Raw genomic sequence first — 57671 nt, forward strand, 5'->3', positions numbered from 1 at the left:
CCCCAGGCGGTGCCGTGGGAGACTGGGTCGCGGATCTGGCTGACGCCGCATTCCGTTGGCAGGAAACGCTTTATCACCCGGATCGGCTGGGCTGGCGGGATCTGCGCGAGCCCGATCACGTGACTTTCATGCAGGCCTGGTGCCATGGCGCGGTCGGGATCGGGATCGTTGCCGCCGATCTGCTGCCACGCGACCCCGACCCGCGCTGGCCGGAGCTGGTCAAGCGCACGGCCGCCGTCATGTCGCTGGCGGGTCTGGGACACCACCATTCGCTGTGTCACGGCGACCTGGGGGCCTGGGAGCTGCTGCACCGCGCGGCCCGGGTGGGGCTGGCGCCGGAGGAAACCGCGCAGCGGGCGGCCGCCGAGATTGTGGCCAGCATCGAGTCGCACGGCCCGGTGACCGGGATGACCCGGGGTGTGTTCCAGCCCGGCCTGGTGCTCGGCGCGAGCGGGGTCGCCTATCAGTTGCTGCGCCTGCATCCCGGCTGCGAGCTGCCGACCGTGCTGCTCCCGGATCCGCTCTGATAGTCGCTTGTGGACAGATCGTTATCGGTCGCTGCCGAGCAGACCGGCGGTGTGCTGCAACGGGTCGACGCCGATCTCGGCGAAAAGCCCCTGCGCCACGGCTTGGTGGGACTGCGCCTCGGTCCCCTGCTCGGCCCGCCCGGCGATGGCCCTAGCTTGGGCCTGGCCCAGCCGATGCCCGGTGGCAAGGTGCAGGGCGAGTGCCTGCGTCGCCGTGTCGAGGGCCGCACCGGGTTCGCCGCTGGCGAGCTGGGTGGCCGCCAGCATGGTGAGAGCCTGACCCAACAGGAGCCGATATCCTGCCTCGCGGGCCTGGGTCACGGCGGTGTCGGCGGCTTGCGCGGCCGCCTGCGGGTCGCGGTCGAGCAGGTGGCCGTGGGCCTGGCCGATCAGGATCTGGGTGTGGATATAGCGATGGCCGATGTCGCGGGCCACCTCTCCGGCCTGGCGGTAGTCGTCGAGGGCGGCCGCGAGGTGGCCTATGCAGGCACGAATGCTGGCGCGGGTGAGCAGGGTGTCGGCATGCGCCTTGCGATCGCCGTGGTCGCGCGCGGTGATCAACGCGGTCTCGGCCAGATGAAGGGCTTGGCGGTGGCGGCCCGCGTCGCGGTGCACGGCGGCCAGTGCTCTGGTGGTGCCGGCTTCGTAGGTGCGCAAGCCGATGGTGGTGAGCAGGCCGCGCGCTTCGGTGAGCATCCCCAGCGCGGTGTCGAGCCGGCTGAGGGAGTGGTACGCCAGGCCGAGCTGGTCGAGCGCCAGCGCCTCACCCGTCGCCGAGCCCAGCTTTCGGTGCAGCGCAAGCGCTTCGGTGTAATGGTCGACGGCCTCGGCCAGCGATCCGCGCATGAGCTCCACATTGCCGAGGTTGCCCAGGCGCACGGCCTGGTTGACCGGGCGGTCGGCGGCGCGTTCGAGGGCCAGCGACCGGCCGAAGAAGTCCGCGGCGTGGTCGAGGTTTCCCAGCTCGGCGTGGGCGATGCCGAGGACGTTGAGGGTGGCCGCTTCGCCGTCGGCCCACCGGCCCTGCTGCGCATAGCCGAGCGCCTGCGAGCCCTGGTCCAGGGTTTGCCGGTAATCCCCTTGCGCCGCACCGAACATGGCCAGACTTAGCCGGGCCGCCGCCAGCGACTGCGGCTGCCCATCCTCGGTGGCCGCGGCAAGCCCGGCCTGGGCGATCGATTCCCACTCCACCAGGTGCATCCGGCGATGCAGGTGCCCGCGGATGGCGTCGGCGAGCCGCAGCGCCGGCCCGGCCAGCCCGTTGCTCACCCCCTCGCGGACGGCGGCGACCAGGTTGGCGCGTTCGCTGTCCAGCCACACCAATGCTTCTTCGGCATCGCCGAACCCGGCGGTCGGCGCCGGGTCGCTGCGCAGCCGCGCGACCTGTGGGTAGGCCAGGTTCGCGGCGGCGACGGCGTGGTGCAGATAGTGCTCGTAGAGCCGGCTCACCGCGGCCCGGCGCGGCTCCTGCTGCTCTTCGATCGCTGTCCGCTCGGCGGCGAACTGGCGCAGCAGGTCGTGCAGCGCGTAGCGGCCGGGCGCGGGCTCGTCGATCAGATGCGCGGCGGCGAGCCGGTGCAGCTGTTTGGCTGTCTGCGCCGGATCGCCGCCGGTGAGCGCGGCCGCGGCCGGCGCGGTCACCTCCGCACCCGGTGCCAGACTCAGCAGACGGAACAGCCGCCGGATGGGGTCGGGCATGGCCGCGTAAGACAAATCGAAGGCAGCCCGGACCCCGACCGGCGGGCCACCCTGCACCTGCAGCGCGCCCAGCCGGTCGCCGCGCAGATCGGCTACATATTCACCAATAGCAATGTTCGGGCGGGCGGACAGGTTTGCCGCGGCCAGGCGCAGCGCGAGCGGCAGGTTGCCGCACAGCCGGGCCAGCTCGGCCACCAGCTGCGGCTGCGACTGGACCCGATCCCAGCCCAGCAGGCGGCTCAGCAGCGCGTGCGCCTCCTCGTCGGTGAGCACCTCCAGGCGCAGCGACACCGCGCCGGAGAGGGCGACCAGCCCGCCGAGCCACTCCCGCGAGGTCACCAGGGCCAGGCAGCCCGGACTGCCCGGCAGCAGCGGGCGAATCTGATCCGGATCGCGCGCGTTGTCCAGCACCACCAACACCCGCTTGCCCGTCAGCAGGGTGCGATAGAGGCCGCTTGCTTCCTCCACATTGGAGGGTACCCGGGCCGGCGGCACCCCGAGCGCACGCAGGAACCAGGCCAGGGCCTCCAACGGGCTCACCGGAGGTCTCTTGGTGTCCTCGAAGCCGCGCAGGTTCACGAACAGCTGCCCGTCGGCGAACCTGTCCCGATAGCGATGCGCCCAATGCACGGCCAGCGCGGTCTTGCCCACCCCGGCGCCGCCGGCCAGCGCCGAGATGACCACGGCCGTTCCCGCCGGGTTGTCCGCCGACAGCAGCAGCGAATCGAGCTGCTTGAGCTGCTGGTCGCGACCGGTGAAGGCCAGCACGTCGGCGGGCAGTTGCGCCGGGACCGGCGACGGTGAGGTGGCCGGTGCCGGCTGCTCGTCGGCCAGTACCAGCCGCTGGATCTCACGCAACTGCGAGCCGGGCTCCAGGCCGAGCTCATCGACCAGCGTCTGCCGCGCACGCTGATAGGCCTCCAGGGCCTCCGCCCGGCGGCCGCACCGGTGCAACGCCAGCATCAGATGGGCGCAAAGCCTTTCCCGCAACGGATTCTCGGCCACCAGCGGGTAGAGCTCGTCCACCACTTCCACATGGCGGCCCAGCTCCAGCAGGGCGGCCGTGCGGTCCTCCTGCGCGGCCAGCCGCGCCAGCTCGAGCTGGGCGGCCCAGGCGGTCAGCGACGGGGTTTGCGGCACATCGGCCAGCACCGGGCCACACCACAACCCGAGCGCCTCGGACAGCTGCCGCGCGGCCTGTTCCGGCTGCCCGCTGCCGAGCGCGTCGCGGCCGGCGGCCACCAGGCTTTCGAAGACCGCCGCGTCCACGTCCTGCGCCTCGGCCACCAGCTCGTAGCCGTGGTCGCGGGAGATCAGGACGCCCTCGCCGACCAGCCGCCGCAACCGCATCACATAGGCCTGAACCGTGTTCATCGCGGTGCGCGGCGGCCTATCGCCCCACACCTCTTCGATCAGCTGCAGCGTGTCCACCGCGCGTCCCCGGCTGGCGAGCAGCGTGGCCAGCACCACCCGTTGCTGGCCGGCCTTTACCGGCACCCAGCCGGCATCGTGGCGTACCCGTAGCGGACCGAGCATCCGAAACCGCATAACACGCCCCCTTCGTGCCGTCTCTGTACTGCAGTTCGGCGCCGATCCGGGTCCGGATGGGCCAACTTCGCCCACGCTATCGGAAACGGTCAATTGATCACTCGGCCGGCTCGGCCGCCTCGGTGATCGTCCTGAAGAGCCGCTTGAAGGTCGCAAAGTTCCGTGCGCCAAGAACTTTTGCGTACTCCTGCTCGAGGGCTTCGACGATCTCGTCCGACCTGCGCATTTTCTCCAGACCCAGCGCCGTGGGCACGATCAGTTTGGCGCGCCGGTCCTGTGGGTCGGGCTCGCGGCGCACATATCCGGCCGCCTCCAGCTCGTCGATCAGCGTGCCGATGACCTGCTTGTGCTGCCCGGAGAGGCGGGCGAGATCGGTGGCCCGGCTGCCGTCTTCGTCAAGGTGGGCCAGCACGGCCCCGTGCCGGGGGCCGATGCTCTTTCCGCGCTCCTGGGCCATCCCCTCGTAAAGCGCCTTCTGCACGGCGAAAAGGAGACGGCTGCTGAGGATGCCCAGGTCGGGATCGGCCTGCTTCCGCGCACTGCGTCGCACGTGGTCCACCTCACAGCAATAGTCACTGTTTTTGATAGTCACTAATCTTGACTATCACCAATCGTGACTCTAGCTTAAACCGTATGACGATTCTGATCACGGGAGCCAACGGCACCGTTTCCAGCGACCTGCTCAAAGCCTTGCACGCCAAGACAGAGGTGAAGCTGCGCGCCCTGGTGCGCGACGCCGCGAAGGCGCCCCGGCTGCCCGGTGTCGAGATCGCGATCGGCGACCTCGAGGAGCCGGGCTCACTGACCGAGGCGTTCGCGGGCGTCGACACGCTGTGGCTGCTCAACGCGATGGGCCCGCTGGCCCCGCACGCCAGCTCGAACGCCCTCTGGGCGGCGAAACAGGCCGGCGTCAAGCACATCGTCCGGCTCTCCGCGATCGGCGCGGGGCACGACGCGCCGACTCGCAACGGCCGGCTGCACGCACTGTCCGATGTGGAGCTTCTAGCCTCGGCGATCCCGGCCACCATCGTGCGGCCCGCCTTCTTCATGCAGAATCTGCTCGGCGCGGTCGCCGGCGACGTGCTCTACCACGCGCTCGGCGACGGGCGGATCAGCCCGATCGACACCCGCGACATCGCCGATTTCGCCGCTGTGGTGCTGCTGGCGCCCGAGAAGCACGCCGGCCGGACCTACCCCATCACCGGCCCGGAGTCGGTGTCGATGGCGCAGGTCGCGGCGACGCTTTCCGCACAGTTGGGCAGGCCTTTTGCCGTACAACAAATGGGATTTGAAGATTCGGTTAATGCCATGGTCCAAGCTGGTTTTCCGAGATGGGTGGCGGAGGTCAGCGGCAATGAATACGGCCGCGCCTACGCCGGCGGGTGGGGCGACTACACCACCGCGGACTTCGCCGCGGTGACCGGCGGGCAGCCTCGCTCGATCGCCGATTTCGCCCGCGACCACGCGGCTCAGCTCGGGGCGGGCAGCTGATCGGGCACCCGGTCGGGGGCGGGCGCCGCAGCGGTCCGCGATGAGCGCAGCCACACTGTGAAGCCGTAGACCACCAGAGCGCCGTAGATGAGGTAAAGCACCGCCGACGGATAGAAGTGCGACTTCACCAGCAGCGGCACGCCGACCGCATCGACGGCGAGCCACATCAGCCAGAAGTCGTTCCACCCCCGCGCCATCGCATAGGTCGCCGCCATCGACCCGATGAAGATCCATGCGTCGCACCAGTAGTACCAGCTTGGAGCGGCGAATCCGACGCCCACCCAGACGAAGATCTGCTGCGCGGCAACCACACCGGCAACCCAGGCCACCAGGTAGCCCAGCCTTTCCCGCGGGCTGGCCCAGCGTGGCGTGATCGCCGGGGCGGCCGCTTCCTGGCTGCGCCGCAGCGACGCCCACCGCCACCATCCATAGATGCTGACCACGATGAAGAAGATCTGACGGCTGGCCTGCCCGAACAGCGTCGTGTGCTGCGGGTTGGCGAAAGCCACCCCGAAGAAGACGGTGAACAGCAGGGCGTTGCCGACTATCCCGACCGGCCAGGCCCAGACCCGCCTGCGGAGCCCGCCGATGGCGGAGGCGAAACCGAAGGCGTTGCCGACCACCTCACGCCACAGGATGGACTGACCGAAGATCGACAACTGTGCGTCGAAGAGGCTTTCCAGAACACTCACGAGGGGGCCCTTTCCGTTCAGATGGCTGAACTCCGGGGCACATGACGATGCGCACCGGCGCCTGCGGCGCAAACAGCATGCGCCAAGGCGGCCGGTCGCGGCCGTCGCGTGCTGCCTCCCATCCGGACTTTCACCGTCGGTCCCGGAATTTCACCAGGTCCACCGGCCGCTGGCTGCGGTCGGGTCGCGGACTATCACCGCCGGTTCGGAATTTCACCGACCCCGGAGCACGTCCTCGCATTATGGCACGCACCGCGGGCAGCTGGTATGTGCGCGACCACCGCGATAACGAGCAACAACAAATCATTTACACTGCCTGATGCGGATACAGCTGCTCGGTCGGGTGACCGTCGCAGTCGGCGGCCAACGCCATACGCTGCCACGGTCTCAGGTCCGGGGTTTCTTTGCTCTGCTTGCCTTGCACGCCGGGGAACCGGTGTCGATGCCAAGCGCGATCGAGGCCCTGTGGGGTGGCAAGGCGCCGCAGACCGCGCGCACCCGCGTGCACGACTATGCGTCCACGATCCGGCGGCAGCTGCTGGAGTGGGGCGCGCCGGACTGTGTCGAAAGCGGCCGGTTCGGTTACATCCTGCGGGCCACCCGCGACTGCGTCGACGCCCTCGACCAAGCCACCGGGTTGCGTGAGGCCCGCTCCTGCACCGATACCACCAAGGCGATCGCCCGCTACCGGGAGGCGCTGGCGCTGTGGTCGGGCGAGCCGCTGGCCGACGCGACCGGCTCCTTTGTGGACGGAACCCGAATCCGCCTGGTCAACCAATACCTCAACGGCATCGAGGCGGTCACCGACCTCGAGCTGGCCCGTGGCGAGCACGCGGCGGTCGCCGCCGAGCTGACCCCGCTGGCGGCCCAGCATCCGTTGCGGGAACGGCTGACCGGCATCCTGATGCTTGCGCTGCACCGAAGTGGTGACCGGCAGGCCGCGCTCGCGCTTTACCGGCGATGCCGAGCCGAGCTCGCCGAGACCCTCGGGCTTGAGCCCGGCGCCGAGCTACAGCGCCTGCACCAGGCGATCCTTGCCGCGGATCCGACTTTGGACCTCGATGCGGCGACCGCTGAGCCGGTGCGGCTGTCGCGTCCCTCGCCCGCCCAGCTGCCCTTCGCCCCGGCCACCCTGGCCGGCCGGGAACGACAGCTGGACAAGCTGGACGCCGCCGCGCAGCCGGGCCGGATAGTGGCCGTCACCGGCCGGGGCGGGGTGGGCAAGACCGCCCTCGCGGTGGCCTGGTCGCACGCCCAGAGCGGCCAGTTCCCGGACGGTCAGCTGTATGTGAACCTGCACGGCTTCTCCCCCGGCTCACCGGTGCCGGTAGCCGAAGCGCTGGCGGGTTTTCTGCGCTCGCTCGGGGTACCGGGCGAGCAGATCCCCACCCGAGAGGACGAGGCCGCGGCACGGCTACGCACCGAGCTGGCCGGCGCCCGCATGCTCATGCTGCTCGACAACGCCGCCCACGCGGGCCAGGTCCGGCCGCTGCTGCCCGGTGGCACCACGGTGACAGTGCTCGTCACCAGCCGGGACAGGCTGAGCGGCCTGGCCGCGACCCACGACGCCGCGCAGATCGAGCTGGACAGCCTGGAGCCCGGCGACTCGGCCGGCCTGCTGCGCCGTCTGCTGCCCGACCGTCACCTGAGCCCGCAGGAGGCGGCGGAGCTGGCCGACCGGTGCAGCCACATGCCGCTGGCGCTGCGCATCGCCGCCGCCCGGCTGCGCGATGAGCCGGAGCTGCCGGTGCGGCGCTACGCCGCCGATCTCAAGGACGGCGCCGGGCTCGGCGAGCTGGCCATCACGGGCGATCCGGACACCGCCATCCGGGCCACCTTCGACCTTTCCTACGCCCGCCTGGATAGTGCGCAGCGGCGGGTGTTCCGGTTGCTGTCCCTGGTCCCGGGAGGGGACTTCGATGCCATGGCGGTGGCCCGGCTGGCCGGGTCGTCGCTGTCGCGGGCGCAGGAGCAGCTGGCCGGCCTGATCGCCGCGCACCTGGTCGACACCGTCGCGAATGGACGATGCGCCATGCACGACCTGATCCGCGCCTACGCCACCGAGAAGGCCGTCGCCGACGAGACTGCCAAACAGCTGCGCACGGCCCGGGATCGCCTGTTCGGCTGGTACCTGGCCAACGCTCGCGCCGCCTCCAGGATCACCATCCCCGAGCTGCCGCTGCTGCCCGGCTCGGTCAAGACAGTGTGGAAGGACGCGGCCGACGCGCGGCGCTGGCTGGAAACGGAACGGCGCAATCTCGTCGCCACGGTCAAGGTGGCGCCCGAAGCCGGCCTGCCCGGCTACGCCTGGCGCCTGCCCGACGCGCTGCGCGGATTCCTTTGGCACGCAGCGCATCGCAGCGATTGGCTCAGCACCGCGTCGGCCGCGTTGCAGGCCGCCACCGCGACCGGCGACCCGCTGGCGCTCACCGCCGCCCACCTCAACCTGGGCTGGTACCACTTCGTCTTCGGCCGCGACGAGCAAGCACGTGAGCACTATGACCTGGCCGCCCGGCTGGCCGAGCCCGCAGGCTGGATAGAGGCACAGGTCAGCGCGCTGGTCAACGCCGCCCGCGCCGAACGGGACCTGGGCCAGCTGGCTTCTGCCCTATCCCGTACCCAGCTGATGCTGAAGCTGGAACGCGAACATGCCCTGGGCTCGGCCCGGGAGGCGATAATCCACGGCCTCATCGCCTCCATCTGTCTGCTGGCCGGGATGCTCACCGAGGCCCTGCACCACGCCCAGCTCGGGGTGGCCGCGCCCGCCTCGCCCGTGGTCGTGGCGGGAAACACGGTGATTCTGGCCGAGGTGCAGCTGGCCCGCGGCGAGACCGGTCCGGCGGCGCAGCGGTTCACCGAGGCCGCACAGATCTTCGAAAAGCTCGGTCATCGGGCCGGCCGGGCGAAGTGCGGGGCCGGGCTGGGGGCGGTGGCGATCGAACACGAGCGCTACCCGCAGGCCGCGGCGCATCTGGACGAGGCGCTCAGCCTGGCCCGTCAGGCGGGCGACGATTCGACCGATGCCGAAGTGTCGCTTCAGCTCGGCAGGCTCATGGTGCGCACGGGCCGGCCCGCGGCGGCGCTGGACCATCTGCACCGGGCCCGCCAGCTGCGCACCGTGCCGACGGTGCGGATAGCGGCCCTCATCGAGCTCAGCCGGGCCCTGCACGCGCTCGGCCGCACGGCGGAGGCCATCGAGGCGGCACAGACCGCCTGGGACGAGGCCGCGGGATCGGAGTACGCGCGCCTGGTCACGGCCGCCGAACAGGCGCTGCAGACCTTAAAGGATTGATTGCGGGCTCCCGGCGCCGGCCGGTCTCCCCAGAGCGTGTCCGCGATTCGCAGACCGGAACGGCGTCGTTCGCCCGCAATGCCAGGGACGGTTGGTTCCAAGGCTGGTCGAAGGCGCTCTACATCCGCTCTACGGCGTCGGCTGAGCGACCCAGGTGTCGGCATGCCGACATGCTGTGACCTCGGCCACGCCGTTCCCGGCCCATCCACGGGCTCCGCGGCACCGAATGCTTGGCAAGCGCAGTCTGGGGAGGTGGCGTCTTGTCTGTCATTGCCGGCGAAACGGAAATCGTTGGGCGTGAAAAGGAATTGGCCGACATCGGATCGGTCGTCAAGGGACTCGTCGCGGGCCGGGGGGCCTTTCGCGGATATGTGGGCGATCCGGGGATAGGCAAGACCACCATGCTGCACGCCTTGTCGCGGGAGGTGCGCCAGGCCGGCCTTGCCGTGCTGGGGGACCGCTGCGGCAAGCTGGAGGAACTGGTCGAGTTCGCGCTCACCATGCGCGGCCGTAACGAGTCCGCGGCCGTGCTCATCGATGATCTCCACGGCCAGGGCGAGGCTGCGGTCGAAATGATCGAGCGCCTCCTCGAGCTGACGTCCGGTCCCCTGCTGCTCGCCGTGGCGTACCGGCCACGCCAGCTTCCGCTGCCGCTGACGGCGATCCTCTACCGCACCTCGGCGCATCTTGGGGCCAAGCGGCTGTGCCCGCTCACGCTCGCGCAAACCGGCCGCCTGATCGGCCACCGCCCCGATCTCGAAGCGGTTCATCGTGGCTCGGAAGGTTTTCCGCTCTACGCCAGGGTGCTCGCCGACACCGGCGACGCCGCTTCGGCACAGCTCTTCGCCGAGCTGGCCGCCCTGCCGCCGGAGCAGCTCGCCACAGCGCAGGCGGCTGCCGTGATCGGCGGGGAGTTCCTGGCCGAGACCCTGCTCGCGGTGTCCGTGCTGGATCCGTCCCCGGCGCGATCAGCGCTGGACCAGCTGGTGTCCGCGGACATCATCCGGGCCGGGTCACCCGGGCCGCTGCTGGCCTTCCGCCACCCGACCCTCGCCGACGCGGCTTATCACACCATCACCGTCAGCCAGCGAGGCGAGCTGCATCTGCGCGCCGACCGCGAGCTGGAGCGCCGCGGCGCACCGGCCATCATGCGCGCCCGGCACGTGGCCAACTCCATCGACGCGGCACACCCCGATCGGCATCTGACGCTGGCACTGGGCGCGCGGCAGGCGCTGAGCACCGATCCGGCGGCGGCCACCGGCTGGCTGGAGGCGGCCGAGGCCCGCATCACCCGCAACCACCCGCACTGGCCCGAGACCCAGCTGTTGCTGGCCAAAGCGCGGCTGCATCTGGGCCGCCTCGACGACAGCCGCTCGACGTTCCTCAAGCTGGCCCACGCCTCTACGCATCAGAGGAATGACGTGGCCATGCACACGGGCCGCATCGAGCGGCTGCTCGGCCGGTATAGGGAGGCGGCGGCGGTCATCCGTACCGGGCTGACCGCGGCCGGTTCGGCGGCCGCTCGCGGGGTCGGCCTTTTCGAGCTCAGCGCAATCGCGTCTGAATGTGCGGAGTACGCCGACTCCGACCGCCTCGCCACCGAGGCGGCCCGGATGGCCAGGGCCGCGGGCAAGCCGTTGCAGGAGTCCGTCGCGTTGGGCAGCGCGGCGTGGGCCAGGACGGCGCTGGGTGACATCACCGGCGCCCGGGCAGCGGCGTCGGCGGCGGCCAGCCTGGTCGATGCGATGGCGGATAGCGTTGCGGTACAAGACATCGACTGCCTGCGCCTGCTGGGCCAAAGCGAGCTGCTGCTCGACCACCTCGCCGACGCACGGCGTCACCTCGATCGCGGGCTGCGGCTGGCCCGCCGCACCGGGCAGCGGCATGTGCTGCCGAGCCTGCTGAAGTCCGTGGCGGAGCTGGAGTTCCGCCTCGGGCGGCTCGATCAGGCGAGCGAGGTGCTCGACGAGGCCGAGCCTTTGGCCGCGCAGACCGGGGTGGTCGCCATGCAGACGCTCGCCGCCGCGCTTCGCACCCATACCCTGTTGTGGCAACATCCGTCGGACAGGGTGTGGCTCAGTGTCGCGGCCGGTGAACGGGCGGCCGGCTTGGCCGACGACGGCAACACCACCCTCACCTGGCGACAGCAGGCGCTGGCCGCGCACGCCGAGGCGCTGACCTTCGCCGGGCAGCCGGGCCACGGCAGCCAGATCATGCTCGATGCCGTGGGCGGCCCGCTGCTGCCACAGCTGGCCATCCATCGCCGGGTGCGATGGTGGGAGGTTCTCGCGATCTCCGCCGTGGCGGACGCCGATTTCGCCATGGCCGACGAATACGCCGCGCTGGCGGTGGCGGCGGTCGATCGAGCGCCGACCGACATCCGGCGCGGCTTCGCCTATCGCGCCCGCGCCCTTGTCGACAGCGCAAGGGGCGCCACCGCCGCGGCGCTGGCCGCGGGCGAGGTCGCGGCCGCGGCCTTCCTGGCTGCCGGCGGCCAGCTGGACCTTGGCCGGACCCAGGTGATCCTCGCCTCGGCCTGCCTGGACGCGGGGGTCGCCGACGGTGTCGCCGATCGGCTCGCCATGGCCGGTGCGCTGGCACGCCGCTGTGGCTCACCGCGCCTGGCCGAACAGGTCGAGGCCCAGCTGGCGCGGCTGCCTCAGGTGACGCCGCAACGGGATTGGCAGGCCACGCTCACGCCACGGGAACGCGACATCGCCCTGCTGGCCGGGCAGGCTCTGGCCAGTACCACGATCGCGGCCCGGCTTCACCTGAGCGTGCGAACGGTCGACTCGCACCTGGGCCGCATCTACCGCAAGCTGGGCGTCACCAACCGGGTGGCGCTGGCCAACCTGCTGACTCGTACGGCGACGGCAAACTAGCGCACGAAAGCGGGAACCAATGACATTGATCAATTCGTGTCTTCCCCGTGACAAAACCAATCTGGGCGGCCGCCGTGGCCGCCGCCATCATGATGACCGTCGGGTCAGCGGGTGTCGCCGGACCGGCCGGGGGCAGGGCACAACCGATCGATCGAGCGCGATATGGGCCTACCTCGATCCGCGAGGTCACCCTCATCACCTCGGATCGTGTCACCGTGGTGATCGGACAGCGGCAGGCCGCGTCGATCGCGCGCATCCAGCCCGGTAAGGGACGCAAGGCGCAGTTCGCCGTCTCTCAGGCGGCCGGGCGGCTGCGGGTCGTGCCACACGATGCGCTGCCCGCGCTGCGGGCCGGCTGGCTCGACCCACGGCTGTTCGACATCACCGCCCTGCTCGAGTTCGGCTACGACGATCGCCGCGCCGACCTGCCGCTGATCGTCACCGGTCAGCCCGCGCCGGTCAGCGGCGCCAAAGCCGTCAGCGGCGTGCGGGCGGTACCCGGCGGCGTCGCGCTCAAGGCGGCCAAGCCGTCGCTGGGCGACCTGTGGCACAACGTGTCCAACGCCAACGCCAACGCCAACGCCAACGCCAACGCCACGGCCAGGTCGGCGGCCGCGCCCACCAAGGTATGGCTGGACGGGCTGCGCAAACCAACGCTGGATAGAAGCGTGCCCCAGATCGGTGCGCCGCAGGCGTGGCAGGCCGGATACACCGGCGAGGGGGTCAAGGTCGCGGTCGTGGACACCGGGATAGACGCCACCCACCCCGATCTGGCCGGGAGGGTCATCGCGGCTCGCGATTTCGTGGGCGACGGAAACGACCTGGACCTGGTCGGCCACGGCACCCATGTGGCCGCCACGATCGCCAGCAACGACGCCACCTTCCGCGGGGTCGCGCCGGGCGCGCATCTGTTGTCGGCCAAGGTCTGTCAGCTGTTCGGCTGCCCGGATTCGGCGATCCTGGAAGGCATGCAATGGTCGGCCGAACAGGGCGCGAAGATTATCAACATGAGCCTGGGCGGCCCGGACTCCCCGGACATCGATCCGCTTGAGGCTGCCGTCGCCGATCTGACCGAAAGATATGGCGTGCTGTTTGTCATTTCGGCCGGCAACGCCGGCGCCGACGACACCATCGGCTCGCCGGGCAGCGCCGAGGCGGCCCTGACCGTGGGGGCGGTGGACCGCAACAACGCGCTGGCCCCCTTCTCCAGCCGTGGTCCGCGCTCGGGCGACAGCGGCCTCAAGCCCGACCTCACCGCGCCCGGAGTGGGCATCGTGGCGGCTCGCAGCAAGGACGCCGCGCTTGGCGAGCCGGGCGCGCTTCGGCTTGCTTTGTCTGGTACCTCGATGGCAAGTCCCCATAGCGCAGGAGCGGCAGCCATTCTGGCTCAGCAGCACCCCGGCTGGTCGGCGGCGCAGCTGAAATCCGCGCTCATGGGCTCGGCACAGCCCCAACCCGGCACCGGTGTCTACGCACAGGGCGCCGGCCGGGTCGACGTGGCCAAGGCCATCACGCAGCAGGTGCTGGCCAGCCCGGCCAGTGTCAGCTTCGGTTTGCAGAGCTGGCCGCACGCGGACGACGTGCCGGTGTCGCGTACCGTCAGCTATGCCAACTCCGGCAGCTCCAGCGTCACCCTCGGGCTGAGCCTGGGCGATGTCCCGGCCGGGCTGTTCACGCTCTCCGCGGCCAGCGTCACCGTGCCCGCGGGCGGCACCGCCAGTGTCACGATCACCGCCGACACCCGGGTCGCCGTCGCGGACGGGCGCTATGGCGGTCACCTGGTGGCCCGTTCCGGCGACACAGCCGTCGTCACCCCGTTCGCCGTGGACAAGGAACCCGAGCGCTACAACGTGTCGCTGACGACGCTGGATCGCTCCGGCCAGCCCGCCGAATTCTCCGACACCCTGCTCATCGACACCCAGGCGAATCAGCTGGTTGGCTTGCCCGGCAACGGATCCGCCGTGCGGGTGCCGCGCGGTGAATATCTTGTGCTGACCCTCGTGTTCACCGAGTCCGACGTTTCCATGCTCGCCGAGCCCGAAATTGAGGTTCACAGCGATCGATCGCTGGTGGCGGACGCGCGCAATGCCAAGGAAGTGTCGATATCCATGCCGATGCCGAAGGCGGCCAGGCCGCTCATGGTGGCGGCAGCCCTGGTTCATTTCGCCGACGGCATAGGCGCTTTCTTCGCCTACGCCGACTCCGCCGACATCCCGGTGTACTCCGGTTCGGCCACGCCGCAGCGGTCCAGCCCGCACCTGAGCGGATTGGTTGCCGCGCAATACACCGCAGGCGACATGGATCCGGTGGATTCGCCGTTCCTGGCGGAAGTGGCCTGGCGTCAGCCCGGACGCGCCTTCACCGGGCTGACCAAACGCGTGGGATGGCCGGACCTGGCCACGATCGAGGCAAGCTATGCCAGTCAAGGCATCGCCGACGGGTTCGCCAGATTCGGGCCGTCGTGGGAAGGGCTGCCCTCCACCGCGAATCCCATCAATCTAGGCTCCGCGGTGCGGCTGCCCAGCCGAAGGCTGGAGTACCACAACACCGACGACCACCTCGCCTGGGCGCGCGAGCTGGCCGAGATCGACCCGTCCTTCGGGCTGGTGGGCAATTTCCTGTTCGGCCCGCCGGTGCGGTTCCTGCCCGGAAAACGGTATGCGGAGAACCGCAACGCCGCCGTTTACGGTCCGGGGTTCTCCGATCCGGCCCCGTTCGAGGAGCTTTGGACGACGCGGCGCGGTGACACCATGACCCTGGTCCCGACGGTGACCAACGACCAGCTCAACTGGAGCGGGCAGCCGTTCGCCGGTGACTTCCGCACCACCTTGGAACGCAATGGCGCGGTGATCGCCGACGAACCCGCGCCGGGGCTTCAGGTCGAGGTACCGGCGGGTCCGGCCGACTATCGGCTCACCGCCTCGCTGACCCGGGGAGAGCCCGCCACGCTGTCCACAAAGGTCAGTTGCGTGTGGACGTTCCGTTCACGGAGCGCTCCGGCCGGCAAGTCGGTGCCCCTGCCCATGTCCGCGGTGCGTTTCCTGCCCACCCTCGACGACCGGAATGCGGCGCCTGCCGGAAAGCTCACCGTCCTGCCGATCCAGGTACAGCGGCAGCTGGGTTCCGCGGCGCAGCGGATGCGCTCGCTGTCTGTGGAAGTCTCCTTCGATGACGGCGTCTCCTGGCGTACCGTCCCGGTGGTCCGGCTCGGCCAGCGGGCGTTCGCCGCCATCTCCCATCCGGCACAGCCCGGCTTCGTCTCGTTGCGGGCGCGCTCTGCCGACACCGACGGCAACACCGTCGACCAAACCGTGATCCGCGCCTATCGGATCGCCTGACCCGGGGCGGTGTCACCCCTCGGCCACCAGGCCGGGGGGTGACACCCTCGGCTTGGTGAGCTTGGAACTGATGAATAGGGCCAGCACAACAGCCCCGGCGCTGAGGGTCGCCGCCCACCCGGGCAGGAGCAGGCCCGCCGGGATGAGAACGATCAGCGGCAGCAGGAGCCCGGCCGGAAGCCACCGAAGCAGGGAATGCCACGATTCGCCCAGGCGCTGGGCGATCAGGCCGCTGATCGCGTAGTAGCCCGCGATGCCACCGACCAGACCGGCCACGCTTCCCGCGGGCAGATGGTGATCGGGCTCGGCGACGGCTGTCCCGAGCGCCGCCGCCAGCATGGTGATCGAGCTGATCAGAAGGAACGGAAAGTACATCACCGCCTCGCGCATGTTCGAACGGGCATCCTGTGCTTGCGCCGCAGCGAAACCCCTTTCGGCGCTGGGGGTGCTCCAGCGGAAGAAGGTGACGGCCAGCAGGGCCACCACGATGAACGAGCCGAGGGCGGCTGTCGCGGAGGAGCCCGTGAAGTGCTCGGAGAGCCCGGTGACGACGGCGAACACGCTCTCCCCGAGCACAATCACGATGAACAGGCCGATCCGCTCGATGAGATGCTCCGCGGAGACCAGGCTGTAGGTCTGTCGTGATTGTCCGGTGCCGATGGACAGCAGGAGCACCTCGATGCCGACCGCCAGCCCCCACAGGACGAACCGGGCCGATCCGGGGACAAACGCGGAAACCGTCCACACCGCAGCGGGGACAAGGCAGTAGGTGATCGGCCGCCAGGCGGGAAGCTCCCAGCGGGCCTTGCCGACCTGCGGCCACCACAGGGCGAAGATGGCCACCCGCACCCACGCCGCGCCGAGCGCGAAGACCCAGGCCCGCTCCCCCAGCCCTTCCGGCGAAGCGGCCGCCATCAACCCGAGCCCGGGCATGGCGACGACGAGCGTGATCCTGTTCCAGGTCGACTCCGAGCCGAACAGGTTCACCGACAGCATCAGGTTGACCCAGGCCCACCAGGCCGGGAAGAACAGCACCAGAAAGGTACCGAAGTCTCGCCAGCCCGGATCGCCGTGCAGTCCATGGGCCAGCACGGCCACCATCACCACGAAGACCAGATCGAAGAAGAGCTCGAACCAGTCGGCTCGGCGATGCTCCCGCACAGGATCAGTCACCTCCAAGACCCTACTTCCAGGTCTGGCCCGCTACTGGTCGCACCCCGGCTTGGTCGGCCAGCAGGTGGCCTGATCCGTGCTGACGCCCGCGTGGGTGGCCGCCGCGGCGAAGCCCGCGAACGCTCCGGCGGCCATCAGAACCGCTACCAGTACCCGGCGCATTCTGGCTGAACTGAACATGATTCGCCCTCCAATACATCAACATCGATCTCTTGCTGCATGGATACCCGAGGGTGCGGCTGTGCACAACCGGCCGCAGTTGAACACGGGTCCGCGCCGGCCCATGGGGAAGGCCGGCGCGGACGTGACCGGTCAGACCGGCGCGGTGAAGGTGTAGCTACCGGCGGGCAGGTAATAGCTTGCGGCGCCTGCGCTGTAGCCGAACGCGACCGCTTGCGCGGGCGCGGTCACGGCCGCGGCCGAGGCCGCCGGAACCCGGACCGTCGCCGACGACCCGGCCGGGACGGTGACCCGCAGCGTGAAAACCCCACCCGAGCTGGTCCAGTCGCTGATCGCCTGACCGTAGGGGGTTTGCAGGGCGGATCGCGCCGAGCTGAGACCACCACCGGGTTTCGGCGCCACGATCAGCGACCGGTACCCCGGACTGCCCGCGGCGAGCCCGCCGACCTGCCGGTAGAGGAAGTCGCCCACCGAGCCGAGCCCGTAGTGGTTGAACGAGTTCATGCCGGGATCGTTGAAGCTGCCGTCGGTACGGATGCCGTCCCAGCGTTCCCAGACCGTGGTCGCGCCACGGCTGAGCATGTAGCCCCAGCCGGGAAAGCCGGGCTGAAGCAGGATCTGGTAGGCGATGTCGGCCCGCCCGTTGTCGGCCAGGACCGGAAGCAGGTTCTCCACGCCCAGGAACCCGACGCTCAGGTGCCCGCCGGAGGCGGAGATCTTGGCGACCAGCTTGTTCACCGCCGGCTGCACCAGATTGGCCGGCAGCAACCCGAAAGCCAGCGCCAGCACGTAACCGGTCTGCGTGTTACCGGCCACCGTGCCGTCGCCGCTGACGAAGCGGCTCGTGAACGCAGCGGCGATCTGATTTGCCAGGGTGCCGTAACTGGAGGCTTCGGCGGGATGCCCGGTGGCGGCGGCCATTTCGGAGACCAGCCGAGCCGCGTGGGCGAAGAACGCGGTGGAGATGATGTTGCGGGCGGTGTCGTCGTTGACGTTGAGCCAATCGCCGTAACCACCCTGATCGCGGATCAGGTCCGCGGCGGCGGTGCTGCGCAGGTAGTCCACCCATCGGGTCATCCCGGTGAAGTGGTCGGCGACCACCTTGGTGTCCCCGTAGCGCTGCCAAAGCGTGTAGGGGATTATCACCCCGGCGTCGCCCCAGCCGGCCGTGCCCGCGCCGCAGCACACATCCGGTGCGGTGTCGGTGAAAGCGCCGTTGCTGCGCTGGGCATCGGTCAGATCGTCGGCGAACTTGTCCAGGAAGCCCGACATGTCGACGTTGAAGGTCGAGGTGGCCGCGAACGAGGCGATGTCCCCGGTCCATCCCAGACGCTCATCGCGGTTGGGGCAGTCGGTGGGAATGGAGAGCATGTTGGAGCGCTGGCCCCACAGGATCAGGCGCTGCAGCTGGTTTATCAGCGAGTTGGAGGTGGTCAGCGTGCCCAGCTGGGCGCCGGAGGTCCACGCGGCCAGTCCCGTGATCGCGCTCGCGGTCGGGGTGCCCGGGAATCCGGTCACCTCGACATACCTGTACCCGTGCACGGTGAACCGCGGTTCGTAGACCTCTTCGCCGCCGGTGCCGGCCAGCGTGTACCGGTCGATGGCGAGCGAGGGGTTGCGAAGGTTGGTGGTGTAGAGGGTGCCGTTGGGGTTGAGCACCTCGCCGTGGCGCATGGTGATCGTGGTGCCGGCCGCTCCGTTGACCCGCAGCCTGTTCCAGCCGGTGAAGTTCTGGCCCAGGTCGAAAATCCATACCCCGGCTTGCGGCTGGGTCACCGCGATCGGCGTGATCTGCTGCTGCACGGTGACTCCGGCGTCCACTTGCGACACCAGATTCGGCATGGTGCCCGAGCGCACGGCCGCGGCCGCCCACGCCGAGTCGTTGAAGCTCGCCGAGTCCCAGCCCGCGATGACCCGCCGGGCGTCGAACTGCTCGCCCAGATACAGGTCGTCGGAACGGATCGGGCCGGGCGCGGTCTTCCACGTGTTGTCGGTCTTGACGACCATGCCAGTGCCGTCGGTGAACGTGATGCGCAGGTCGGCCGAATACCACGGCTGCGTGCCGTAGCGCTGTGCTCCGGCCATGCCCAGGCTGCCCGAGTACCATCCGTTGCCCAGCCAGGCCCCCAGCGCGTTGGCACCCTGCTGAATCTGCCCGGTCACATCAAAAACCTTGTACTGCAGGCGTTTGTTGTAGTCGGTCCAGCCCGGCGCGAGGACGTCGGCGCCGACCCTCGCCCCGTTGAGCCGGGTCTCATGCAGGCCGAGCGCGGTGGTGAGCAGGCGGGCCGAGGCCACCGGTTTGCTGACCGTGAAACCCTTGCGCAGCAACGGGGAAACCTTGGCCACCACGACGTTGGCGCCCCACGGCCCGCTGCCGTAGCCGACCAGCGCGCGGGCGGCGGCCCAGGCGCTGTCGTTGAAACCGGTCTGCTGCCAGCCCGCGGGAGCGGTCTGCGAGGCCCGCCAGCTGGCGTCGGTGTTGATGGTCGGTCCACTTGCGACGGTCAGCTGGGCGATGACGCCCGTCGGGGACTGGGTGGTGTTCTCGCTGGCGATCGCGATCGAGTTGGTGCCCGCTTGCAGGCGGCCGCTCAGGTCTACCGCTGCGGCCTGCTTCCACGAGTCGGTGACCCGTGGCGAGGTGCTCACCGCGACGCCGTTGACCCACACGTCAGCCGTGTCATCGCCGGTCACCACCAGGGTGGCCGATGCGGGTGCCGAGGCGAGCGTGAACGTCTTGCGGAAATAGCGGGTCATCGGTGGCAGACCCGCAACAGGATCTCCTTCTGGGTACCAGATCCACGTCGCCCCGGTCAGCCCTGCCGCCGAGGACGGCTGCCCGATGAAGGAACCCTGCCACTCAGTGGACGGCGTTCGCAGCCCGGTCTCGAACGTCTGCGTGGCGCTCCAGGCGCCGGCGCGGCCTTGGCTGTCCCAGACGCGGACCCGCCAGAAGTAGCGGCGCAGCGACACCAGCGCCGGCCCGGCATAGGCGACGTCGACGGAGGTGGCCACCGGCACCCGGCCACTGTCCCAGACGTCACCGGTGTTGTTGCCCGCCAACGCACTCGTGCTCGCCACGATCACCTGATAGGCGCCCTGGCGCTGCTGCGGTGCGGCGGAGCTGAGCTTCCAGCCGAAGCGGGGCTGGGCCGCGTCGACCCCGAGCGGGTTGGCCCGGTGTTCGGTGGTGGCCGAGGCGACGGTCAGCGGCGAGGCCGAAACGTTGTCGGGGGTGGCCACATCGGAGTTCCACGGCGCCATGCCGTAGCCGCCGAGGTCGGCCGCGGCCGGCCAGGCGCTGTCGGAGAAGCCGGGCTGCTCCCATCCCGGGGCCGGGGTCTGCGAAGCTTTCCAGGAACCGTCGGTGGTGAACTCTGAGGTGGTCGAGCCCACGATGCGGACCCGCCCGATCATGCCCGCCGGGCTGACGGTGGTGTTGCGGGCGGCCACCGCCAACACGTTGGCAGCGCCCGGTTTCAGGGCCGCCTGTAGGTCGGTGTAGAGGCCGGTGCGCCACGAGTCGGCCACGCGCGGCGAGGAGGCCAGCGGCATCCCGTTGAGCCACACGTCGACGGTGTCGTCACCGGTGATCACGAGCTGGGCTTCCCCGATCGAGCCGCCGGGCGCGGTGAAGGTCTTGCGGAAGTACCTGTCGGCGATGGGGGCGCTGGTGGCGGGAGACCCTTCCGGGTACCAGATCCAGCGCGCGCCGGAAAGGCTGACCGGTGTCGCGGCCTGGGAGGGCACGCTCCAGACGGCGATCGCCGAAACGATGGCGGTAAGCGAGGCGACGACCGTGGCGAGCCAGCGCCGGCGTCGCCTTGGCAGTGGTTGTGGCATGACAACTCCTGGGGACGTCAGGATGGCCCGAGCAGAGCTCACCGGCAGATGCGCGGTGAACCCTCGCCGAGGTGCTCGGGTGATTGAATCGTTTCATTGCGGAGCTAGTGCAGAGACCATAGGTGTCGACTCAGATAGAAGTCAATACATGTCGAAATTTCGCCGGTGGTTTAGAAACTGCCGCTGCGCGTTTCGCGCACGGTGAGGACGGCCAGCGGAACAGCCGAACCGATCACGCCCAGACCGGCCACCAACGCCCATCCCGCCCCCGCCTGCTGTGCCAGCAGGGCGACCGCGATCGAGCCGCCGACGAACAGTGACGCGATCAGCGCTGGAACAGCGCCGTGCCGCGCGATCTCGGCGTTGACCGCGATCAGGGCCGCTGTCTCGGCGCGGCGACGGCTGCGCTCGATGTAGTTCTCCCGGTTCAGCTCGCCCTCGATCAGGCGGCGGCCCTCGTCGGAAAGGGTGGGCGTGGTGGAAACGCTGCGCAGTTGGCCGATGGGCGGCTCGATCGGCTGTTCAGACATGGTCCGGACTTCCTTCCATACGGGGCTGCGGAGCAATGGTGATCCCGGTCGGGTGCGCGTCCTTCTTGATTTCGGCTATCACCCGCTGATGCGCGTAGCCGGCCCCCAGGATCCCCGCGACCAGGTTCACGTATTCCGCGTCCGCCTCGGTCAGTGAGTTTGGACGGTCGGAATCCACCACGAGCAAGCCGAAGCTTCTGTCACCGGCGCGCACCGGCGCGGCGATCACCGACCGGTAGATTCGTCCCACATAGTCCTCGAACTCGTCGGGCGAGGCCAGGTCGACATCGGGAAGCCGGATGACGCTGGCGCCGCCGGCCACCTCGATCACCCGGCGGGCTATCCGGCTGTCGTTGGGCCTGAAGAACCGGCGCGGCGGCCGCACCGCGGCCCGGCCGACCGAGTCCCCGATCAGCTCGAGCCCTTCGCCGCGAAGCGCGTAGTAGGCGCTGCGCAATTTGGCGGCCCGATCGCTGCGGCCGCATTGGGCCATGATGCCGGTGATGGCGACCTCTCGCAGGGTGTCGACCATTCCTTCCAGCCGGGCCTCGGACCGCTCACCCAGAACGCGGCCAAGGACATTGACCAATGGCTGCCCACCGGCGGTCACGGCCGTGTTCAGGTTCGCCACGGCGACGACGGCCTGTTCCTTGGCCCGCGCGGCCTGCCGATCCCGGCGCACGCCAAGCACTGACGCTCCGGCCGTGGTGATGACGACCACCGCGACCAGAGCGACCTGGCTGTATCCGGTGCGTTCGGCCGCCAGCGCGGTGCTGATCACTCCCACTACCGGCAGCAGAACGGTAAGCACGGGCGCCAGGTAGGACCGGATTCTCGTCGACGGCACTCGATCACCCCCGCCTGATCATTGACCTTGATACCATAGTCAGCTTTTCGTGCGAATAGGACACAGGATTCCGCGCGGATTCACACCTTCGGGATATCGTCGGTCGGGTGCGGGTGACGACATGGAACGTGAACTCGGCCAAGCAGCGGGTGCCCCGGCTGCTGCCCTGGCTCGACCAGCGGCAGCCCGATGTGGTGTGCCTACAGGAGACCAAGCTGACCGATGCGGCTTTCCGCGAGCTGCTCGGCGGGCCACTCGAGGAACGCGGCTACGAGGTCGCCGTACACGGTGAAGCACAATGGAACGGCGTGGCGATCCTGTCCCGGGTGGGGCTGGGCGAGGTGGTCGCCGGAATACCCGACGGGCCCGGGTTTCCCCATCCCGAAGCGCGGGCGGTGTCGGCGACGTGCGGCGGGATCCGCGTGCATTCGGTGTATGTGCCCAACGGGCGCACCCCCGACTCCGACCACTACCACTACAAGCTCGCCTGGCTGGCCGCACTGCGCGAGCAGGTCGCCGCGGGGCCCAAGGAAGCGATCGTCTGCGGGGACGTGAACATCGCCCCCGCCGACGCCGACGTGTTCGACCCCGCCGCCTATGTCGGGCACACCCACGTCACCGCACCGGAACGCGACGCGCTGGCGCAGCTGCAGGCGCTCGGGTTGCGCGATGTCATCCGGGATCGCTGGCCGGACAAGCGCGTGTTCACCTACTGGGACTATCGCGCCGGGATGTTCCACCAAGACCTGGGCATGCGCATCGATCTGGTGCTGGCTTCGGCCCCGGTCGCCGGCCGGGTGCAGGCGGCTTGGGTGGATCGCTTGGCGCGCAAGGGCACCGGCCCGAGCGACCACGCCCCGGTCGTCGTCGATCTGGACGAGGCGCCCGACGGGGACATCGGGCCGATGGTGCCGCCGCCCTCGGCTCCGGTCAAGCGGGGCAAGACCAAGCTGCCTCAGTCGCCGCCCGGCCAATGACCGGCGTCAGTTCGGCGCGCCTGCACGTGGGCTGCGCGATGTGGACCCACAAGCCATGGCAGGGACGCTTTCTGCCGCATCCGCTGGCGGCCGGCGAGCGCCTGCGCTCCTATGCCGAATGGTGCAACGCGGTCGAGGGCAACACGACTTTCTATGCCACGCCCGCTCGCCACACGGTGGCTTCCTGGGCGCAGCAGACCGATCCGAGCTTTCGTTTCGTCATCAAGCTGCCCAAGCCGATCACGCACGAAAAGCGGCTGATGGGCATCGATGACGAGCTTCGGGCATTCCTGGCCGCGATCGAGCCGCTCGGCCCGCGCGCACATGCGCTCTGGTTACAGCTGCCGGGATCGTTCACCCCGGCCGACGTCCCCGCCCTGGCCGGTTTTCTGGGCCGGCTGCCCAAGCAGTACAGGTACGCGGTCGAGGTTCGCCATCGCGCGTTCTTCGACGACCCTGCAGCGACTCAGCTTCTGGAAAGCGTGCTCAACGAAGCGGCAGCGGAGTGGATTCCCTTTGACACCATAGCTTTTTTCGCCAGCCCTCCCGGCAGCGAAGCCGAACGCGATGCGTGGGCCAAGAAACCGCGCATGCCACGCCGATCGGTGGCGCTGACCGATCGGCCGATCGTGCGCTATCTCGGTCGGGACGCCACCGAGCAGACCGTGGCGGGCTGGCAGCCCTGGATCGACACGGTGGCGGCCTGGCTGCGCGAGGGCCGCTCGCCGACGGTGTTCATCCACACCCCCGACAACGCTGACGCGCTACCGCTTTCCCGCCGCTTTCACGACGAGGTGCGCTCGCGCGTGCCCGAGCTCGAGCCGCTTCCCGAGCCCGGCCCGGCACAGCAGCCGACCCTCTTCTAAAAAGCGATCACGTGGCCTTTTCGGGGTGGGGTGTGGCCGCCCAGCACCTCGAGCCAGGCCGCGCGCAAACCCTGTGGCCCATGCCCCACCGACACGTCCACCCAATGCTGCGCGGTGGCGCAGAAACGGTGCCAGGCTTCGCTGAAGCGGGCGTCCAAGCCCTCCCGGCCCCAGTCCTGGGTGCGTTTGCGCATCTGATCCGGAGCGAAGAACACCCCGGAGGCGCTGGCGGCATTGGGAATCTGGGAGGTGAGCCCGACCGCGAGGTCGGCGACGAGCTGGCCACCCAGATGGTCGCGCAGACTGGCCCGCACCTCCGGCCGGCCGGAAAGGTCTAGATAGGCCGCGGCGTGCCGCTTGTCGAGCTGGTCCACCTGCCGGTAGGTGAGCACCTCGTCGTAACAGCCCAGGCCGCGGGTGAAGTCGGCGTTGCCGTGCGAGGTGAGACCGACCACCCGGGCGCCCTTGCCGCGCAGCTCGGCCGCAGCCGCGTAAGCCGTCTTGCTCGACGCCGAGGACAACACCAGCACTTGGGCGCCGTAGAAGCCGTGATCGGCCAGGTGGTCGGCGAGCATGAACGAGGTGAAGAACAGCGGACGGAACAGGATCAGCAGGTCTTCGCGCGCCGCCTCGTAGGCCGCGTCGCCGGTCGTCAGCCGGTAGACGTTGTAGGGCGAGGGCAGCGCGGCACGGTGCTCCCGGATGTCGCGGAAGCCCTGGTGGTCCACCCGGCCGGGCCGCACCACCAGATGCGAGGCGGAAGGCAGGTAGCCGAACAGCCGCTGGCCTTCCTCCACCCCGGCCACGGTCGAGGCCTGCACCTCGCAGAAGCCCCACAACGGCGGCAGCCCCCACTGCGGGCCCAAACCGGTTGCCGTGGGCGGGAAGAACTCCCAATAGCGGTAGGCCTCGCCGAGGACGGCATAGGTGATGTTGTTGGCGGTCAGGCCCACCCGGTCCACCCGCAGCAGGGCCTCGCCGTCGGCCAGCGTTGGCAGCGAGCTCTCCACCAGGGTGGTACGCGACAGGTCGCCGCGACCGACGGCCATCGTCCAGGAGCTGATCACAGCCGAAGTCTCCCAGCCCGGATGGGCACCCACATCGGCGAGATTGCCAGTCCTTCGCGCTGATGCGGCGGCCGGCGAGAAAGTCGCCGGACGGGTCTGTCGATTCCGGCGGAGTTCACGCGTCGGGATGGTAGGAACAGTCCCAGCCACATCCGAGGGAGTATGATCATGAGCGAGTATCTGATCCTCATCTACGAGGCCGAGTCGGCCTACGCGACCGCTTCCGAGCAGGTCATGGGTGAGGTCATGGAGGCGCACAACGCCTTTTCCGAGAAGTTCGGCTCCGCGATCAAGGGCGGGCACGCGCTGCAGCCCACCCTGACCGCCACCAGCATCCGCGACGCCGAGGTCACCGACGGGGCCTTCGCCGAGACGAAGGAGGCGCTCGGCGGCTACTACCTCGTCGAAGCTGCCGACTTCGACGAGGCGATCGCCATCGCCAAGGAGGTCCCGGCCCGTTTCGGTGGGGTCGAGGTGCGTCCGGTCATGGTCTTCGAGGAATGATGCCGTCGGCCCCGGCCTCACCGGTGGCCGCGGCCGTCGCCGAGGCGCACCGCCGCGAGTGGGCCTACGTGCTCGCCGCGACGGTGCGCGTCACCCGGGACATCGACCTTGCCGAGGAATGCGTGCAGGACTCGTACGCCCAGGCGCTCATCACGTGGGAACGCGACGGGATCCCGGGCCGGCCGGGCGCCTGGCTGACCACAGCGTCACGCAACCGGGCACTGGACGTGTTGCGCCGCGACCAAACCGCGCGCAAATATCTGCCCCTGCTGGTCGAGGAGCATGTCACCGAGCTCGAGGAGCCGTCGGACATCCCCGATGACCGCCTTCGGCTCGTCTTCACCTGCTGCCATCCCGGGCTGGCCACCCAGGCACAGGTGGCGCTGACGCTGCGGCTGGTCTGTGGGCTCACCACGGCCGAGGTGGCGCGGGCCTTCCTGGTCGCCGAACCCACCATGGCCGCGCGGATCACCCGGGCCAAGAAGAAGATATCCACCGCCCGGATCCCTTACCGGGTCCCGTCCACGGCCGATCTGCCCGAGCGGATCGAGGCCGTGCTGGCGGTGGTCAACCTGCTTTACACCACGGGGCACACCGCGCCCACCGGCGAGGCGCTGGCCCGGACAGACCTGGTGGCAAGGGCTTTGGACCTGTCCCGGATGCTGCGCGAGCTGCTCCCCCACGATCCCGGGGTGATCGGCCTGCTCGCGCTGATTCTGCTCACCGACGCCCGGCGGGCCGCACGCACCGACGCGCAAGGCCGGCTGGTCCTGCTGCCCGACCAGGATCGGTCGTTGTGGAACAGGCAGGCCATCGCGGAGGGCACCGCGCTGGCGCGCCGGGCGCTGCGCCATCATCCACCCGGCAAATACGCGCTCATGGCGGCGATCGCCGCTATCCACAGCGGATCGCCGAGCTGGCAGGCCACCGACTGGGCGCAGATCGTCGCGCTCTACGACCTGCTGGCCGCGATCTGGTCCTCCCCGGTGGTGAGGCTCAACCGCGCGGTGGCGGTGGGCTTCGCCGAAGGTCCGCTGGCCGGCCTCGCCGCGCTGGACAAGCTTTCCGACGAACCGCAGCTGGCCGCCTACGGGTACCTCGCCGCGGCGCGGGCCGATTTCCTGAGCAAGCTCGGCCGGGTGCACGAAGCCCGGACGGCCTACTCGGAAGCCTTGCTGCTGACCGAAAACGCGGTCGAACGCGACTTCCTGGATCAGCGGATGCGCAGCCTGCCCGACAGCTGAAAACGCCGCGCCGGGCAGGCTTTCGATGCCATGATGTGGTCGATGACGCCGAGCCGCGAACATGGGCCGCTACCCGATTTCCTGGTCGGCCTGACCGTGGTGTCCGGCCTCGTGGACTCCTTCAGCTATCTGACCCTGGGCCATGTGTTCGTGGCCAACATGACCGGAAACGTGGTCTTCTTGGGTTTCGCTTTGTCGGGTACGGGTGAAGTCTCGGTCGTGGACAGTTTGCTGGCTTTGCTCGCCTTCGTCTTCGGCGCGGCCATCGCCGGCCGGATAGCTGCCAAGCGGCCGCCCCATCGCGGGCACCTGCTCGCAGCCGGAGCCGCCGCACAGGCCCTGCTCGTGCTGATCGCCGCCGTCACGACCAGCGCGCTGCACAGCACCTCGGTGCGGCTGACCCTGATCGCTCTGCTGGCGATCGCGATGGGCGGGCAGAACGCGGTGGTGCGAAGGCTGGGCGTGCCGGATCTGACCACCACCGTCATCACCAGAACCGTGGCCGGTCTGGTCGCCGATTCGGCGGCCCGGCCGGTGCTGGCGCGGCGGCTGGCCTCGGTCACCGCGCTGCTGACCGGCGCACTGCTCGGCGGAACCCTGTTGCGATGGGCCCCCATCGGCGCGCCGCTCTGGCTCGCCGCCACCCTGCTGCTTGCGTGCGCCGCCGGCGTTTACCGGATGACCCGCGGCCCGGCCGCCGAGGCCTGGCGATAGCAGCCGGTTATGTTGCCTGTCTACAGATAAGGCCCGCTGATCTGTGGGCACTGTCCCCTGTGGACCTAACCTCCGGCCATGTCTGCGGCTAGCGTTCTGTTGGTGGCTCGGGCGGATGCCCTCCTGATTCATGCCGCCGCGGCGACGGTCAGGGTCGAGCTCAGCTCCGGAATCGACCCGCGACGGATCGTCGACGCCGCATCGCGTGGGCCGTCGGCGCTGGCCGAAGACGGCATCATGAGCGCCGCGGGGGCGGCCCAGCTGTCTCAATCCCTTGCTGCACAAGGGATTCGTCTTGACGGAACCGATGCCGCCGACCTGCCCGCCGATGTCCTGCCGCTGCGCGCGGTGGTCGCCACCTTCGTCACGTCGGGCAAGGTGCCACCGGGCGTGGTGGCGGTGACGGCCACCGAGGCGCTGTGGTTGCCTCCCGGCCTCGATCCCACGCTAGGTGAACGCGCGCTTCGGCTTTTCGTGGCACGGCTGCCCGACCCGATTCGGCTGGGCGCCTATGGGCGTCTCATCGCGGGCCGGCGCGGCCTCGCGATCGCGGGCGATCTCCCGGACCCGCAGCGGGCGAACACCATCCGCGCGATCGCCTTGCCCGTCAGCGGCCCCCGGACCTGGTCATGGGCCACCAGCGACCCGGCCGAAACCGGCAGCGCGATCGCCTTGCCTGCCAACGGGCCTCGGACCTGGTCGTGGGTCGCGGGCGACCTGGCCGAGACCGGCAGCTTGATCGGTGGCGCGCCGTTGGGGCGGCTGGCGGTCGCCGAGGTCACCCTCGTCGATCGGTGGCCGCTCGACGACGGCTCCGCCCTCCACTTCGCCCGTGGCGCCTACGCATCGCCCCAACTGGCCACGGTGGACCCGTTCGCCCCATCCCCGGACCCCAGCCACTGCGCCGGGGCCGACATCGAGGAGTCGCCGGCGCGGGCGAGGTGCCTCGGCGAAGGGCTGAAACGCTTTGCGCTGGGCGACATCCCGCCGGGAGCACTGCACCTGGCACCCGCCGAGCGGCTGCCCGGCCCGTGGCTGAACCCGGCCGGCGTGATCTCCTACGCCGCCGCCCATCGGGAACGCCTCGGATTGGACGAGTTCGATCCGAGCCGTCCCGAATGGTGGGTCACCGGTCACCGCCCAGATGGCGTCCCGCTCTGGCTTCCGGCCGCCCTGGTCTACACGCCGTTCCCGGCCGCCCCGGCGTGGCTGCAGCCGAGCTACCCGTCTGCCAGCGCCGCCGCCGCGCACCCCGATCCCGACCAGGCTGTGCTGCGCGCCTGGCTGGAAGACGTCGCATGGGACGCCCTCCAGCGGGCGCGGGCCACCGAGCGCCCCTGCCCCGGTATCGATCCCCGATCCCTGCCAACGCCGCTGGGGCCTTTGGTCCGCCGGGCACAAGCGGTGGCGCAGTTGCGCATCGTCGCCCTGTCTGGAGGGACGGGCATCCTCGTCATCGCCGCGGCCGGGTTCGGTGAGCACAGCCTGGCGCTGGGCCTGAGCGCCGCCGCCGACCCGGTCGACGCCGCCCGCAAGGCTCTCGTACAGGCCTGCGCCAACCTCCGGTTCCCTTCGCCCGCCGCCCCGGCACCGCTTGCGCAGCTGAAGTGGTTGCTCGACGGCCCGCTGGTGAACTGGCGCGAGCTGAACGCACCAGCGCTGCCAAGAGTCCCCGGCCACGTCGCGGTTTACCGCTACCCCTCGCGGCTGCTCGGTGGGCTGACCGTCGCCAAGGTCCTCGACCCGCAACTGATCCCCATCACCTTCGGCCACGACTCCGACCCCACCGGCTGCCCCGCCTTCGCCGGCCCCTTCCTGGCCCGCGGCATCGACTTCACGCAACCACTGCCCCCACACCCCTTCAGCTAACCCAGCACCCTTCGCCGCCGCCCCACTCCCCCGCTTCGGCACGTTCCGTTTTGCCAAGGCGACCGCACCCGCCTGCTGTTGCGGCTAATGTCCCGCTCATGACCCGCAGTGTGCCGGCAGCACCGCGGCGCGCTGGCGCACTGGCCACCGCCGTATTGGCCACGTGCCTAACGGTATTCATCGCGCCCGGCACCGCCGGCGCTACGGCGGGAGCGCCCGGCAACGCACGTGCCATAGCGCCCGCCGCTGCCGGTGCTTCGGCCGGAATGCCCGGCACCGCCGGCGCCGTCACGCCCAGGGGTGTCGCTGAGGCTGTTGCGTGTCCGAGGCCGGCGGTGGCGCCGGTGCAGGGCGTGCCGCGGTTGACGCCGCCGCCGGAGAGCCCTGGCGCGCGCCTGGTCGGCGGGGACCAGCTCGCCACCTCGGGCCTGGCCATCCCGTCGTCCGCGCCGCTGCCTCCGGCGGTGACCGCCACCTCGTGGGTCGTGGCAGATCTCGACTCCGGTGCGGTTGTCGGCGCGTGCGGCGCGCACGAGTACGCCACCCCGGCCAGCGTGCAGAAGCTTCTGCTCGCGGCCACCATGCTGGGCAGGCTCGACCCGCAGCAAATCGTCACGGTCAACGACGCCGATATGCAATACGAGCCGGGCAGTTCGTCCGCCGGGCTGGTGGAGGGCGGTCAGTACACGGTGGAGACGCTGTGGCTGGGGCTGCTGCTCGTGTCGGGCAACGACGCGGCCAACGTGCTGGCTCGGCTGGGCGGTGGCGCGGCCGGTGCGGAGGGCGGGGTACAGGAGATGAATGCCCAAGCCAAAAAGCTGGGCGCATTCCAGACCCACGCCGTGACGCCGTCCGGTCTCGATGCGCCCGGCCAGTTCACCACCGCTTACGACCTGGCCCTGATCGCCCGCGCCTGCTTCGCCGATGCCGCCTTCCGCAGATACGCGCTGACCAAACAGGCGCAGATTCCGGCTCAGCCGCTCAAACAGCGGGAAGGTTTCCAGATCCAGAACCAGAACTCGCTTATCGAGCAATACCCGGGCGCGCTGGGCGGCAAGACCGGCTACACCGACCTGTCCCGCCACACCTATGTGGGAGCGGCCGAACGCAACGGCCGCCGCCTGGTCGTCACCCTGCTCGGGGCCGAACACGCGCCGCAGCTGGGCTGGGAGCAGGGCGCCGCCCTGCTCGACTGGGGCTTCGCCCAACCCGCCACCGCCTCGGTCGGCCGCCTGGTCGATCCGGCCGAGTTCGTGGTGGCGCCTTCGCCCTCCCCGGTCGATCCCGCCATGCCCTCGGCGGCCGAGGCCCACGCCCGCAAGACGGCACCGCCCGCCATCGCCCTCGGCGCCGCGGCGGCCTGCGTGGTGCTCGCCACCGCCCTGCGCCGCCGACGCCGCCGCTCCTAAAGGTTGGTCGTCCGCTCCGCGTGTTCGGGGTAGCGCTTGCCGCCGCCCTTAGAGGTTGGTCATCCGCTCCAGGTGTTCGGGGTAGCGCTCGCCCTGAACCTTGATGTGCATAGCGGCATCGTCGAGGTCGCGCAGCTCTTCAGCGGTCAGTTCGAGGTCGGCCGCGGCCAGGTTCTCGTCGAGGCGCTCGAGCCTGCGGGTGCCTGGGATAGGCGAAATCCACGGCTGCTGGGCCAGCAGCCAGGCCAGCGCGACTTGGGCCGCGGTGGCGTTTCGTGGCTCGGCGATGCTGTTCAGCAGATCGATCAAGGCCTGATTGGCTTGCCTGGCCTCAGCGGTGAAGCGCGGGATGCTGGTGCGGATGTCCGAGCTGGTGAACTCGGTGTCCTTGTCGATCTTTCCGGTGAGGAAGCCTTTGCCCAGCGGGCTGAAGGGCACGAAGCCGATGCCAAGCTCGGCCAGGGTCGGCAGCACCTCCTCCTCGGGCCGCCGCCACCACAGCGAATATTCGCTTTGCAGCGCGGTAACCGGCTGCACCGCGTGCGCGCGGCGGATGGTCTGCGCGGCCGCCTCCGACATGCCGAAGTGCTTGACCTTGCCTTGCTCGATCAGCTCCTTGACCGCCCCGGCCACCTCTTCGATCGGCAGCTCAGGGTTGACCCGATGCTGGTAGTAAAGGTCGATGGTGTCGACCTTGAGTCGCCGAAGCGATGCCTCCGCCGCCGGTTTGATCTGCTCGGGCCGGCTGGTCAGACCGGCCGACCGGCCGTCGGAGCCGAACTGGAAACCGAATTTGGTGGCTATCACCACCTGGTCGCGTACCGGTGCCAGCGCCTCACCGACCAGCTCCTCGTTCACGAACGGGCCGTAAACCTCCGCAGTGTCGAAGAAGGTTACGCCCCGTTCGACCGCCGCGCGGAGCAGCGAGATCATCTCATCCCGGCTGCCCGGGTTCGGCCCGTAGCTCTGGCTCATGCCCATGCAGCCGAGGCCGATCGCTGAGACTTCCAGCCCGCTGTTTCCCATTGTGCGCATATGCATGGTGGTGAACTCCAATCGGACCGGGTCGCTGTCGCCTAACGCTACGCCGACCCGCGCTGAGCGCACGCTGTGATGATATATTTATGCATGTCGATCACCTCTCCAACCCCCGGGAGGTTCTCATGAGATTTCGGCAGGCATTGACGGCATTCGGCTCCACCGCGCTGACTGTCATCCTCTCCATCGCCGCCGGCGGCTCGGCCAACGCGGCCGTCGATCCCCAGCAGGTGCAAGGTTTGCGGGTCACCCCGGGCGAAGGGTTCGCCACCTTGGCCTGGACACCCGTGGCCGGGGCCACCGACTACCAGATCGAGCGCGCGCCGGTGGATGCGGCCGACACCGCCACCGGACCAGCGGTGATCACCGGTGTGTGGCGGCCCAACCGTCAGGTTCACCAAGACCGGCCCACCTTCGCCGACGCCGGCTTCAATCCGGGTGACCGGTTGCGGTGGCGGGTGCGGGCCCGGCTCGGGTCCGTGGAAGAACCCTTTTCCGAGGCCGTCTTCGCCACCACTGCGGCGCCGTGGGGCGACCCGGGCGTGCCGGGCGAAAGCCTTCGTACCCAATGGGAAATGACCCAAGCGGCCGAGTTCACCAGCGACACCAGCGAATACGCCTACACCGCCGCGATCGATGAGCTTAGCGATCGGGTGCGGGTCGTCGAAATCGGACGCACCGTGCTGGGCCGGCCGATCAACATGTTTGTCATCGGGTACCCAGCACCGCCGAGCACGGCGGCCGCCGTCGCCGCGACCTTCCCGCTGGCCATCAACTGCAACGTGCACGGCAACGAACCCGGCAACCGGGAGAGCTGCCTGATCCTGGCGCGCCGGCTCGCTTTCGCCGGCGACGCCAGAACGATCGACCTGCTGAGCCACACCACGATGCTCATTGTCCCGTCCATCAACGGCGACGGCCGCGCGGCCAACACCCGCGGCAACTCCACCGGCCAGGATCTCAACCGCGACTACTCGCTGATCCGTCAGCCGGAAACCTTTGCCTACGTGGCGATGCTGCGCGACTACCGGCCGGTGGCAAGCTTCGACGGGCACGAGTTCGGCAACAGCAGCGCCGGTGATCTGCCGACGCTGCCGCCACGCCACCAGAACGTGGCCCAGTCCATATTCGACCAATCCCAGGACATGATCATCAATCGCCTGTATGAGCGCGGCGCCGCCGACGGCTGGTGGCCCTGCCCCTACGGCTGCGCCAACGGCGGAAACGTGGGGCTGAGCGAGGAGACGATTCTGCGCAACACCCTGGGCCTGAAGAATGTCACCAACTCGCTGCTGGAGCTGCGCGCTGCGGGCGGCCCCACCCGTCCCGACGAGGGCGCGGCGGCCAACAACCGGCGGCGCAAGACTTACTCGTCGCTGTGGACGTTCAACGAATTCCTCGACTATCACCGCGCCAGCCTGGCCGCCATCAGGCTGTCGCGTACGGCGGCGGTCGGTTTCCAGGTCGCCAACACCGGCCGGATCGTGTTCCGCGGTTCCCGGCCGATCCCGGCTTTCCCGGCCCCCCATCCCGGGGAAAGCCCGCCACCGCTTGACGCCCCGGCTCAGGACGCGATCCTCGACGATCCGCCGTGCGCCTATAAGCTCACCCAGGAGCAGTATCTCGGGGTACGAAGCGACGGCCCGGCCGGCATGGTCACCACCGCGGCGCAGCGCATCGCCGCGCACGGCTGGAAGGTGATCGCCGTATCCGATGGATACGTGATCCCGCTGGCGCAGCCGGAGCGCGGCCTGATCCCATTGCTGCTCGACGCCCAAGCCACCGAGGAACTCGTTGGCGCGCAACGGATCCTGCCCACCCTGACCGGCCGGCACAACGGCCCGCTCACCATCTCCTCGGGCATCGCGTGCCTGGCCGGCGCGACCGTGAGCGGCCCGGTCACGGTGGCGGCCGGGGCCACCCTGATCGCCACCGGATCCACGTTCTCCGGCCCGGTCACCGCGACCGGGGCAGCGGGCGTCTTCATGGCCGCCAGCACCGTTCGCGGCCCGCTGCGCCTCTCCGGCACCACCCAGGCCGTGCTTATTGCGGCCGCCACGGTCAGCGGCGAGGTGCAGCTGACCGACAACAGCACCGTCAGCGGCGCGGCAATCGTCGCCGGCAACACGGTCAGCGGCCCGCTGCGGTGCAGCGGCAACTCCCCCGCCCCGGTCAACCTCGAGATCGCCAACGCGGTGAGCGGCCCGAAGAACGGCCAGTGCGCCGCATTGTGACACCCAAGGCGGCGGCCGGGATTCCCGGCCGCCGCCTGCGCTAAGGGGTTGAGCGGGCGGCGCCTGCGCTAAGGGTTGAGCGGGCGGCGGGCGATCAGCAGGATGTGGGTCGCCGGCCAGGGCAGTGGGGTGCCGTCGAGGCCGGTCAGGCTGGCCACCGGCGCCAGCCGGTGGTCGACGATCCAATCGTTGCGGCTGGTCCCGGAGGCGGCGTCGAGCTCGAAACCTACCTCGGTGAGCAGAGCGCGCCAGTCGGCTTGGGCCATGCCGCAGAACTGTTCCTGGGTTTCCGACATCCAGTTGTTGGTGTAGTCCTTGCGGGTCAAGAAGTCCATCGCGTCGCCCAGACTCAGCTCGATCGCCTCCTGGCCCACCGGGGAATGGTCGAAGGCGAAGCGGTAGTCGACGGTGAACTGGTCGAAGCGGGCACGCGTCGACAGCCCGTCCAGATAGGCGGCAACCCCGGTGCTCGGCAGCTCGGCCAGGTCGCGGCGTGGGCGCTGCGGGTTGTCGCCGTCGCCGCGTTCCAGGTGCAGCAGCACCCGTCTGTCCCGCTCGTCCGGACCGCAGACATCGCTGTTGATCCAGACGCCGCCGGGCGCAGTGTGATCGAAGATGGCCTGGGCGAAGGCGCGCACCGACTTTCCTTGCTCGCCATAGGACCAGATCTCATGGGTCAGCGCGAAGGTCAGCGTCGTGTCGACCGACCGCGGCGGCAACACCGCGCCGCCGAGCACGTTGCGGTGGTAGAAGAACACGTTGGGGTTGCTGAAAACACCCTGCGACAGCTTGTGCACGCACTCCTCGTAGAGGTGGCGTGCCACCTCGATGCCGATCAGGTCGCTTTCCCGCAACGCCGGCTCCCGGTCGGCCAGCTCCAGCACCGCGCCCGCGCCACAGCCGATGTCCACCACCCTGCCCGGCCGCACGTAGTCGCGCACGGCGGTCCATTTGCGCGTGGCTGCGGCGGCGAAGGCTTCGACATAGATGCGGTAGTTGCGGGTTGCGGTGAGACCGCCCTCGTCGCCCACCACCGGATCGTTGACGGCAGCGTGGATCTGCTCGACGAGCCGATATCTGTCGAAGACATCCACCGTCGCCGGATGCGCCAGCTCCCGCCACCGATCGTCGCCGGCGGCCAGTCGCAGCAACACCTCCCAGGGGCGCTGCGGCGAGGGGTCGAGCGACGCCTCCATGGTCGCGATCTGAAAACCCAGTCGCTCGTAGAGGGCGGCCACCTCCGGCGTGGAACAGGCCACCATCGTGTTGTCGGGAGTCAGCTCTGTACCAGTCGTCACAGCAATGTTCTTGATTGTCACCTCGGCGAACCGGTCGGTCGGCGCCACATCGAAGACCGGCACCACCAGCGAACGCAACCCGGACAGCACGCTGAACCGCTCGATAGCCGCCTCCCGGCGGTTGTACGGCACCGGATTGCGCCGGGTGTTGGCGTGATTCGCCGACGTCACCGCCCACACCATGGTGGCGGACTGCGAACCGGCCAGGGCGCTGAGGTATTCGGCCTGGAACCGGGTGAGCACGTGATGACGGCCGGGAATCAGCACGAACCGCATCTCAGGTGGCCGATCCGCCGGCGGCCAGGCGCATCAGGTCGGAGCCGAAGTCTACGTCCAGCGCGGTTTCCCCGTCGCTCGCGAACTCGTGCCGATAGCTTTGCCAGGACTCGTTGCGGATCTGCTCGGCGAAGCCGCTCTCCATGAGCAGCAACAGCTCGAGCGCCGCCCGGTCGATGCGTTTGTTCAGCGCCGGGTCGCTCCAGTCCTCGGGCGCGGCGAAAAGCGATGTCGGCGCGACGACCGAGCGCAGGTAACCGAACAGCGAGCGCATCTGCTCGTCGACGACGAGGGCGTGCCGCGCCGTCCCTGCGGTGGCCGCGAGCACGACCGGCTTGGCGATAAGCAGATCGTCCTCCAGGGTCTGGAAGAACGAGGTGAACAACCCGCTCGCGCCGGCCTTGTAGACCGGTGTCCCGGCCACGAGGCCATCGGCTTTGCCCAGGGCCGCAACGGCTTCCTGCAGCTTGGGCCCGGCCAGCGAGGTGACGAGGGCGGTGGTGATCTCGGTGGCGAGCTCACGCAACCCGATGAAGTGGGTCTGCACCTCGTTGCCGCGCCGCTGCGCCAGCTCGGTGACGCGCTGGGCCGTTCGCTGCGCCAGCAGTTTGGTCGACGACGGCTCGCTGGTTCCGGCGGTGACGACCACGAGGGTGAAGGTCCGCTTTTCGGCGGTGAGATTCATGGGCCTGATACTTCCTTGTCCTGCGCCGGCCGACGGGCCAGTTTCCCACAGATGATGGCCAGCTGGTGCAGCTCGGCCGGATCCAGCTCAGCGGTGATGGCGCGGGCGACCGAGCGGGCATGCTGACGCCCGATCTGGCGCTGCTTTTCCCGCCCCGACTCGGTGAGCACCAGGTGGACACCTCGGCCGTCGGCCGGGTCGCCGAGGCGGCGCAGCAACCCTCTTTCCACGAGCCGGTCCACCAGCCGTGACAGGGCAGGCTGGCTCAGCAGGACACGGCGGTGAAGCTCGCCTATGCGCACCGGCTGGGCGTTTTTGGCAAGGGTGTACAGCACGTCGTACTCGCGCATGGACAGATCGTGCCAGGTGTCCTCGGCGGCGAACTGCTTGACGAGCCGGGCGTGGGCGGACAGCAGAGCCTCCCACGCCTCGTTGGCCAGCCGGGTTCCGCCGGTTTTCACGGGCTTGGGTAGCGGGCTTGCAGCGCCGGGTCGCTGTCCTGGTAAGGCGACGAGCCGGTCACGTTGTCGCCCCGGTTGGCGTTGGGCCGGGGCTGGCGTGGCGGCTGGTCGCCGTACTTCGCCTCGACCAGGCTGGCGTGGGTGGGCGCCGCGGCCGCCTCGGGGTCGCGTTTGGCGGCCAGCTCCTTGCGCAGGGTCGGCACCACCTCTTCGCCAAGCAGGTCAAGCTGGTTGAGCACGGTCTTCAGCGGCAGGCCGGCGTGGTCGATCAGGAACAGCTGGCGCTGGTAGTCGCCGAAGTGTTCGCGGAAGGTCAGCGTCTTGTCGATGACCTCCTGCGGGCTTCCCACCGACAGCGGCGTGGACTCCATGAAGTCCTCCATCGCCGGGCCGTTGCCGTAGACCGGGGCCTCATTGAAGTAGGGCCGGAACTCCGCGATGGCGTCCTGGGACCGCTTGGCGATGTAGGCCTGCCCGCCGAGCCCGACGATGGCCTGTTTCTCCGTGCCGTGGCCGTGGTGGGCGTAGCGCTGGCGATAGAACCGGATCAGCCGCATGAAGTGTTCCTTCGGCCAGAAGATGTGATTGGCGAAGAAACCGTCGCCGTAGTAGGCGGCCTGTTCGGCGATCTCGGGGGTACGGATCGAGCCGTGCCACACGAACGGAGGCACACAGTCCAGCGGCCGCGGCACCGCGGTGAAGCCCTGTAAAGGAGTGCGGAATTTGCCCTCCCAGTCCACCACGTCGTCGCGCCACAACCTGTGCAGCAGGTTGTAATTTTCCAGCGCCAGCGGCAGGCCCTGGCGGATGTCCTGGCCGAACCACGGGTAGACCGGCGCGGTGTTGCCCCGGCCCAGCATCAGGTCCACCCGGCCCTGCGAGAGGTGCTGCAGCATCGCGTATTCCTCGGCGATGCGCACCGGGTCGTTGGTGGTGATCAGCGTGGTCGCGGTGCTGAGGATTAACCTCTTGGTTCTCGCCGCGATGAACGCCAGCAGCGTCGTCGGTGAGGACGAGAAGAACGGAGGGTTGTGGTGCTCACCGATGGCGAACACGTCCAGTCCTACCTCTTCGGCCTTCTGGGCGATCTGCACCACCGCGTCTATGCGCTCCGCCTCGCTCGGAGTCTGGCCCGAGACCGGGTCACGGGTGATGTCGCTGACCGAAAACACGCCGAATTGCATGCCAAGCCTCTTCCACACCGGTCAAAGTTCATGCGTTTGCATAGAAACCTAACCGATGGGGCGGCCGCCCTATTCCGCGGCGGACAGCTCTTGCTTCCGCGTCCCCGCCGCCCGTATGTTACAGCTAGTCCGTAGAACGGTCCATAAAGTCCACAGAGCGGTTCATACCAGGGGATAGAGATGTATAAAAGCTCCCAAGCCAGCTGCCTGATCGCCGGCAAGTGGATCGCGGACGGGCCGCAGGCCACCCGGGTAGGTCCGTGGGTACGCGAGGTGGTGAGCAGCGCCCGCCAGGCCGACCTGGAAGACGTCCGCATCGCGTGCGACTACGCGCGCGTGGCCGCGAAAGCCGTGGGCCGCATCGCGCCGGCCGGGCGGGCCGTGGTGCTGGAACGCGCAGCCGTGCTGGCGCTGGCCCGGCGCGAAGAGCTCGCCCGGCTGCTGGCACTGGAGCTCGGCAAGCCGCTCAAAGACGGTCTCGGCGAGATCGATCGCGTGGCCGACACGTTCCGCGTCGCCGCCGCCGAGGCCAGGCAGATCAACGGTGAGGTGCTGCCGGTGGCGGGCTGGGCGCGCGGCGTGGGCAACACCGCCTTCACCTATCGCGCGCCGGCCGGGGTGGCGCTGGCCATCACGCCCTTCAACGCGCCCGCGAACCTGCTCGCCCACAAGCTCGCCGCGTCGTTCGCGGCCGGAAACACCACCATCGTCAAGCCACCGCCACAGGCGCCGGCCGCTTCCACCGCGCTGGTCGAGCTCATGCTGGAGGCGGGCCTGCCGGTCGAGGCCGTCCAGGTGCTCCACGGCGGTGCCGACGTCGGCGCGAAGCTTTGCGCCGCACCCGAAGTCGCCGTGATCAGCTTTACCGGCAGCGTGGCCACCGGCGCGGCGGTGGCCCGCGCCGCGGGCGCCAAGCGGCTGGTGCTGGAGCTGGGCGGCAACGCGGCCACGCTGGTCTGCGAGGACGCCGATATCGGTTACGCGGCAAGGGTTTGCGCGCGTACAGGGTACAGCAACTCGGGCCAGAGCTGTATCTCGGTGCAGCGGGTTTACGTGCAGCGCTCGCGCTACGACGAGTTCGTCGAGGCTTTCACCCGTGAGGTGAAGCTGCTCGTTGTCGGCGACCCGCTCGACCCGGCCACCGACATCGGGTCGATGGTGGACGACGACGCCGCTGAGCGGGTCGTGCGGTGGACCGCGCAGGCTCAGGCCGCCGGGGCCACCGTCACCACCGGCGGCCGCCGCGACGGCGCCACTGTGCTGCCGATCGTCATCGCCGACCCGCCCGCCGACGCCGCGGTGGTGACCGAGGAAGTCTTCGGCGCGCTGGTCAGCGTCTCGCCCTACGACGACTTCGACGACGCGATCGCCATGTGCAACCAGAGCCGGTACGGGCTGCAGGCCGGCCTGTTCACCCACGACATCCGCCGCATCGTGGCCGCCTGGCGCGACCTGGAGGTCGGCGGCCTGGTCGTCGGGGGCTCATCGAACTTCCGGCTCGACCACGTCCCCTTCGGCGGGGTCAAGGAATCCGGCTTCGGCCGCGAGTCGCCCCGCTACATGATCGAGGACTATACGACCGTGAAAACCCTTATGCTGCGCGACATCTCGTTGTGGGGCTCAATGCCGGAGAACCTGAAGGGACAGCAATGACTCTCGACCACCTGGCCAGAACCGACGCCGAACTCGCGCCAGCCGCGACGACAACGGGCGCCGAAGCGCTGGTGGCCCAGCTGGAGTCCTATGGCGTGGAGTACATCTTCGGGCTGTGCGGACACACCAACATCGCCCTGCTCGATGCGTTGAGCCGCAGCAGCATCCGCTTCGTCATCAGCCGCCACGAGCAGACCGCGGCCCACGCCGCCGACGGCTATGCCCGCGTCACCGGCAAGCCCGCAGTGCTGCTGACCCACGTCGGGCCGGGCCTGACCAACGCCGCCACCGGGGTCATGACGGCAGCGCTGGACTCGGTGCCGATGATCGTCATTTCCGGCGACATCCCTTCGTACTACTACGGACGCCACCCGCATCAGGAGATCAACCTGCATACCGACGCCGACCAGGCCGCGGTCTTCCGCCCCTTCGTCAAACGGGCCTGGCAGGTGCATCGGGTGGCGGATCTGGCCCGGTTCACCGAGCGTGCCTTCTGGACAGCGACCTCAGGCCGCCCCGGTGCCGTTCTGCTGAACGTGCCGATGGACCATTTCTCTCGTCGGGTACCGGTGGTGAGCTACCCGCTGCCGGAAGACGCCGGCCTGCCGGCGCTGCCCGTGCCGGTGGCGCAACGCATCGCCGCCGCGCTGCTGGGGGCGCAACGCCCACTGATCTATCTTGGCGGCGGGCTGCGCCGCGACACGGGCCTGCACGCGCTGCGCCGGCTCATCGAGCACCTGGACATCCCGGTGGCCCACTCGCTGATGGCCAAGGGCGCGCTGCCCGACGAGCACCCGCTGGTCCTTGGCATGCCTGGTTTCTGGGGCCTGGAGCTGACCAACGAGACCACCCGCGACGCCGATGTGGTGCTCGCCCTGGCCACCCGCTTCGCCGAGACCGATGCGAGCTCGTGGGACCGGCGCTACACGTGGCAGTTCCCGCCGAGCCGGCTGATCCAGATCGACATCGATCCGGCCGAGATCGGCCGCAACTATCCCGTCGAGATCGGCGCGGTGGCCGACGTGAACCAAGCCGTGCAAGCGATCGCCGACGCCGTGCTGGCCGCCCAGCCCGAGCCGGTTTCCCGGCCGCGGCTGCGGGAGCAGATCGCGATCTCACGCTCGGCGCTCTACGCGAGCAGCCGCGAACGCGGTCGCAGCGACCAATTTCCGCTTCGCCCGGAGCGAATCCTCACCGATCTGCGGGAGGCGCTGCCCAGCGACGCGGTTCTGGTCACCGATGTGGGATGGAACAAGAACGGCGTCGCCCAGTGCTATGAGCTGCCACCGGACGGCCGTTTCATCACCCCCGGCGGTGCTTCCACCATGGGCTTCGGCCCGGCCGCGGCGGTGGGCGTGCAGATCGCCCAGCCCGATCGCACGGTGGTGGCCCTGGTCGGCGACGGCGGGATGAGCGCCCAGCTGCCGGCGGTGCCGATGGCCGTGGAACAGGGCGCACCGGTCATCTTCGTGGTGATGAACAACCGGGCTCACGGCACCATCTCGGATCTGCAAGCGGCCAACTTCGGCGCCAGCTTCGGCTGCGACTTCCTCGGCCCGGACGGTTTGCCCTACAGCCCGGACTTCGCCGCCTTCGGGCGAGCCTGCGGCGCGGACGGGTACACAGTGGACAGTGTGGACCAGCTCGGCGTGGCGTTGCGCGCGGCGGTGGCGGCACGCCGCCCGGCGGTCATCGACGTTCCGATGGTCAACGAGCCCGTCCCGACGCCGGGCCACTGGAACATCAAGGACATCTACCACGGCTTGTTCGAGTGACCCGCGGTCGCCCCCGGCAATGACGCCGGGGGCGACCGCGTCGCCAGACCCAGAAGGCCGCGCGGAGGGCATCCCGCGCGGCCTTCGCTCAATGGCGGCTATTGGGCTGCGTTTGCTTGCACGCGGTCGAGGTGGGCGCGGGTGGCGGCGATCGCCAGCCGGGCGTGTTCCTTGGCGCCGACCTGTGCCACGTGCGTGGCGCGTGGAATCTCTAGGGCGTAAGGGATCCCGGCGGGAAGCGCGGCAAGAATGCCGGGCACGTCGATGCCACCCTCGCCGGGGAAGAGGCGCTCGAACCGCGCGGTGTGGATGAGACCCTCGTTCGTGGTCGGTACGGCGGCCGGCGCATCGCAGACATGGGCGAAGTGGAACCAGTGCGCGGGAAGTTCCCGAAGCTGGGCCACGCTCGAGCCGGAGCGGGCGAAATGCAGCAGGTCCACCAGGATCCCCGCGTTGGGCTGATCGGCCGCGCGCAGCACCCGCGCCGCCTCCCCCAGGTCCGGCGTCTCCGTCCACGACGGGAACTCCAGATCGACGGTCAGGCCGAGCGGCCGGGCCATCTCGCACAGCTGGGCGTACCGATCGATCTTGCGGGCCCGGTCGGGGTCGGGCAGTTGCGCGATGACATGGCGCGCACCGAGTTCGGCCCCCGCCTCCAGGAAACGCTGGAAGTCGCGCGGGTCTTCGAAGGGGCTGATCCGGGCCAGCTCGATGTCGAGAACCTCGATGCCGGTGGCGGCCAGCCGCACCTTGGTGGTGCGCATCAACGCCGGATCGGTGGCCAGCGGGTAGTGCGGTTCCTGCATGGTGACCCGGGTCAGGCGCAGCCCCACGTACCGGTATCCGGCGTCGGCCGCGGCCTCCACCAGTTCCGGCGGGGAAAGGCTGAGCGCGGTCAGGTGGGCCAGCGAGTAGTCGTGCCGAACCCCGTCGCGCGGCTGCGGGGTGTCCCGCAGCGTGATGAGGCGGCGCTGCCGATGGGCGGCCATGCGCACCGGTGCGCTGTTGGCGGCCCCGTAACCGGTGTAGCCGTCGATGCGCTGCACCACTTCGAAGAAGAGCCGCGAGCCGAGCATCTCGGTGTGGAAATGCAGGTATTCCCCGCGCTCGTCACGGTCGTAGAGGATCGAGTTCTCGCGCATCGCGGTTAGCAGATCCGGCGGCAGGTCGAGCCGGGCTTCGAGGTCGTCGTAATAGTTGGCGGGGATGGCCAGCACCGGTGCGCCCAGCGCGCGCATGGCTTTGGCGCTGGCGATCGCATCATCGCTGGCGAAGGCGATGTGCTGCGGGCTCGGCACGGCCGGGGCCCAGTCCCCGCGGCGCAGCGGCGCGGTGTTGAAGGTGATCCGGATCCGGCCGGAGGCGTCGCTGGCGGCCCGGCTGCGGATCAGCCCGAACGGCGCGGCCACCTCGGTGGTGCCTTCCGAGTGCAGGCCCAGCACCGAGCGGTAGAAGAGCGCCACCTGATCGAAGTCGTCGATGGACTCGGTGAGCGAGAGGTGGTCGGTCGCGGTCACCAGGCCGTCGCTGCGGACTTCAGCGCCGGTCGCCGCGAAGTCGGCCCGCCAGCCGCTGGCCTCCGAACCGTTGCGGCAGAAGAAGACCGCGGTGCCGTCCGGCGCCGCCACCGAGCTCAGCTCGGCCTCGTCGGGCTGGCGGTTGCGCGGCAGGACCGGAGCGGCCAGCCGATCGGCGCGCTGGGTCGACGCCGCGGGATCGGTGCTCTCCACGGCCAGCGCGCAGATGGCCGCCGTCCCGGGCGGAACTGTCCTTTGTGGAGCAAAGTTCAGCAGGATCTGCGCCTTGCCCTGCTGCCACAGCTGCACCGGCTTGGACCTGTGCTGCCCGGTGTGCGCGAACCCAAGCGCGGCAAGGGTGCGCGCCACCACCGGGCCGGAAACCTCGTCGACGGCAAGCTCGGTGAAGACATACCCGCCCAGCGCGGGCGCGGGTGGCAGGTCGGCTATCCGCACGCGCTCGCGTACCTGCGCCGGACCGCGGGTGCTGACCGACTCCTGCAAACCCAGGAGGGAACGCATTCCGTCGATGGCGGCATGGCGCGGGTCGGCCTGCCGGTAGACGTCGTTGAAGACCTCAAGCGAGAGCGGTCCGTCGTATCCGGTGGTGAGCACGTGACCGACGAACCCGCTCAGGTCGAACGAGCCGAGACCGGGAAACAGCCGGTGATGGCGGCTCCACTCCACCACGTCCATCTTCAGCCGGGGCGCGTCGGCCAGCTGCAGGAGAAACACCTTCGACCCCGGCACCACCCGGATGCCCGCCGGATCCTCGCCGCGCGAAAGCACATGGAAGCTGTCCAGGCACAGCCCCAGCGCGGGATGGTTGGCGTGCCGCACGATCCGCCACGCATGCGGGTAGGTGTTGACGAAACGGCCCCAGGCCAAGGGCTCGTACGCGATGCGCAGACCGCGCCGGTGCGCCCGGTCGGCCAGCTCGTGCAGTTGCTCGGCGGCCAGGTCGTCATCGTCCACACAGTCCGCCGACTCCGACGAGCACACCAGCAGCGTCTGCGCCCCCAGCTGTTCCAGCAGGTCGAACTTGCGCTCGGCCCGGCGCAGGTTGGCCCGCAGCACATCGGGCGCCACCGCCTCGAAGTCGCGGAACGGCTGATAGGCCACGATGGACAGACCTCGGCGCGCGCACTCCTGGCCCACCCGCTGCGGCGACCACGGCGACGCGATGAGGTCGTTTTCGAAGACTTCGACCCCGTGAAAGCCGGCTGCCGCGGCGGCGGCCAGCTTGTCCTCCAGCGTTCCCGACAGGCAGACGGTCGCGATGGCCAGGCGTGGGGTGACGCCCAGAGGTGCGGCCAAGGGTGTGGTGGTGCCCAGTTCGGCGGTGAGCATGGGGACCTCTGCCTTCCTGACGTTCGCATGAACGTACCAGATAGTTACTTATACACCGCACGGAACTGGCTGGGAAGACTTGGCTACAGTAGGTGTCGATGTGAGGGGGTAGCGCCGTTGGCCGCACAGTCAACCGGGGTCGCCGTGCAGCCTGCTGTCCGCGATGCCGACCGCACCAGGGCCGAGATCCTGGCGGTCGCCACCCACGAGTTCGCCGACAAGGGATACGCGGGCGCTCGCGTGGACGAGATCGCCGCGAAGACCCGCACCACCAAGCGAATGATCTATTACTACTTCGGCGGCAAGGAGAAGCTCTACATTGCTGTCCTGGAGCGGGCCTACACCGGGATCCGCGCCCTGGAACAACAGGTCGATGTGGACCACCTCGACCCGGCCGAGGCCATCGCCCAGTTGGCGGCGCTGACCTTCGACCACCACGAGGCCAATCCCGACTTCATCCGGCTGGTCAGCATCGAGAACATCCATCGCGCCCAGCACCTTGCCCGCTCGGAGATCCTGCCCGGTCTGGCCGGCCCGGCCCTGGACGTGCTGACGCGCATCCTGGAGCGTGGCCGGGCGGAAGGCCGCTTCCGCAACGATGTCGACGCCATCGACGTGCACATGATGATCAGCGCGTTCTGCGTTTTCCGAACCGCCAACCGGTACACCTTCAAGGCAATCTTCGGCAGGGACATGCTCGATCCGGCGCGCCGGGACCAATACCGGCGGATGCTCGGCGAGCTGATCCTGGAATATCTCACCGTGCGCTAACCCGGCGGCCGGCTTGCGCTGTCCACATAGGTCGGCAGGATCGACGGCGGCATGGGACCCTTGTTGCGCCTGCCCTGGGTGCTTTCCTCCCACGCGTGGGCCAGGATGCCGACGCTTCGGCTCAGCACGAACAGTCCGCGCGCAAGCGGCGCGGGGAAGCCCAGCTCGGCGTAGATGACCGCGGTCGCGCCGTCGATGTTCATCGGCACAGGCTTTGTCCGGCCTTGGTTGAGCAACGTCTCCACCGCCCGCGCCGCGCGCACATGTTGCCCGGCCACCACTCCCGCCGCCACCGCCCGGTCGACCAGCTCGAGCAGCGGGGCGCGGCGCGGGTCGACCGGGTGGAAGCGATGCCCGAACCCGGGCAGGTACCGCGACTTCGCCTGCCACGCCTCAACCACGACAGCCACCGCGGCGTCGAAGTCCTCCCCCGCCGCCTGGCGCGCCACTATCTCGTCGAGCAGCTCGACGCACTGTTCTCCAGCGCCGCCATGCACATCGCCAAGCGCGTTCACGGCCGAGGCCATGGCGTTGTTGAGGCCGACACCGCAGGTGACCGTCATCCGGGCGATCGCGATCGACGGCGCCTGGGGGCCGTGGTCGACCGAGGCGACCATCGCCGCCTCCAAAAGCGCCGCCTGCCGCGGATCGGGCATCGCCCCGCGGGTCAGCAGCCAGATCGTGGAGACCAGCCCGGTCGAGCCAATCAGCTCCCCGACCGGCACGCCGCGCAGCTCCACCACGCCGGGCTCCATCCGGCAGATGCTGTTGCCCCACCAATCCGCGACATCCGAAACGGTAACCATCAGCTCGGCTCCTCCTCGGCCAGCGCGGCCGCTACGGAAAGGGGGGTGCGCAAGGCGAGCCGGTCAGCGATCAGCGCCTCGATCTGCTGGTTGTGCTCGCCCAGCCGCGGCGGGGGCCCGGTCGGGCGCAGTGGCTCGCCATCGAGCAGCACGCCGTTTCCGGTCACCCGCAAGGTTCGGCCGGCATCACCGGGGAACCCGAGATCGGTGAAGAACCCGCGATGCTCCAGCTGCGGCAGCTCCACGGCCTGGGTCACCGAAAGAATCCGCGCCGCGGGCACGCCCAGCGCCGGCAGGATCTGCTCCCATTGCGCCGCTGTGCGGGCCCGCAGCGCCTTGTTCAGCTCCAGATCGAGGGCCTCCCGGTGACATTTGCGCGCCTCCGCGTCGGCGAAGCGCGGATCGTCGATCAGATCCGAACGCTCGACCACGCGGCACAGGGTCTCGAACTGGCTCTGCCGGTTGGCCGCGATGTTGAGCTGGCCGTCGGCGGTGTCGAACGTCCCGGACGGGGCCGCGGTGGCGTTCTGCCGTCCCATCGGCGCCGGTGCGACCCCGCTGATGAGGTAATGCGTTGCGGCCCAACCCATCGCGGACATCGAGGCCTCAAGCATCGAGACGTCGATGAGGCAGCCCTCGCCGGTGCGCTCCCGCCCGGCCAGCGCGGCGGTGATCGCCAAGGCCGCCATCAGCCCGCCGATGGTGTCGCACACCGGGAAGCCGACTCGCAAAGGAGCTGTCTGGGGGGTACCGGTGATGCTCATCATCCCCGACAGCCCCTGGATGATCTGGTCATAGGCGGGCGCCTGGCTCATCGGGCCGGTCTGGCCGAAACCGGTGATGGCGCAATAGACCAGCATCGGATTCAGCTCGCGCAAACGGTCCCAGCCGAAACCGAGCCGCCCGAGCACACCGGCCCGAAAGTTTTCCACCACCACGTCCGCCCCGCGGACCAGCTCCTCGAAGACGGTCGCGTCCCGGTCGTCCTTGAGGTTGAGCTCGATGGACTTCTTGCCCGCGTTCTGCGCGAGGAAGGACGCGCCCATGCCCGCGCGATTCAGCTCCGCATCCGGGCCCAGCCGGCGGGCCAGGTCACCGGAGTCCGGGACCTCGATCTTCACCACTTCGGCGCCGTAGAGCATGAGCTGGTAACTGCAGTAGGGCCCGGCCAGCACGTTGGTGAGGTCGAGCACCCGAATGCCGCGCAACGGTTGGGTGGGCATCCGCTTACTCCTTATCCAGCCTCGACGGTCCACCGGTTGCTGGTTCGTGAGGCAGGCCGTACATTACACGCACGCCGCACAGCGGTCCAGATGTACCGCTAGGTGGTCCGTCGAGAGATGGGGTCAGGAGCGTCTCGGCACGTTCGCGGGCCAGAACTCCAGGTACGAGGGCAGCCCGGCCTCGTCTTCGAACGCGACATAGCCGACGACCCCGCCGAACTGCCAGCGATCGATGGGCAGTCTCGCGCTGTGCTTCGGCGGGCCGAACCGCTCGTGGGTGGCGCGCCGATCGTCGGCGAACGAAAACCCGTACGGCAGCGGCAGTTCCAGTGCCAGCTCGGGAGTCGGCCGGCGGTACTTGGCCGAGTACAGCCACCATCCGCTGGCGGCGTCGAGGTAGAAGGTGAGGGTCACGTTGGCCAATGGCGACTGCAGGCGCACCTCGCCCGTCCCGGTGTCGAGCTCGGCCACCGCGGCTTCCGGCTCGGGCAAGCCCAGCTGTGCCAGCAAACCCCGCAGCGGCTCGTCGGCCAGGCCCAGGCCGACCACGGCCGCGGCGTGCTCTCCGGTGTCCACCTGCGCGGGTTCGGGGCGCGGGGTAAACGGCTGGTAGGTGCGGTACAGGCGGTCGTGCAGCAGGACCGGATCCACCGCCAGCGGTGGCTTGACCAGCTGGTCGCGGCTGCGGGCGGAAAGCTCGAGCCCGTGTCGCTCGCAGAACTCCACAATCTCGGCGAAGTACTCCGCTTCCTCTTCCTCGTCGTAACCCAGCCAGTCGAAGACCATGGCCTCGACCAGGGTCGCCCCCTCCGGCGTGTCGAACTGGCCCTCGGTGTCGAGTTTCAGGATCGCCGGGCGGCCGGTCGCCGGCTCGTCGGGATGCAGCCAGTAGCCGAACAGGTCGCCGTTGAAGCCGTCCACCACCACAGCCGCGTGCGCCAGCACCTCGTCCATGGCGCGGCCGTTGGCGACCTGCCCGGGGTTGTCGTGCCCGCGATAGCGCGGATCCTGCAGCGAATGCAGCTCACCGGGTGCGAGCACGCGCACCTCGGCGAAGGGCTGCACCGAGTCCGGCCCGTGCAGCAGCCCGTCGAGTTGCAGCTCGACGAGGCGTCGCAGGTCCTGCGGTATGGCGCTGCCTTTTAGGCGACCGTCGAGATAGTCTTCCACCCGGCCCATAACACTCCCTTGTCGACCCGGCACCAAGCCGGAGCCGACCCTAGCAACACCAAGCAATGTGCGGAGGAGACCATCGTGGCTCATGAGGTAAGCGGAGTCGTCGCCAGGAGCAAGAACGCCCCGGTCAGCCTCGAGACGATCCTGGTACCCGATCCCGGGCCGGGCGAGGCGCTGGTCAAGGTGCAGGCATGCGGGGTGTGCCACACCGATCTGCACTACCGCGAGGGCGGCATCAACGACGACTTCCCCTTCCTGCTCGGTCACGAGGCAGCCGGAATCGTCGAGGCGGTCGGGCCCGGAGTGACCGATGTCGAGCCGGGCGACTATGTCATCCTCAACTGGCGGGCCGTCTGCGGCAACTGCCGCGCCTGCCGCAAAGGCAAGCCGTGGTACTGCTTCGCGACGCACAACGCCCAGCAGAGGATGACCCTCGAGGACGGCACCGTGCTGTCCCCGGCGCTGGGCATCGGGGCCTTCGCGGAGAAGACCCTCGTCGCCGCGGGCCAGTGCACCAAAGTGGACCCGGCCGCCGCACCGGCCGTAGCCGGGCTGCTCGGCTGCGGCGTGATGGCCGGGCTCGGCGCGGTGCTCAACACCGGCGCGGTCACCCGCGGCGACAGCGTCGCGGTGATCGGCTGCGGTGGAGTGGGCAACGCCGCCATCGCCGGGGCGAAGCTCGCCGGGGCCACCACCATCATCGGCGTCGACATCGATGAGCGGAAACTCAACTGGGCCAAGCAACTCGGGGCCACCCACACGGTCCGCTCCGGCGATGTCGATGTGGTGGAGGCGATCCGCGAGCTGACCGGAGGGTTCGGGGCCGACGTCGTGGTGGAGGCCGTGGGCCGCCCGGAGACGTACAGGCAGGCGTTCTACGCCAGGGACTTGGCGGGCACCGTGGTGCTGGTCGGCGTACCCACCCCAGAAATGAAGCTGGAGCTTCCCTTGCTTGACGTGTTCGGCCGGGGCGGAGCACTGAAATCCTCTTGGTACGGCGACTGTCTGCCGTCACGCGATTTCCCCATGCTGATTTCGCTTTACCTACAAGGACGGCTAGACCTCGATGCCTTCGTCTCCGAGCGGATCGGCCTGGGCGACATAGAGGAGGCCTTCGCCAAGATGCACCGCGGTGAAGTGCTGCGCTCCGTGGTCGAGCTATGAGCGCGCGTATAGAGCGGGTGGTCACCTCGGGCACGTTCAGTTTGGACGGCGGCACCTGGGAGGTCGACAACAATGTCTGGCTCATCGGTGACGACAGCGAGGTGCTGGTCATCGATGCGGCCCACGACGCGCAAGCCATCGCCGCGGCGGTGGACGGCCGCCGCGTGGTGGCGATCCTGTGCACCCACGCCCACAACGACCACATCGATGCCGCGCCGGCGCTGGCCGCGCTTACCGGCGCGCCGGTGTGGCTGCACTCCAACGATCTGGAGCTGTGGCAGATGACGCACCCGCAGCACAAGCCCGATCGCTTCCTTGGGCACGGCGACACGGTCGAGGTGGCCGGGGTGAGCGGTCAGATCATCCACACTCCGGGCCACGCGCCCGGTGCGGTCTGCCTCTACCTGCCGCGGCTGGCAGCGCTCTTCTCGGGAGACACGCTGTTTCACGGCGGGCCCGGGGCGACCGGCCGGTCGTTCAGCGACTTCCCCACCATCATCGACTCGATCCGCGACCGTTTGCTTGTTCTGCCACCGGAAACCACCGTCTACACCGGACACGGCGACAGCACCACCATCGGCGACGAAGCACCCGACCTTCAGGCCTGGATCGCGCGTGGGCACTAGCGGCTTTATTCCTTTCTGAGCGCTGCGGCCAAAGCCGCGTTGCGTTGCGCGAAGCGAACCCAGTGCGGCGGGGTGAGAGCCACCTTCTCCTTCGCCGCCTGGGCGGTGCAGGAGCGGACCTGCCAGTCGCACAGCCGCCCGGCGACGACCTCGAAGCGCACCAGCGTTTCCTCCGCCCAGCCATAGAAGACCAGGTCCTCCGGCTGGGTTACGGTGACCTGCTGCGCGGCGCAAATCCACTCCAGGGCGGCCAGCTCCAGGTGCAGCCGTTGCGCCCGTTCGAAAGCGAGGTCGGCCGACGCGGCGTCGCGAAGCTGCGCGAGCGCGGCGCGGGCGGCAGCCACCGCCGAGGCTTCCCGATGCAGCACCGCGGACACGGCCGCGAGCATGTCGCCGTGGTGCTGCGGGCCGACCGCCAGCTTTCGGGCCATGTCCCTTTCCGCGCCGGTGAGCCGGGTGCCGGTGTAGGGCAACGGATACAGGCGGTGCAGCGCCGAGACGGCAAGCCGTGCCTTGGTTCCCCCCAGGTAGGGTCCGAAGCCCTGTGTTCCGGCGGCGACCCGGAAGGTGGTCCGCAGGCCCGGCGCGGCAAGCGATGTCGTCAGTTCCAGATAGATCGGCGACTCCGCGCCGCCGGCCACCCGGTTCCACGGCGGCATCGACCGCTCCAAGATGTTGCGCTCCAGCCAGGCCGCTTCGTGCTCGGAGTCGCAGGCCACCACCTCGACCCGGGAAACCTTGCGCACCATGGCCGCCAGATGCCGGCGGTCACGCAGGTCGCCCCAATAGGAGGCCACCCGCCGTTTGAGGTTGACCGCGCGCCCGACGTAGAGCGCCCTTCCGCGCGCATCACGGAACCGGTAAACCCCGGGATCGGCTGGAATCGGCCGCATCCGCGACACGATACTCCTGCGGCCGCCCGCGGCGTCCGATTGCCACGTGAATCGATGAATTGAAAGGCGTTGCCCCGTTAGGGGTATTCACGTGTTCAGATCTTCTATCATTCGCGGATTTGAGATCCTATGGCGTCCATGCGAACTATATCGATCATCGCCACCGGCCTCACCGCCGCACTGGCGCTGGCGGGCGCACCACCCGTATCCGCCCAGGACCAGACCCAGGCGAGCACGATCACGAAGTCCGCCCAGAACGTCACCTCGCCCGGCGCCAGCCCCGCCAATCACGGTGACGTCATCAAATGGGTGCTCGCCTACGGCAACGGCACCTCACCCGGGCCTGCCACCATCACCGACACCCTGCTGGCCGGGCAGAGCTTCGTTCCGGGCTCGCTGACGGTGCCGCCGGGATGGACACCCGCCTGGTCCACCGACGGCAGCACGTTCGTCGGCACCGAACCCGGCTCGGGCGTCGCGGCGGTGCGCGCCACGAACCCCAGCGCTCGCCCAGGCGGCACCAACCTCACCCACTTCCTGCTGCCGCCGGTGCAGACCACGGCGACGCCGACCGGCGGTGACGGCTTCTCCCCCGTGATCTACCGCAGCCCCGAAGGCGCGGTGGAATCGTGGAACATGTACCACCACCTCGTCCCGGCCTCGCCCAAGGTGGTGTGCATCAACCTGCTCACCAACCAGCCCTGCGCGGGCGGCCCGTGGCCACGGCCGGTGAACACCACCGCGGGCCCGCTCGGCTCGGGCAGCACCGGTGACATCCAGAGCACGCTGACGCCCTCCTATGTCATCGACCCGCAGTCTCCGCAGCGCGTCTACTACCCCGGGGTCACTGCCACCACGGTCGGCGTGGGATGCCTGGACATGGCCGCCCGGGCCAACTGCGGCTATGTTGCGCTCGACGACCGGGCCGGACCGCCGAGCGTCCACGGCCTGGAGGGTTTCGTCAAGGTGGGCGGCAGCATCTACGGCGTCTCCGCCTTGGGCGAGGTGCTGTGCATGCAGCTGTCAACGCTGACCCCGTGTGCGGGGCAGCCTTATGCGGCGGTGGTTCCGCCCAGCAACAACTCGCCCGGTGGTTACTATCAAGGCTCGCTGACTGTCGCGAATGGACTCGTTTTCATCTCCTCATCGCCCGCCGGCGGCCCGGCTCGGCTCGGCTGTTTCGACCCCGCGACCGGCGCCGCCTGCACCGGCTGGGCCACCGCCAAGAACGCGGGTCCCGCCGGCAGCACCACCTATGCCGCCTTCACCTCCTACACCACCGGCGGGGTGGCCAATGGCGCCTGCGTTCCGGCCGTGAACAGCGGCCCGCCCGCGGTCACCTGCTTCACGCTCGCCGGGGATCCGCTAGCCGCCCCAACGGGTTTCGGCGCGGTGGCCAATGGCGCGCTGACCTTCAACCCGGAGACGGTGACCGCCCCCAACGGCCACCTGCAAAGCTACTTCCCGTTCTGGGGCGGTGGCCTGGCCGGCGGAACAGGTTGCTATGACTGGACAGCCGCGGCAATCTGCGCCGGATTCCCTTTCCCCAAAACCCATCCCAACGTCAACGGTGGCGCTACCCGCGACTATGGCTACGCCTACGACGAGACCACACAATGCCTGCTGGCCCTTGGCGATGCCGGTTATCTGTTCTCGGTCGATCCGGCCACCGGCGCCACGCCGTGCATCCGCAGCGGGGCCTCGGTCACGCTGACCCCGGGCGCGTTCTACTGCGATGGCGCGGCTCACTCGCAGACCTACACCAACGCGCAGCTGACCAACATCACCCTGGGCAACGTCGACCTCGGCGCGTCCACCGCCGTCGTCACCGATCCCGACCAGAACGTGCTCGCGACGCCGTCGTTCGCGCCGGACGGAACCCTTGACCTGTCCGGGATTTCGGCCATCGCCGAGCCGAGCATCACCGTCAGCGCACAGCTGGTGCTGCTGAGCACGAGCGACTTCGGCGGGGGCAACCAGCCCGCGCTGGTCGTCAACTTCACCGGCGATGCGCCGCAGGTCTGCTTCCGTACCACGCTCAGCAGCACTTGCGCCGTGACGGCGATTTCCAACACGGGCAACGTCGACGATCCCGGCGGCAAGCTGACCTCCAACACGGTGACGCTGCCGATCGCGCCGGGCGAGTCCTGCCGGCCGCAGGTCACCATCAATAAGGAGATCTGCGCTGACACCCGCGCTTCCCGTTGCGGCCCAGGCGGTCCGGGACCATGGGTGAAGAACTCTCCGGCCGGGTTGCTGGGCCTGCTCGGAACCGCCTACTGGCGCATCACGGTGACCAACAGCGGCCCGATCGACGCGCTCAATGTGACCATCAACGATTCGGTGGCGCCCGGCTGTGTCACCGCCGCCGGCACCTTCCTGCTGGCACCCGGCGGTACCAAGCAAATCTATTGCTCTTCGTTCCTTCTCTTGCTGCCCCTGACCAACACGGCCAGCGCCACCTTCAGCGCCGCGAACATGGGTCCGGTCACCACCGCACCCTCGTCGGCGACCGCGTGTTCTCTGGTCTGCATCCTGCTACCCGGTAATCGTCCGGAGTAGAAAGCTCAACCCGCGTCCGTTACGGGCTCTGGTCTTCGGCCAGGGCCCGTTGCATGATGTCGGTGGCATCGGCGATGACGCCCAGCTCGTCGAGGGTGAGCCGGCTGAGCAGCTGGCGCTGGAACTCCTCACCCTGAATGATCATTTCGTCGGTCAGCTTGACTGCCTGCGGAGTCAGCTCGATGAGGCGGACCCGGCGGTCTTTGGGATCCTCGCGGCGGCTGACGTGGTCGCTGGCGACGAGCCGGTCGATGATGCCGGTCATGGTGGCCAGGCTCACCCCCATCGTCTGGGCCAGCTCCTGCCCTCCGCAGGCACCGTTGAGCCGCAGCGCGAAGAGGATCTTCAGCTGTGACATGGTCAGGTTGGCGGAGAAGAACGGGTGCGCGCGGTCACGGGCCATGGCCTCCTGGAACCGGCGCTGGCCTTCCATAATCCGCGCGACTAGCGCTTCCCTGCTGGTCACCGCTGCTCCTGGATTCTCGGCCCCGCGCCGGGTCAGCGTAGCAACTACCCCGGGTAACCCGAAATATTAGGCTAAGGCAAACTATCCGTGTTGGGCTAACCTGACCCCCGGAGTCGAATGATGTTGTTCTTTTCAAGGCTGAGCCTCGCCAACCGCGGGCTCACCGCACTGATCGCGGTGATCGTCACCGCGTTCGGCCTGTTCGTGATCCCTCAATTGAAGCAGCAGCTGTTCCCCACCCTCGACTTCCCCGCGGCGTTCGTCTCCGCGCCCTACCCGGGGGCGGCCCCCGAGGTCGTCGCCGCGCAGGTGACCGGGCCCATCGAGAGCGCGCTGCAGGGCACCCCGGGCTTGGAGCGGATGACGTCCACCTCCGTCGAGGGCATGGCCACCATTCAGGTGGAGTTCGCCTTCGGTACCGAGCTCGACAGCGCCACCTCGAAGATGGACCAGGCGCTCAACCGCCTCGCGCTGCCCGATGGCGTCGACCCGCAGGTGTTCGCCTTCCGGACGGACAACTTCCCGGTCGTCATCCTCGGTGCGAGCAACACCGGCGAAGAGCGGCAGCTGGCCGACAAGCTCACCAAGGAGGTGCTCCCTGCCCTGCAAGGCATCGAGGGGGTACGCGAGGCGAGCCTGACCGGCAACCGCGACCAGCAGCTGGTGATCACCCCCAACCCGGCGAAGCTGGCCGCGGCCGGGCTGGCCGTTCCCGACCTGATGAATGTGCTGCGGGTCAACGGAATCGCTATACCGGCCGGCGCCGTGCCGCAGGAGGACAAGAGCCTCACGGTCAGCATCGGCACGCCGATCACCACTGTCGCCCAGATCCGCGAGCTGTGGCTGCGTCCCGCCAGCGGAGCGCCGGTGCAGCTGGGCAGCGTCGCGACCGTGGCCGAGCAGCTGGCCCCGGCCACCGCGATCACCCGCACCAACGGCAAGCCGAGCCTCGGCGTCATCGTCTTCGCGACCCCCGACGGCAACGCGGTCGGCATCTCGCACGAAATCTCCGACATGCTGCCGCAGCTGCGCGAGAAGCTCGGCGACGGCGCTGAGCTGACCCCGGTCTTCGACCAGGCGCCCTACGTGGAGAAGTCGATTGAGGGCTTGACCACCGAGGGGCTGCTCGGCCTGCTCATGGCGGTCATCGTCATCCTCGTGTTCCTGCTGTCGATCCGCTCCACCATCGTCACCGCGGTGTCGATCCCGCTGTCGGTGGTGGTCGCGCTCATCGCGCTTCAGGTCGGCGACTACTCGCTCAACGTGCTGACCTTGGGCGCGCTGACCATCGCGATCGGCCGGGTGGTCGACGACTCGATTGTGGTGCTGGAAAACATCAAGCGGCACCTCGGTTACGGCGAGGACAGGCAGGAGGCGATCCTGACCGCGGTCAAGGAGGTGGCCGGCGCGGTCACCGCGTCGACGCTGACGACTGTCGCGGTCTTCTCCCCGATCGCGCTTGTCGGTGGCATTGTCGGCGAGCTGTTCTCCAGCTTCGCCATCACGGTGACGGTGGCATTGCTTGCCTCGCTTGCGGTTTCGCTGACCGTCATCCCGGTGCTGGCCTACTGGTTCCTCAAGACGTCCAACGGCGCCGCGCAGGAGCAGGTGCGCGCCGCGGCCGAGGCCAAGGAGCGCAACAGCCCGCTGCAGCGCGTCTACGTGCCGATCCTGCAGTTCGCGACCCGGCGGCGCTGGCTGACCATCACCGGGGCGATCGTCGTCTTCATGCTGACCATGGCCAGCGCGGGGCTGCTGAAGACGAACTTCTTCGACCAGTCCGGCGAAACCACGCTGACCGTCACCCAGACCATGCCGACCGGCACCAGCCTCGCCGCCACCGATGAGGCCGCCAAGAAGGTCGAAGCCGTGCTGGAAAAGACCGACGGGGTCGACATCTATCAGGTGACCGCGGGTGCCGGCGGCGGGTTCGGCTTCGGCGGCGCCAGCAATGTCGCCACCTTCAGCATCACCCTCGACGAGGACGCCAAAGCCCTGGACATGCAGGCGTCGCTGCGCGACGAGCTGAAGAAGCTGACCGGCGCCGGCGAGATCAAGGTGGATGCCGGGCAGGGCGGCGGCGGGTTCTCCGCCAGCGCGCTGCAGGTCATCGTGCAGGCCGACGACGAGGCGACCCTGAAGACCGCCACCGAGCAGATCCGCCAAGCGGTTTCCGAGGTGCCCGATGTCAAGGACGTCACCAGCGACCTGACCAAGAGCGCCCCACGGGTACAGGTCACCGTCGACCGGCAGAAGGCCACCGCGGCCGGCCTCACCGAAGCCCAGGTGGCGCAATCGGTGGCGGCCCTGTTCCGGGGCGCGCCGCTCGGCCAATACACATTGGACGGTCGCCGCCAGCAGGTGATGCTGACGTTCGGCCTTCCCGCGCCGTCGTCGGTGGACCAGCTCAAGGCGCTGCCGGTGGCCGGGCCGATCACCCTCGGCCAGATCGCCACGATCGCCGTGGTGGACGGGCCGACTCAGGTCACCCGGATCGACGGCGAGCGCAGCATCACCGTCAACGGCACGGCAACCGGAAGCAACCTGGGTAAGACGACCGCCGACCTGACCACCAAGCTGGCCGCGCTCGACCTGCCCGACGGGGCGACCTACACCCTCGGCGGGGCCAGCGCCGACCAGGCCGACGCCTTCGGCAACCTGGCGCTAGCCGTGCTCGCCGCGATCGCGATCGTCTTCCTGATCATGGCGGCCACCTTCAAGAGCCTGGTACAGCCGCTAATCCTGCTCATCTCGGTGCCGTTCGCCGCGACCGGGGCGATCGCCGCCCTGCTGGTGACCGACACCGCGCTGGGTGTGCCCGCCCTCATCGGGGTACTGATGCTGGTCGGCATCGTGGTGACCAACGCGATCGTGCTCGTGGACCTGATCAACCAGTACCGCGAGCAGGGCGCATCGGTCCAGGAGGCCATCCTCGAGGGCGGCCGGCGGCGGCTGCGCCCGATCCTGATGACGGCGGTGGCGACCATCTTCGCCCTGCTGCCCATGGCACTGGGCATCACCGGCCAGGGCGGTTTCATCTCCCAGCCGCTGGCGGTCGTCGTCATCGGCGGTCTGCTCAGCTCGACCGTGCTGACGCTGATCGTGGTACCCACCCTGTACTCGATCTTCATCGGACGCAAGGAGCGCAAGGCGGCCAAGCAGGGCGAGACCGGTCAGCCCGAACCGGCCGAGGAATCCGGCTCACAGCCGCTGGGCGAGCCACTTCCGATGCAGCGCTAGGTTTCCCACCCACGGATGCGCGCAATAGCGGATGCGTGTGGAATCTGGAACATCCAGATTCCACACGCATCGCTATTGCGCGCATTCTGCGTTGTCGGCTTTCCTACTGAGCGTCCTATCGCGACAGTCCAATTCCTGTCATCAAGGTCACTCCCGCAGTGATTCGCGTCTAACTTCGTGGGCATTCGCAATCGGGAGAGGCGGGGTTATGGGCGTGATTTCGGGCCAGGTGGTGGCCGCTACCAGCAAGCGTGCGATACCCGGGCTGGTGGTGGTGGCCACCGCGACGGCCACCCGCAGCACCGGTGGCCGGGTGCAGGGACGGCACAGACGGCTCGGGTCGGTCTCCACCGACGCGCGGGGCCGATTCGTTCTCGACTACCCGGATGGGGTTTCCATCCCGGCCGAACCCGGCGCCGAAGCCGAGGAGACCAGCTGGGACATCACGGTCACCGTGCTCGGGCCGAACACCGCGGACACGACCGTGCTCGCCACCGCGACGCGTTCCAATGCGGGGCCGCGCGAATCCTTCGTCATCCGCATCCCGGACGCGCAGCTTGAGGCGGCCGGCCTGCCGCC

Annotated in this window: 41 protein-coding genes and 1 riboswitch (1 of these 42 running past the window's edge); of the genes, 21 read left to right on the forward strand and 20 right to left on the reverse strand. The window is 69.3% G+C overall.

The window, feature by feature from the left end; translation table 11 throughout:
* Positions 1–527: lanthionine synthetase LanC family protein (locus tag Rhe02_RS29560; RefSeq protein ID WP_308442030.1), on the forward strand; the 527-nt coding region annotated here is incomplete at its 5' end.
* Between the two features lie 21 nt (positions 528–548).
* On the opposite strand, the gene Rhe02_RS29565 is transcribed toward Rhe02_RS29560, so the two are convergent.
* Together Rhe02_RS29565 and Rhe02_RS29570 are read right to left on the reverse strand one after the other, a co-directional pair.
* On the reverse strand, positions 549–3773 hold the full coding sequence (locus Rhe02_RS29565) for an AfsR/SARP family transcriptional regulator (protein ID WP_203911680.1): 3225 nt from the start codon (positions 3771–3773) through the stop codon (positions 549–551).
* A gap of 97 nt (positions 3774–3870) precedes the next feature.
* Positions 3871–4323, reverse strand: coding sequence for a MarR family winged helix-turn-helix transcriptional regulator (locus Rhe02_RS29570; protein ID WP_203911681.1), 453 nt, complete (start codon positions 4321–4323; stop codon positions 3871–3873).
* Positions 4324–4406: 83 nt separating this feature from the next.
* Between Rhe02_RS29570 and Rhe02_RS29575 the strand changes: the two genes are divergently transcribed.
* Positions 4407–5264, forward strand: a complete 858-nt coding sequence (locus Rhe02_RS29575) for an SDR family oxidoreductase (protein ID WP_203911682.1) — start codon at positions 4407–4409, stop codon at positions 5262–5264.
* Here the strand turns inward: Rhe02_RS29575 and Rhe02_RS29580 are convergent.
* On the reverse strand, positions 5243–5956 hold the full coding sequence (locus Rhe02_RS29580) for a nicotinamide mononucleotide transporter family protein (protein ID WP_203911683.1): 714 nt from the start codon (positions 5954–5956) through the stop codon (positions 5243–5245). The genes Rhe02_RS29575 and Rhe02_RS29580 overlap by 22 nt on opposite strands.
* A gap of 105 nt (positions 5957–6061) precedes the next feature.
* A riboswitch (FMN riboswitch) is annotated at positions 6062–6190 on the reverse strand.
* An 85-nt stretch (positions 6191–6275) separates the two neighbouring features.
* Between Rhe02_RS29580 and Rhe02_RS29585 the strand changes: the two genes are divergently transcribed.
* From Rhe02_RS29585 to Rhe02_RS29595, 3 genes are all read left to right on the forward strand, one after another.
* On the forward strand, positions 6276–9248 hold the full coding sequence (locus tag Rhe02_RS29585; RefSeq protein ID WP_203911684.1) for an AfsR/SARP family transcriptional regulator: 2973 nt from the start codon (positions 6276–6278) through the stop codon (positions 9246–9248).
* A gap of 260 nt (positions 9249–9508) precedes the next feature.
* Positions 9509–12130: a LuxR C-terminal-related transcriptional regulator gene (locus tag Rhe02_RS29590; protein ID WP_203911685.1), complete on the forward strand. Its 2622-nt coding sequence runs from the start codon at positions 9509–9511 to the stop codon at positions 12128–12130.
* A gap of 47 nt (positions 12131–12177) precedes the next feature.
* Positions 12178–15468, forward strand: coding sequence for a S8 family peptidase (locus Rhe02_RS29595; protein WP_203911686.1), 3291 nt, complete (start codon positions 12178–12180; stop codon positions 15466–15468).
* Between the two features lie 12 nt (positions 15469–15480).
* Here the strand turns inward: Rhe02_RS29595 and Rhe02_RS29600 are convergent, their stop codons facing one another.
* From Rhe02_RS29600 to Rhe02_RS29620, 5 genes are all read right to left on the reverse strand, one after another.
* Positions 15481–16641: a low temperature requirement protein A gene (locus Rhe02_RS29600; protein ID WP_203911687.1), complete on the reverse strand. Its 1161-nt coding sequence runs from the start codon at positions 16639–16641 to the stop codon at positions 15481–15483.
* A 30-nt stretch (positions 16642–16671) separates the two neighbouring features.
* Positions 16672–16821, reverse strand: a complete 150-nt coding sequence (locus tag Rhe02_RS29605) for a hypothetical protein (RefSeq protein ID WP_203911688.1) — start codon at positions 16819–16821, stop codon at positions 16672–16674.
* 132 nt (positions 16822–16953) lie between these two features.
* Positions 16954–20667 carry a family 78 glycoside hydrolase catalytic domain gene (locus Rhe02_RS29610; RefSeq protein WP_203911689.1) on the reverse strand — a complete coding sequence of 1238 codons (3714 nt, stop codon included), beginning with the start codon at positions 20665–20667 and terminating at the stop codon, positions 16954–16956.
* A gap of 170 nt (positions 20668–20837) precedes the next feature.
* Complete coding sequence (locus Rhe02_RS29615; protein ID WP_203911690.1) at positions 20838–21197, reverse strand: hypothetical protein; 360 nt, start codon at positions 21195–21197, stop codon at positions 20838–20840.
* The gene (locus Rhe02_RS29620) at positions 21190–22044 is read right to left on the reverse strand and encodes a GAF domain-containing protein (protein ID WP_203911691.1); all 855 of its coding nucleotides are present in this window, start codon (positions 22042–22044) and stop codon (positions 21190–21192) included. Before Rhe02_RS29620 ends, Rhe02_RS29615 begins: the two co-directional genes overlap by 8 nt.
* A 107-nt stretch (positions 22045–22151) precedes the next feature.
* Between Rhe02_RS29620 and Rhe02_RS29625 the strand changes: the two genes are divergently transcribed.
* Both Rhe02_RS29625 and Rhe02_RS29630 read left to right on the forward strand, forming a co-directional pair.
* Positions 22152–23021, forward strand: coding sequence for an exodeoxyribonuclease III (locus Rhe02_RS29625; protein ID WP_203911692.1), 870 nt, complete (start codon positions 22152–22154; stop codon positions 23019–23021).
* Positions 23018–23887 carry a DUF72 domain-containing protein gene (locus Rhe02_RS29630; RefSeq protein WP_505973681.1) on the forward strand — a complete coding sequence of 290 codons (870 nt, stop codon included), beginning with the start codon at positions 23018–23020 and terminating at the stop codon, positions 23885–23887. Before Rhe02_RS29625 ends, Rhe02_RS29630 begins: the two co-directional genes overlap by 4 nt.
* On the opposite strand, the gene Rhe02_RS29635 is transcribed toward Rhe02_RS29630, so the two are convergent.
* Positions 23884–24954, reverse strand: a complete 1071-nt coding sequence (locus Rhe02_RS29635; RefSeq protein ID WP_203911693.1) for a DUF2855 family protein — start codon at positions 24952–24954, stop codon at positions 23884–23886. The genes Rhe02_RS29630 and Rhe02_RS29635 overlap by 4 nt on opposite strands.
* Before the next feature lie 168 nt (positions 24955–25122).
* Between Rhe02_RS29635 and Rhe02_RS29640 the strand changes: the two genes are divergently transcribed.
* The 5 genes from Rhe02_RS29640 (at position 25123) to Rhe02_RS29660 (ending at position 30694) form a co-directional block, all read left to right on the forward strand.
* Positions 25123–25458 carry a YciI family protein gene (locus Rhe02_RS29640; protein ID WP_203911694.1) on the forward strand — a complete coding sequence of 112 codons (336 nt, stop codon included), beginning with the start codon at positions 25123–25125 and terminating at the stop codon, positions 25456–25458.
* 68 nt (positions 25459–25526) lie between these two features.
* Entirely contained in the window at positions 25527–26702 is a 1176-nt protein-coding gene (locus Rhe02_RS29645) for an RNA polymerase sigma factor (RefSeq protein ID WP_203911726.1), read from the forward strand.
* 42 nt (positions 26703–26744) lie between these two features.
* Positions 26745–27416, forward strand: a complete 672-nt coding sequence (locus Rhe02_RS29650; RefSeq protein ID WP_203911695.1) for a YoaK family protein — start codon at positions 26745–26747, stop codon at positions 27414–27416.
* A 78-nt stretch (positions 27417–27494) separates the two neighbouring features.
* Positions 27495–29285 (forward strand): YcaO-like family protein, encoded by a 1791-nt coding sequence (locus Rhe02_RS29655; RefSeq protein WP_203911696.1) that lies wholly within the window; start codon positions 27495–27497, stop codon positions 29283–29285.
* Between the two features lie 266 nt (positions 29286–29551).
* Positions 29552–30694: a D-alanyl-D-alanine carboxypeptidase family protein gene (locus Rhe02_RS29660; protein ID WP_203911727.1), complete on the forward strand. Its 1143-nt coding sequence runs from the start codon at positions 29552–29554 to the stop codon at positions 30692–30694.
* A 48-nt stretch (positions 30695–30742) separates the two neighbouring features.
* Here the strand turns inward: Rhe02_RS29660 and Rhe02_RS29665 are convergent, their stop codons facing one another.
* Positions 30743–31801 (reverse strand): aldo/keto reductase, encoded by a 1059-nt coding sequence (locus Rhe02_RS29665; protein WP_239124127.1) that lies wholly within the window; start codon positions 31799–31801, stop codon positions 30743–30745.
* A 56-nt stretch (positions 31802–31857) separates the two neighbouring features.
* Here Rhe02_RS29665 and Rhe02_RS29670 point away from each other — a divergent pair, with 56 nt between their 5' ends.
* Positions 31858–33966 (forward strand): M14 family zinc carboxypeptidase, encoded by a 2109-nt coding sequence (locus tag Rhe02_RS29670; RefSeq protein WP_203911697.1) that lies wholly within the window; start codon positions 31858–31860, stop codon positions 33964–33966.
* A gap of 68 nt (positions 33967–34034) precedes the next feature.
* Here Rhe02_RS29670 and Rhe02_RS29675 read toward each other — a convergent pair whose 3' ends face one another.
* Genes Rhe02_RS29675 through Rhe02_RS29690 form a run of 4 tightly spaced genes read right to left on the reverse strand, consistent with a single transcriptional unit; the run spans position 34035 to position 37870 of the window.
* Positions 34035–35540 carry a class I SAM-dependent methyltransferase gene (locus tag Rhe02_RS29675; RefSeq protein WP_203911698.1) on the reverse strand — a complete coding sequence of 502 codons (1506 nt, stop codon included), beginning with the start codon at positions 35538–35540 and terminating at the stop codon, positions 34035–34037.
* Between the two features lies 1 nt (position 35541).
* A complete protein-coding gene (locus Rhe02_RS29680) occupies positions 35542–36225 on the reverse strand; it encodes a CE1759 family FMN reductase (RefSeq protein WP_203911699.1) in 684 nt (227 codons plus the stop codon).
* Entirely contained in the window at positions 36222–36686 is a 465-nt protein-coding gene (locus Rhe02_RS29685) for a MarR family winged helix-turn-helix transcriptional regulator (RefSeq protein WP_203911700.1), read from the reverse strand. Before Rhe02_RS29685 ends, Rhe02_RS29680 begins: the two co-directional genes overlap by 4 nt.
* The gene (locus Rhe02_RS29690) at positions 36683–37870 is read right to left on the reverse strand and encodes an LLM class flavin-dependent oxidoreductase (RefSeq protein WP_203911701.1); all 1188 of its coding nucleotides are present in this window, start codon (positions 37868–37870) and stop codon (positions 36683–36685) included. The genes Rhe02_RS29685 and Rhe02_RS29690 overlap by 4 nt, the downstream gene beginning before the upstream one ends.
* A gap of 180 nt (positions 37871–38050) precedes the next feature.
* Between Rhe02_RS29690 and Rhe02_RS29695 the strand changes: the two genes are divergently transcribed.
* Positions 38051–39523: an aldehyde dehydrogenase family protein gene (locus tag Rhe02_RS29695; RefSeq protein WP_203911702.1), complete on the forward strand. Its 1473-nt coding sequence runs from the start codon at positions 38051–38053 to the stop codon at positions 39521–39523.
* Positions 39520–41298, forward strand: a complete 1779-nt coding sequence (locus Rhe02_RS29700; protein WP_203911703.1) for a thiamine pyrophosphate-binding protein — start codon at positions 39520–39522, stop codon at positions 41296–41298. Before Rhe02_RS29695 ends, Rhe02_RS29700 begins: the two co-directional genes overlap by 4 nt.
* A gap of 98 nt (positions 41299–41396) precedes the next feature.
* Here Rhe02_RS29700 and Rhe02_RS29705 read toward each other — a convergent pair whose 3' ends face one another.
* A complete protein-coding gene (locus Rhe02_RS29705) occupies positions 41397–44165 on the reverse strand; it encodes a TIM barrel protein (protein ID WP_203911704.1) in 2769 nt (922 codons plus the stop codon).
* Between the two features lie 117 nt (positions 44166–44282).
* Here Rhe02_RS29705 and Rhe02_RS29710 point away from each other — a divergent pair, with 117 nt between their 5' ends.
* Positions 44283–44936 (forward strand): TetR/AcrR family transcriptional regulator, encoded by a 654-nt coding sequence (locus tag Rhe02_RS29710; RefSeq protein WP_239124128.1) that lies wholly within the window; start codon positions 44283–44285, stop codon positions 44934–44936.
* Here Rhe02_RS29710 and Rhe02_RS29715 read toward each other — a convergent pair.
* The 3 genes from Rhe02_RS29715 to Rhe02_RS29725 form a co-directional block, all read right to left on the reverse strand.
* The gene (locus Rhe02_RS29715; RefSeq protein WP_203911706.1) at positions 44933–45742 is read right to left on the reverse strand and encodes a citryl-CoA lyase; all 810 of its coding nucleotides are present in this window, start codon (positions 45740–45742) and stop codon (positions 44933–44935) included. The two genes, Rhe02_RS29710 and Rhe02_RS29715, sit on opposite strands and share 4 nt — an antisense overlap.
* Positions 45742–46965 (reverse strand): CaiB/BaiF CoA transferase family protein, encoded by a 1224-nt coding sequence (locus tag Rhe02_RS29720; RefSeq protein WP_203911707.1) that lies wholly within the window; start codon positions 46963–46965, stop codon positions 45742–45744. The genes Rhe02_RS29715 and Rhe02_RS29720 overlap by 1 nt, the downstream gene beginning before the upstream one ends.
* 123 nt (positions 46966–47088) lie before the next feature.
* Positions 47089–48144 carry a hypothetical protein gene (locus tag Rhe02_RS29725; RefSeq protein WP_203911708.1) on the reverse strand — a complete coding sequence of 352 codons (1056 nt, stop codon included), beginning with the start codon at positions 48142–48144 and terminating at the stop codon, positions 47089–47091.
* Positions 48145–48219: 75 nt separating this feature from the next.
* Between Rhe02_RS29725 and Rhe02_RS29730 the strand changes: the two genes are divergently transcribed.
* Together Rhe02_RS29730 and Rhe02_RS29735 are read left to right on the forward strand one after the other, a co-directional pair.
* Entirely contained in the window at positions 48220–49305 is a 1086-nt protein-coding gene (locus tag Rhe02_RS29730; RefSeq protein WP_203911709.1) for an S-(hydroxymethyl)mycothiol dehydrogenase, read from the forward strand.
* Positions 49302–49931: an MBL fold metallo-hydrolase gene (locus tag Rhe02_RS29735; RefSeq protein ID WP_203911710.1), complete on the forward strand. Its 630-nt coding sequence runs from the start codon at positions 49302–49304 to the stop codon at positions 49929–49931. The genes Rhe02_RS29730 and Rhe02_RS29735 overlap by 4 nt, the downstream gene beginning before the upstream one ends.
* Positions 49932–49936: 5 nt before the next feature.
* Here Rhe02_RS29735 and Rhe02_RS29740 read toward each other — a convergent pair whose 3' ends face one another.
* Positions 49937–50824 (reverse strand): GIY-YIG nuclease family protein, encoded by an 888-nt coding sequence (locus Rhe02_RS29740; protein ID WP_203911711.1) that lies wholly within the window; start codon positions 50822–50824, stop codon positions 49937–49939.
* A 138-nt stretch (positions 50825–50962) separates the two neighbouring features.
* Between Rhe02_RS29740 and Rhe02_RS29745 the strand changes: the two genes are divergently transcribed.
* On the forward strand, positions 50963–53386 hold the full coding sequence (locus Rhe02_RS29745) for a DUF7617 domain-containing protein (RefSeq protein WP_203911712.1): 2424 nt from the start codon (positions 50963–50965) through the stop codon (positions 53384–53386).
* Positions 53387–53405: 19 nt separating this feature from the next.
* Here the strand turns inward: Rhe02_RS29745 and Rhe02_RS29750 are convergent, their stop codons facing one another.
* Entirely contained in the window at positions 53406–53852 is a 447-nt protein-coding gene (locus Rhe02_RS29750) for a MarR family winged helix-turn-helix transcriptional regulator (RefSeq protein WP_203911713.1), read from the reverse strand.
* Between the two features lie 120 nt (positions 53853–53972).
* Here Rhe02_RS29750 and Rhe02_RS29755 point away from each other — a divergent pair, with 120 nt between their 5' ends.
* Together Rhe02_RS29755 and Rhe02_RS29760 are read left to right on the forward strand one after the other, a co-directional pair.
* Positions 53973–57092 carry an efflux RND transporter permease subunit gene (locus Rhe02_RS29755; protein WP_203911729.1) on the forward strand — a complete coding sequence of 1040 codons (3120 nt, stop codon included), beginning with the start codon at positions 53973–53975 and terminating at the stop codon, positions 57090–57092.
* 208 nt (positions 57093–57300) lie between these two features.
* Positions 57301–57671, forward strand: the start of a protein-coding gene (locus Rhe02_RS29760; protein WP_203911714.1) for a hypothetical protein. The gene runs 3130 nt beyond the window's last position; the window shows 371 of its 3501 coding nt (coding positions 1–371); its start codon is at positions 57301–57303; its stop codon lies off the right edge, out of view.

Source organism: Rhizocola hellebori (genome assembly GCF_016862955.1).
Lineage (GTDB): Bacteria > Actinomycetota > Actinomycetes > Mycobacteriales > Micromonosporaceae > Rhizocola > Rhizocola hellebori.

Coding starts and splice junctions, on each gene's coding strand:
- Rhe02_RS29565 (WP_203911680.1), bottom strand. CDS start 3,773: ATGCGGTTTCGGATGCTCGGTCCGCTACGGGTACGCCACGATGCCGGC.
- Rhe02_RS29575 (WP_203911682.1), top strand. CDS start 4,407: ATGACGATTCTGATCACGGGAGCCAACGGCACCGTTTCCAGCGACCTG.
- Rhe02_RS29585 (WP_203911684.1), top strand. CDS start 6,276: ATGCGGATACAGCTGCTCGGTCGGGTGACCGTCGCAGTCGGCGGCCAA.
- Rhe02_RS29605 (WP_203911688.1), bottom strand. CDS start 16,821: ATGTTCAGTTCAGCCAGAATGCGCCGGGTACTGGTAGCGGTTCTGATG.
- Rhe02_RS29610 (WP_203911689.1), bottom strand. CDS start 20,667: ATGCCACAACCACTGCCAAGGCGACGCCGGCGCTGGCTCGCCACGGTC.
- Rhe02_RS29615 (WP_203911690.1), bottom strand. CDS start 21,197: ATGTCTGAACAGCCGATCGAGCCGCCCATCGGCCAACTGCGCAGCGTT.
- Rhe02_RS29630 (WP_505973681.1), top strand. CDS start 23,018: ATGACCGGCGTCAGTTCGGCGCGCCTGCACGTGGGCTGCGCGATGTGG.
- Rhe02_RS29640 (WP_203911694.1), top strand. CDS start 25,123: ATGAGCGAGTATCTGATCCTCATCTACGAGGCCGAGTCGGCCTACGCG.
- Rhe02_RS29650 (WP_203911695.1), top strand. CDS start 26,745: ATGACGCCGAGCCGCGAACATGGGCCGCTACCCGATTTCCTGGTCGGC.
- Rhe02_RS29655 (WP_203911696.1), top strand. CDS start 27,495: ATGTCTGCGGCTAGCGTTCTGTTGGTGGCTCGGGCGGATGCCCTCCTG.
- Rhe02_RS29660 (WP_203911727.1), top strand. CDS start 29,552: ATGCCCGGCACCGCCGGCGCCGTCACGCCCAGGGGTGTCGCTGAGGCT.
- Rhe02_RS29670 (WP_203911697.1), top strand. CDS start 31,858: ATGAGATTTCGGCAGGCATTGACGGCATTCGGCTCCACCGCGCTGACT.
- Rhe02_RS29675 (WP_203911698.1), bottom strand. CDS start 35,540: ATGCGGTTCGTGCTGATTCCCGGCCGTCATCACGTGCTCACCCGGTTC.
- Rhe02_RS29680 (WP_203911699.1), bottom strand. CDS start 36,225: ATGAATCTCACCGCCGAAAAGCGGACCTTCACCCTCGTGGTCGTCACC.
- Rhe02_RS29690 (WP_203911701.1), bottom strand. CDS start 37,870: ATGCAATTCGGCGTGTTTTCGGTCAGCGACATCACCCGTGACCCGGTC.
- Rhe02_RS29695 (WP_203911702.1), top strand. CDS start 38,051: ATGTATAAAAGCTCCCAAGCCAGCTGCCTGATCGCCGGCAAGTGGATC.
- Rhe02_RS29700 (WP_203911703.1), top strand. CDS start 39,520: ATGACTCTCGACCACCTGGCCAGAACCGACGCCGAACTCGCGCCAGCC.
- Rhe02_RS29705 (WP_203911704.1), bottom strand. CDS start 44,165: ATGCTCACCGCCGAACTGGGCACCACCACACCCTTGGCCGCACCTCTG.
- Rhe02_RS29715 (WP_203911706.1), bottom strand. CDS start 45,742: ATGGTTACCGTTTCGGATGTCGCGGATTGGTGGGGCAACAGCATCTGC.
- Rhe02_RS29720 (WP_203911707.1), bottom strand. CDS start 46,965: ATGCCCACCCAACCGTTGCGCGGCATTCGGGTGCTCGACCTCACCAAC.
- Rhe02_RS29725 (WP_203911708.1), bottom strand. CDS start 48,144: ATGGGCCGGGTGGAAGACTATCTCGACGGTCGCCTAAAAGGCAGCGCC.
- Rhe02_RS29735 (WP_203911710.1), top strand. CDS start 49,302: ATGAGCGCGCGTATAGAGCGGGTGGTCACCTCGGGCACGTTCAGTTTG.
- Rhe02_RS29740 (WP_203911711.1), bottom strand. CDS start 50,824: ATGCGGCCGATTCCAGCCGATCCCGGGGTTTACCGGTTCCGTGATGCG.
- Rhe02_RS29745 (WP_203911712.1), top strand. CDS start 50,963: ATGCGAACTATATCGATCATCGCCACCGGCCTCACCGCCGCACTGGCG.
- Rhe02_RS29755 (WP_203911729.1), top strand. CDS start 53,973: ATGTTGTTCTTTTCAAGGCTGAGCCTCGCCAACCGCGGGCTCACCGCA.